This is a genomic window from Polaromonas sp. YR568 (assembly GCF_900116715.1).
Lineage (GTDB): Bacteria > Pseudomonadota > Gammaproteobacteria > Burkholderiales > Burkholderiaceae_C > Polaromonas.
This window is the reverse complement of sequence record NZ_FPBM01000004.1, coordinates 335867-391520: the sequence shown is the minus strand read 5'-3', so window position 1 is coordinate 391520 and position 55654 is coordinate 335867. Positions and strand designations below refer to the sequence as shown.

At 64.9% G+C, this 55654-nt stretch carries 56 protein-coding genes (2 of these 56 cut by a window edge); 18 read left to right on the top strand and 38 right to left on the bottom strand.

Annotated elements, in window-relative coordinates:
- A protein-coding gene (locus tag BM408_RS11850) for a dienelactone hydrolase family protein (RefSeq protein ID WP_092130046.1) crosses the window boundary here: on the bottom strand, positions 1-410 show its 5' portion. The gene continues 280 nt to the left of window position 1, outside the view; only the first 410 of its 690 coding nucleotides appear in the window; its start codon is at positions 408-410; its stop codon lies beyond the left edge, outside the window.
- A gap of 69 nt (positions 411-479) precedes the next feature.
- Positions 480-1094 carry a 2-hydroxychromene-2-carboxylate isomerase gene (locus BM408_RS11845; protein WP_092130045.1) on the bottom strand — a complete coding sequence of 205 codons (615 nt, stop codon included), beginning with the start codon at positions 1092-1094 and terminating at the stop codon, positions 480-482.
- Between the two features lie 129 nt (positions 1095-1223).
- On the opposite strand from BM408_RS11845, the gene BM408_RS11840 reads away from it, so the two are divergent.
- From BM408_RS11840 to creC, 4 genes are all read left to right on the top strand, one after another.
- Positions 1224-1970 carry an SDR family oxidoreductase gene (locus BM408_RS11840; protein ID WP_092130044.1) on the top strand — a complete coding sequence of 249 codons (747 nt, stop codon included), beginning with the start codon at positions 1224-1226 and terminating at the stop codon, positions 1968-1970.
- Positions 1971-2091: 121 nt separating this feature from the next.
- Positions 2092-2724, top strand: coding sequence for a MarC family protein (locus BM408_RS11835; RefSeq protein ID WP_092130043.1), 633 nt, complete (start codon positions 2092-2094; stop codon positions 2722-2724).
- A 2-nt stretch (positions 2725-2726) separates the two neighbouring features.
- On the top strand, positions 2727-3425 hold the full coding sequence (creB, locus tag BM408_RS11830; protein ID WP_092130042.1) for a two-component system response regulator CreB: 699 nt from the start codon (positions 2727-2729) through the stop codon (positions 3423-3425).
- Position 3426: 1 nt separating this feature from the next.
- Positions 3427-4824 carry a two-component system sensor histidine kinase CreC gene (gene creC / locus BM408_RS11825; protein ID WP_092130041.1) on the top strand — a complete coding sequence of 466 codons (1398 nt, stop codon included), beginning with the start codon at positions 3427-3429 and terminating at the stop codon, positions 4822-4824.
- 14 nt (positions 4825-4838) lie between these two features.
- Here creC and creD read toward each other — a convergent pair whose 3' ends face one another.
- From creD to BM408_RS11795, 6 genes are all read right to left on the bottom strand, one after another.
- Positions 4839-6215 carry a cell envelope integrity protein CreD gene (gene creD / locus BM408_RS11820; protein ID WP_092130040.1) on the bottom strand — a complete coding sequence of 459 codons (1377 nt, stop codon included), beginning with the start codon at positions 6213-6215 and terminating at the stop codon, positions 4839-4841.
- A 155-nt stretch (positions 6216-6370) separates the two neighbouring features.
- Positions 6371-6934, bottom strand: a complete 564-nt coding sequence (locus BM408_RS11815; protein WP_092130039.1) for a Crp/Fnr family transcriptional regulator — start codon at positions 6932-6934, stop codon at positions 6371-6373.
- A gap of 34 nt (positions 6935-6968) precedes the next feature.
- Positions 6969-7637 carry an ABC-type transport auxiliary lipoprotein family protein gene (locus BM408_RS11810; RefSeq protein WP_092130038.1) on the bottom strand — a complete coding sequence of 223 codons (669 nt, stop codon included), beginning with the start codon at positions 7635-7637 and terminating at the stop codon, positions 6969-6971.
- Positions 7638-7669: 32 nt separating this feature from the next.
- Positions 7670-8605 (bottom strand): MlaD family protein, encoded by a 936-nt coding sequence (locus BM408_RS11805; protein WP_092130037.1) that lies wholly within the window; start codon positions 8603-8605, stop codon positions 7670-7672.
- Positions 8606-8617: 12 nt separating this feature from the next.
- The gene (locus BM408_RS11800) at positions 8618-9406 is read right to left on the bottom strand and encodes an ABC transporter ATP-binding protein (protein WP_092130036.1); all 789 of its coding nucleotides are present in this window, start codon (positions 9404-9406) and stop codon (positions 8618-8620) included.
- Positions 9403-10527 carry an MlaE family ABC transporter permease gene (locus BM408_RS11795; protein WP_092130035.1) on the bottom strand — a complete coding sequence of 375 codons (1125 nt, stop codon included), beginning with the start codon at positions 10525-10527 and terminating at the stop codon, positions 9403-9405. The genes BM408_RS11800 and BM408_RS11795 overlap by 4 nt, the downstream gene beginning before the upstream one ends.
- A gap of 365 nt (positions 10528-10892) precedes the next feature.
- On the opposite strand from BM408_RS11795, the gene BM408_RS11790 reads away from it, so the two are divergent.
- Entirely contained in the window at positions 10893-12635 is a 1743-nt protein-coding gene (locus BM408_RS11790; RefSeq protein WP_092130034.1) for a GMC family oxidoreductase, read from the top strand.
- A gap of 31 nt (positions 12636-12666) precedes the next feature.
- Here the strand turns inward: BM408_RS11790 and BM408_RS11785 are convergent, their stop codons facing one another.
- The 8 genes from BM408_RS11785 to BM408_RS11750 form a co-directional block, all read right to left on the bottom strand.
- Entirely contained in the window at positions 12667-13125 is a 459-nt protein-coding gene (locus BM408_RS11785) for a MarR family winged helix-turn-helix transcriptional regulator (protein WP_092130033.1), read from the bottom strand.
- Between the two features lie 113 nt (positions 13126-13238).
- Positions 13239-14228: a Bug family tripartite tricarboxylate transporter substrate binding protein gene (locus tag BM408_RS11780; RefSeq protein ID WP_092130032.1), complete on the bottom strand. Its 990-nt coding sequence runs from the start codon at positions 14226-14228 to the stop codon at positions 13239-13241.
- A gap of 90 nt (positions 14229-14318) precedes the next feature.
- Positions 14319-14738: an acyl-CoA thioesterase gene (locus BM408_RS11775; protein WP_092130096.1), complete on the bottom strand. Its 420-nt coding sequence runs from the start codon at positions 14736-14738 to the stop codon at positions 14319-14321.
- Positions 14739-14743: 5 nt separating this feature from the next.
- On the bottom strand, positions 14744-15529 hold the full coding sequence (locus BM408_RS11770; protein ID WP_092130031.1) for an SDR family NAD(P)-dependent oxidoreductase: 786 nt from the start codon (positions 15527-15529) through the stop codon (positions 14744-14746).
- A 30-nt stretch (positions 15530-15559) separates the two neighbouring features.
- Positions 15560-16810 (bottom strand): thiolase family protein, encoded by a 1251-nt coding sequence (locus BM408_RS11765; protein ID WP_092130030.1) that lies wholly within the window; start codon positions 16808-16810, stop codon positions 15560-15562.
- A gap of 43 nt (positions 16811-16853) precedes the next feature.
- Complete coding sequence (locus tag BM408_RS11760) at positions 16854-18713, bottom strand: feruloyl-CoA synthase (protein WP_092130029.1); 1860 nt, start codon at positions 18711-18713, stop codon at positions 16854-16856.
- 124 nt (positions 18714-18837) lie between these two features.
- Positions 18838-19611, bottom strand: a complete 774-nt coding sequence (locus BM408_RS11755; RefSeq protein ID WP_092130028.1) for a crotonase/enoyl-CoA hydratase family protein — start codon at positions 19609-19611, stop codon at positions 18838-18840.
- 261 nt (positions 19612-19872) lie between these two features.
- On the bottom strand, positions 19873-20733 hold the full coding sequence (locus BM408_RS11750; RefSeq protein WP_254774783.1) for a phosphate/phosphite/phosphonate ABC transporter substrate-binding protein: 861 nt from the start codon (positions 20731-20733) through the stop codon (positions 19873-19875).
- A gap of 251 nt (positions 20734-20984) precedes the next feature.
- Between BM408_RS11750 and BM408_RS11745 the strand changes: the two genes are divergently transcribed.
- Entirely contained in the window at positions 20985-21401 is a 417-nt protein-coding gene (locus tag BM408_RS11745) for a hypothetical protein (RefSeq protein ID WP_092130027.1), read from the top strand.
- A gap of 125 nt (positions 21402-21526) precedes the next feature.
- On the opposite strand, the gene BM408_RS23255 is transcribed toward BM408_RS11745, so the two are convergent.
- The 6 genes from BM408_RS23255 to BM408_RS11710 all read right to left on the bottom strand — a co-directional run bounded on the left by BM408_RS23255 (position 21527) and on the right by BM408_RS11710 (position 28874).
- On the bottom strand, positions 21527-21991 hold the full coding sequence (locus BM408_RS23255; protein WP_371327005.1) for a hypothetical protein: 465 nt from the start codon (positions 21989-21991) through the stop codon (positions 21527-21529).
- A 37-nt stretch (positions 21992-22028) separates the two neighbouring features.
- Complete coding sequence (locus BM408_RS11735) at positions 22029-23489, bottom strand: ammonium transporter (protein WP_175541764.1); 1461 nt, start codon at positions 23487-23489, stop codon at positions 22029-22031.
- Between the two features lie 540 nt (positions 23490-24029).
- Positions 24030-26114 carry a penicillin-binding protein 2 gene (gene mrdA / locus BM408_RS11725; RefSeq protein WP_092130024.1) on the bottom strand — a complete coding sequence of 695 codons (2085 nt, stop codon included), beginning with the start codon at positions 26112-26114 and terminating at the stop codon, positions 24030-24032.
- A 189-nt stretch (positions 26115-26303) separates the two neighbouring features.
- Entirely contained in the window at positions 26304-26822 is a 519-nt protein-coding gene (gene mreD / locus BM408_RS11720; RefSeq protein WP_092130023.1) for a rod shape-determining protein MreD, read from the bottom strand.
- A 19-nt stretch (positions 26823-26841) separates the two neighbouring features.
- Complete coding sequence (gene mreC / locus BM408_RS11715) at positions 26842-27765, bottom strand: rod shape-determining protein MreC (protein ID WP_092130022.1); 924 nt, start codon at positions 27763-27765, stop codon at positions 26842-26844.
- A 65-nt stretch (positions 27766-27830) separates the two neighbouring features.
- Positions 27831-28874 (bottom strand): rod shape-determining protein, encoded by a 1044-nt coding sequence (locus BM408_RS11710; RefSeq protein WP_007872262.1) that lies wholly within the window; start codon positions 28872-28874, stop codon positions 27831-27833.
- Positions 28875-29210: 336 nt separating this feature from the next.
- Between BM408_RS11710 and gatC the strand changes: the two genes are divergently transcribed.
- Genes gatC through gatB form a run of 3 tightly spaced genes read left to right on the top strand, consistent with a single transcriptional unit; the run spans position 29211 to position 32528 of the window.
- Positions 29211-29510 (top strand): Asp-tRNA(Asn)/Glu-tRNA(Gln) amidotransferase subunit GatC, encoded by a 300-nt coding sequence (gatC, locus tag BM408_RS11705; RefSeq protein ID WP_092130021.1) that lies wholly within the window; start codon positions 29211-29213, stop codon positions 29508-29510.
- Entirely contained in the window at positions 29507-31018 is a 1512-nt protein-coding gene (gene gatA, locus BM408_RS11700) for an Asp-tRNA(Asn)/Glu-tRNA(Gln) amidotransferase subunit GatA (protein WP_092130020.1), read from the top strand. Before gatC ends, gatA begins: the two co-directional genes overlap by 4 nt.
- 10 nt (positions 31019-31028) lie before the next feature.
- Positions 31029-32528, top strand: coding sequence for an Asp-tRNA(Asn)/Glu-tRNA(Gln) amidotransferase subunit GatB (gatB, locus tag BM408_RS11695; protein ID WP_371327004.1), 1500 nt, complete (start codon positions 31029-31031; stop codon positions 32526-32528).
- A 124-nt stretch (positions 32529-32652) separates the two neighbouring features.
- On the opposite strand, the gene BM408_RS11690 is transcribed toward gatB, so the two are convergent.
- Positions 32653-33309: a DUF4124 domain-containing protein gene (locus BM408_RS11690; protein ID WP_175541763.1), complete on the bottom strand. Its 657-nt coding sequence runs from the start codon at positions 33307-33309 to the stop codon at positions 32653-32655.
- 15 nt (positions 33310-33324) lie between these two features.
- The gene (pyrE, locus tag BM408_RS11685; RefSeq protein ID WP_092130019.1) at positions 33325-34074 is read right to left on the bottom strand and encodes an orotate phosphoribosyltransferase; all 750 of its coding nucleotides are present in this window, start codon (positions 34072-34074) and stop codon (positions 33325-33327) included.
- Positions 34075-34084: 10 nt separating this feature from the next.
- Here pyrE and BM408_RS11680 point away from each other — a divergent pair, with 10 nt between their 5' ends.
- On the top strand, positions 34085-34951 hold the full coding sequence (locus tag BM408_RS11680; protein WP_092130018.1) for an exodeoxyribonuclease III: 867 nt from the start codon (positions 34085-34087) through the stop codon (positions 34949-34951).
- Between the two features lie 210 nt (positions 34952-35161).
- On the opposite strand, the gene BM408_RS11675 is transcribed toward BM408_RS11680, so the two are convergent.
- From BM408_RS11675 to BM408_RS11655, 5 genes are all read right to left on the bottom strand, one after another.
- Positions 35162-35545: a response regulator gene (locus tag BM408_RS11675; RefSeq protein ID WP_092130017.1), complete on the bottom strand. Its 384-nt coding sequence runs from the start codon at positions 35543-35545 to the stop codon at positions 35162-35164.
- A gap of 14 nt (positions 35546-35559) precedes the next feature.
- Positions 35560-38451, bottom strand: coding sequence for a PAS domain S-box protein (locus BM408_RS11670; RefSeq protein WP_092130016.1), 2892 nt, complete (start codon positions 38449-38451; stop codon positions 35560-35562).
- 33 nt (positions 38452-38484) lie between these two features.
- Entirely contained in the window at positions 38485-38826 is a 342-nt protein-coding gene (locus BM408_RS11665) for an Hpt domain-containing protein (RefSeq protein WP_092130015.1), read from the bottom strand.
- Between the two features lie 293 nt (positions 38827-39119).
- On the bottom strand, positions 39120-40277 hold the full coding sequence (locus tag BM408_RS11660) for an HPP family protein (protein ID WP_092130014.1): 1158 nt from the start codon (positions 40275-40277) through the stop codon (positions 39120-39122).
- A gap of 24 nt (positions 40278-40301) precedes the next feature.
- Entirely contained in the window at positions 40302-41144 is an 843-nt protein-coding gene (locus BM408_RS11655; RefSeq protein WP_092130092.1) for a M48 family metallopeptidase, read from the bottom strand.
- Positions 41145-41175: 31 nt separating this feature from the next.
- Here BM408_RS11655 and BM408_RS11650 point away from each other — a divergent pair, with 31 nt between their 5' ends.
- The 4 genes from BM408_RS11650 (at position 41176) to BM408_RS11635 (ending at position 45659) form a co-directional block, all read left to right on the top strand.
- Complete coding sequence (locus BM408_RS11650; protein ID WP_092130091.1) at positions 41176-42525, top strand: AmpG family muropeptide MFS transporter; 1350 nt, start codon at positions 41176-41178, stop codon at positions 42523-42525.
- Positions 42526-42718: 193 nt separating this feature from the next.
- Positions 42719-43435: a response regulator gene (locus tag BM408_RS11645; protein WP_092130013.1), complete on the top strand. Its 717-nt coding sequence runs from the start codon at positions 42719-42721 to the stop codon at positions 43433-43435.
- 7 nt (positions 43436-43442) lie between these two features.
- Positions 43443-44663, top strand: a complete 1221-nt coding sequence (locus BM408_RS11640; RefSeq protein WP_092130012.1) for an ATP-binding protein — start codon at positions 43443-43445, stop codon at positions 44661-44663.
- A 354-nt stretch (positions 44664-45017) separates the two neighbouring features.
- A complete protein-coding gene (locus tag BM408_RS11635; protein ID WP_092130011.1) occupies positions 45018-45659 on the top strand; it encodes a carboxymuconolactone decarboxylase family protein in 642 nt (213 codons plus the stop codon).
- On the opposite strand, the gene waaF is transcribed toward BM408_RS11635, so the two are convergent.
- From waaF to radA, 6 genes are all read right to left on the bottom strand, one after another.
- Positions 45656-46663, bottom strand: coding sequence for a lipopolysaccharide heptosyltransferase II (gene waaF / locus BM408_RS11630; RefSeq protein WP_092130010.1), 1008 nt, complete (start codon positions 46661-46663; stop codon positions 45656-45658). The two genes, BM408_RS11635 and waaF, sit on opposite strands and share 4 nt — an antisense overlap.
- A 36-nt stretch (positions 46664-46699) precedes the next feature.
- Positions 46700-46927, bottom strand: coding sequence for a zinc-finger domain-containing protein (locus BM408_RS11625; RefSeq protein ID WP_092130009.1), 228 nt, complete (start codon positions 46925-46927; stop codon positions 46700-46702).
- Between the two features lie 30 nt (positions 46928-46957).
- The gene (locus BM408_RS11620; protein ID WP_092130008.1) at positions 46958-47896 is read right to left on the bottom strand and encodes a branched-chain amino acid transaminase; all 939 of its coding nucleotides are present in this window, start codon (positions 47894-47896) and stop codon (positions 46958-46960) included.
- A gap of 102 nt (positions 47897-47998) precedes the next feature.
- Positions 47999-48433 (bottom strand): glycerate kinase, encoded by a 435-nt coding sequence (locus BM408_RS11615; protein ID WP_092130007.1) that lies wholly within the window; start codon positions 48431-48433, stop codon positions 47999-48001.
- Between the two features lie 158 nt (positions 48434-48591).
- A complete protein-coding gene (locus BM408_RS11610; RefSeq protein WP_092130006.1) occupies positions 48592-49413 on the bottom strand; it encodes a metallophosphoesterase family protein in 822 nt (273 codons plus the stop codon).
- 20 nt (positions 49414-49433) lie between these two features.
- A complete protein-coding gene (gene radA, locus BM408_RS11605) occupies positions 49434-50813 on the bottom strand; it encodes a DNA repair protein RadA (RefSeq protein ID WP_092130005.1) in 1380 nt (459 codons plus the stop codon).
- A 103-nt stretch (positions 50814-50916) separates the two neighbouring features.
- On the opposite strand from radA, the gene BM408_RS11600 reads away from it, so the two are divergent.
- From BM408_RS11600 to BM408_RS11585, 4 genes are all read left to right on the top strand, one after another.
- A complete protein-coding gene (locus tag BM408_RS11600) occupies positions 50917-51324 on the top strand; it encodes a 5-carboxymethyl-2-hydroxymuconate Delta-isomerase (RefSeq protein ID WP_092130004.1) in 408 nt (135 codons plus the stop codon).
- 94 nt (positions 51325-51418) lie between these two features.
- Positions 51419-52405: a Bug family tripartite tricarboxylate transporter substrate binding protein gene (locus BM408_RS11595; protein ID WP_092130003.1), complete on the top strand. Its 987-nt coding sequence runs from the start codon at positions 51419-51421 to the stop codon at positions 52403-52405.
- 71 nt (positions 52406-52476) lie between these two features.
- Positions 52477-53466 (top strand): 2-dehydropantoate 2-reductase, encoded by a 990-nt coding sequence (locus BM408_RS11590; protein ID WP_371327008.1) that lies wholly within the window; start codon positions 52477-52479, stop codon positions 53464-53466.
- Between the two features lie 54 nt (positions 53467-53520).
- Entirely contained in the window at positions 53521-54414 is an 894-nt protein-coding gene (locus tag BM408_RS11585) for an NAD(P)-dependent oxidoreductase (RefSeq protein WP_092130001.1), read from the top strand.
- Positions 54415-54447: 33 nt separating this feature from the next.
- Here the strand turns inward: BM408_RS11585 and BM408_RS11580 are convergent, their stop codons facing one another.
- The 3 genes in view from BM408_RS11580 to BM408_RS11570 are tightly spaced (at most 33 nt apart) and all read right to left on the bottom strand, a layout consistent with a single transcriptional unit that may run on beyond the window.
- Positions 54448-54915 (bottom strand): GNAT family N-acetyltransferase, encoded by a 468-nt coding sequence (locus tag BM408_RS11580; RefSeq protein ID WP_092130000.1) that lies wholly within the window; start codon positions 54913-54915, stop codon positions 54448-54450.
- Between the two features lie 12 nt (positions 54916-54927).
- Positions 54928-55401, bottom strand: coding sequence for an RDD family protein (locus BM408_RS11575; protein WP_092129999.1), 474 nt, complete (start codon positions 55399-55401; stop codon positions 54928-54930).
- Between the two features lie 33 nt (positions 55402-55434).
- On the bottom strand, positions 55435-55654 hold the end of the coding sequence (locus BM408_RS11570) for a hypothetical protein (RefSeq protein ID WP_092129998.1). It continues 608 nt past the right edge of the window; only the last 220 of its 828 coding nucleotides appear in the window; its start codon lies beyond the right edge, outside the window — the gene reads right to left on this strand; the stop codon is at positions 55435-55437.

Here is a 55654-nt window from a genome sequence, read left to right as displayed (position 1 = left end):
CCCTTGAGCAGGCAGGCAGCGCGCCAGGCCAGGAAACCGCCCCAGCAAAAGCCGATGATGCCGACCTTGCCGCCGCCGGCCTTTGCCGCGTGATCGATGGCGGCCTGGATATCCACCAGCACGCCCGGTGCGGGCAGCCCGTTAACCGCGGCTTTCAGCGCGATGCCTTCTTTCATCCCGGCCTCGTCGTAGCCCATATCGACACCGGGCTTGACGCGGTGAAACGTCGCCGGCGCCACCGCCAGATAACCCTGGGCGGCGAAGCGGTCCGTTACGGCCTGGATATGCGAGTTGACGCCAAAAATTTCTTGCAAGACCACCATGGCGGCCTTGGGTTTGCCTGCCGGCTCAGCCACATAGGCTGGGAATACAAAGCCGTCAGCGGCCTTCAAGTCGATGAATTTACCCACGATGCGATCTCCTTGGTTTCAATGAATGTGTCAAAAACAGGCCGGTTTGTAAACCGGCCTGTGAGTTGTTTATGAACCGGTTTTAGCGGCCAGCTTGCGCTCCACAAAATCCAGCCGGTCCTGGCCCCAGAACAGTTCGCCGTCGACCACAAAGCTGGGCGCGCCGAATACGCCGGCGTCAATCGCCTGCTGGGTGTTGGCTTCATAACGCTCCTGCACCGCCTGGCTGAAGGACTGCTCCAGCCGCTCGGCGGGCAAGCCGCATTCGGCGAGCAGCTCGGCCAGCACTTTTTCGTCGGCGATGTGGCGCTCACGCACCCAGACAGCGCTGAAGATCGCGCCGCCTATCCTCATGGCGGCCTCGCTGCCGTCATGCTGGTCTACCGCGATGATGAGGCGCGCCGCGTCGTCGCCCGAGACGGGGAAAAACTTGGGCTTGAGGTTGAGCGGCGCATGCAGGAAGTCGGAAAAGCGCTGCAGCTCCAGCAGCCGGTAAGCCTGGCGCTGCGGCGCCCGCTGGGCCAGCGGCAGCCCGCCCGAGATCGGGAAGACCTTGCCGCCCAGGTCGATGGGCAGCACCCGCACGGTGGCGCCGGCCGCGCGCGCAATCTGCGCAAAACGCTCATGGCCCAGGTAAGTCCAGGGGCTTTGCGGGGTGAAGTAGTAGTCGATGGTGGTGCTCAAGAGGGTCTCCGGATAGGGATCTGGGTAGACGGCCCACGCCATCGATCAATACGGCGAGGTTCTACGGTACATTGGCTCGGCCAATCCCCGTTTTTACCCGGGATTGCCATTCTCTGCAGGAGGTGCGGTTTGTCAAAAGTTGTTCTGATCACCGGCGGCTCGCGCGGCATAGGCGCCGCCTGCGCCCTGCTCGCGGCGCGTCAGGGCTGGGTGGTGGCTGTCAACTACACCAGCAACTCGCTGGCCGCCGACGAAGTGGTGCGGCAGATCCGCCAGGCCGGCGGCCAGGCCATCACGGTGCAGGCCGATGTGGCCGACGAGGCGCAGGTGCTGGCCATGTTTGAAAAAGTCGACGCCAAGCTCGGCCGCCTGGACGGCCTGGTCAACAACGCGGGCGTGGTGGACCGCACCACCCGCGTCGATGCCATGACGCTGGAACGGCTGCGGCGCATGTTCGAGATCAATGTGTTCGGCTCATTCCTTTGCGCGCGCGAAGCCGTCAAGCGCATGAGCACCCGTTATGGCGGCGCGGGCGGCGCCATCGTCAATGTGTCCAGCGCGGCGGCCCGGCTGGGTGCGCCCGGCCAGTATGTGGACTACGCCTCCGCCAAGGGCGCGATTGACACCTTCACCATCGGGCTGGCCAAGGAAGTCGCCGCTGAGGGCATACGCGTGAATGCAGTGCGGCCCGGCATCATCGATACCGACATCCATGCCTCGGGCGGCCTGCCGGACCGGGCCCGCGACCTGGCACCGCAGGTACCTATGCAGCGGCCGGGTACCGCGGATGAGACCGCACAGGCCATTGTCTGGCTGCTGGGGGACAATGCGGGCTACACAACAGCGGCGCTCCTCGACGTCGCAGGAGGAAGGTAGTGCCCCCACGCTCCCCCACTTCGTGTGGGTCGCTGCCCCCCGAGGGGGCCGCCCGCCTGCGGTCTGGCAAAGCCAGTCCCGCGGCTCATGCTGGAATTGAGTTCAACTTTAGGGAACAACGATGGACTTTAAACCGCTAGTCACCTTGTTGGCCATCGTCAACCCGCTGGCCATCGTGCCGTTTTTTATCCACTACACGCAGGGCTTTTCCGATGAGCAGCGCCGCCGTACCATCCTGGTGGCGTCGTTTTCGGCCTTTGTCGTGATTGCCACCAGCGCACTGCTGGGGCTGGAGATTCTCGACTTCTTCAGCATCTCGCTGGCGAGCTTTCAGGTCGGCGGCGGCATGCTGCTGCTGATCAGCTCGATGAACATGCTGAACGCGCAGCCGGCCGAGGCCAAGCCCCTGACCAACGAGATGGAAGACGGCGCCGAAAAAGCCGCACGCGGCGCCAGCATTGCCGTGGTGCCACTGACCATTCCCCTGCTGACCGGCCCGGCCACCATGTCCACCGTGGTGATTTACGCCGAAAAAGCGCAAACCGCTTTGCAGGTCGCCGCGCTGGTCGGCTACGGCGTGGTGATCGCACTGGTGACCGCCGTCAGCTTTTCATTGGCAGAGCCGATTGCCCGCGTGCTGGGCAAGACCGGCATCAACGTGATGACGCGTTTGATGGGCCTGATCCTCGCCGCGCTGGCGGTGGAAGTGATGGCCGGCGGGCTGGGCAAGCTGTTCCCCATCCTGCGCAGCTGACTATGGCTGGTGCGCGCATCCTGCTGGTGGAAGACGACCCGGCGATTGCCCGCTCCATCATCTACACGCTGGAGCGCGACGGCCTCACTGTGACGCACAGCCTGCTGCTGGGCGATGCGCGCGCACAAATCAGCCGCCAGCCGCCCGACGCGGTGATCCTCGATGTGGGCCTGCCCGACGGCAGCGGGCTTGATCTGTGCCGCGAGCTGCGCACCGCCGGCAGCCTGCCGGTGCTGATGCTGAGCGCGCAGGGCGAAGAGATAGACCGCGTGCTCGGGCTGGAGCTGGGCGCCGACGACTATATGAGCAAGCCCTTCAGCCCGCGCGAGCTGCTGGCGCGCGTGCGCAGCCTGCTGCGGCGGGCGCGCATGCCGGCCCCTGCTGCAACACTGCCCGACAGTCCCTTTGAGATCGATGCCGCGGGCCAGCGCGTCACCTTGCACGGCCGCCCGCTCAACCTGACGCGCCGCGAGTTCGGCCTGCTGGCCGATTTGCTGCGCCACCGCGGCCGGATACGTTCGCGCGATGACCTGCTGAGCGCGGTCTGGGGCACGGATTCAGACAGCACGGATCGCACGGTGGACACGCACATCAAGACCCTGCGCGCCAAACTGCAGGAAGCCGCACCGGAACACGACTACATCGTCACCCACCGGGGCATGGGCTACTCCCTGGATATCAACCGCGTCAAGGGCAGCTGAGATGCGCCTGGGCATACGCCTGCTGTTTGGTTTTTTCCTGGTCACCGGGCTGGCTGCTTTCTTCGTGCTGCGGGTGTTTGTCGCCGAGGTCAAACCCAGCGTGCGTGAAGTCATGGAAGACATGATGGTGGACACGGCCAACATCCTGGCCGAGCTGGCCAGCGACGATGTGGCCGCCGGTACGGTCGCACAAGGCCGCTTCGCGGGGCATGTGCGCAATTACGCGCGGCGGCCCATAGACGCAAAGATCTGGGGCATGGCCAAGCAGTCGCTGGACTTTCGCGTCTACGTCACCGACGCTGGCGGCAAGGTCCTGTTTGATTCTGAAAATATGGCTGTGGGCCAGGACTATTCGCGCTGGCGCGACGTGGCCCTCACCCTGCGCGGCGAATACGGCGCGCGCGCCACGCGTGAAGTGCAGCAGGACGACCGCAGCTCAGTCATGTATGTGGCCGCGCCCATCACGCACGAGGGCAAGACGATAGGCGTACTGACGGTGGCCAAGCCCATGTCCACCATCCAGGCTTTTATCGACCGGGCCGAGCGCAAGATACTGCTCAGCGGCCTGCTGCTACTGGTGCTGTCGCTGGCCATCGGTGTGGCGGTCACCTTGTGGGTGGTGTGGAGCATTCGCAAGCTGCGCCGCTATGCCAACGCCGTCGGCCAGGGCGAAAAACCCGCGGTTCCGCAGATACCGGGCGAGCTTGGCGATCTGGCCATGGCAGTCGATGCCATGCGCCTGAAGCTCGAGGGCCACGAGTACATAGAAGATTACGTGCGCGCCCTGACTCATGAGCTCAAGAGCCCGCTCGCCGCGATCCGCGGCGCCGGCGAGCTGCTGCAGGACGAGCTTCCCGAAAACGCGCGCCGCGAGTTTTCGGGGCAGGTACTGGCCCAGTCCGGCCGCATGCAGGCGCTGGTGGACCGCATGCTCGAGCTGACGAAGCTGGAGCAGCGCCATGCACAGGTACAGCGCGAGCGCCTTTCGTGGGCCGGCTTCCTCCAGTCTTTTGAGCTTGCGGGCGGTGCCGGCCGCGCCCAGCATGTCCTCAAAGTCGTAATCAGCCCGGAACATGCCGGCGTGCATGCGGAGCCCGGCCTTCTGGGCCTGGCGCTCAGCAACCTGCTGGAAAATGCGCGCTCGTTCGCGCCCGAGGGCTCGGCGATCACCCTGGAGGCCGGGCCGGACGTCATTGCCGTGCAAGACAGCGGGCCCGGCGTGGCGGACTTCGCACTGCCCCGCCTGGGCGAGCGCTTCTTCTCGACGGTGCGCCCCGACGGCCACACCAAGGGCTCGGGCCTGGGACTGGCCATCGTGCGGCAAATCATGCTGCTGCATGGCGGGCGCATGGTGGTGCGCAACACGCAGCCCGGCTTGCGGGTCGAGCTGCATTTCTAAACGCGCCGCGCCCATCACGCGGCCGCCTTCACGGGTTCGGGCTTGGGTGCTTCAACCTGCTTGAAGCGCGCATACCAGTCGACCTGGCGCGTCAGCATCATGACGGCGGCAAGCACGGCGAACAGGGCCACGGCGCCCAGCAGCAAGGCGGTTTGTTCCATCCGCAACAGCACAAACAACATGCCATACAGCGTGGCGATGCCCAGGCCGAAAGGCAGGCCGCGCGACCAGTGGCCCAGCATGTAGCTGGCGTAAAAAGTCAGCAGCAGCACGCAGGCGGCAGCGGCAATCGCGTAGGCTGATTCGAAAGGCATGTGCTCCGACAAGCTCACCAGCAAGAGGAAGAACATGCTCATCGCCGCGCCCACCAGCAGGTACTGGATGGGGTGCACGCGCAGCGACTTCATGAATTCAAACAGGCCCACAGCCAGAAAAGTCAGGCCGATGAACAACAGGCCGTACTTTGTAGCCCGGTCGCTGAGCGCATAGGTGTTGGAGGGGTCGACAAAGGTCACGCTGAAAGCCTCGACGCAGCTGTTGTTGGCCGAGCCGTCGCTATAAGACGGGCAAACGGCCTTGCGCTTTCCCGCGTCCACCTGCGTCACGTCCTGCTGCGCGGTGCTGGCCAGTGAGCTGACACGCCAGTTGGCTTCAAAGCCGTCGTCCGTGACCTTGCGGTCCACCGGCAAAAACTGCCCGCCAAAACTCGGGTGTGGCCAGTTGGAGGTGAGCTGCACGCGGGTGTCGCCGCCCAGCGGCACCACGGAAATGCTTTCGGTGCCCATCAGTTCCAGCTCGATCTGCGCCTGCAGCGGCGCCGCGCCCACCAGGGCCATGGACAGCGGCGCATGCACGCCGCGCGGATAGCTGCCGTAGAAGGTGCCGGGCTTGAGCGCCAGCAACTGCTCACCGATCTTCACGCTGGCGTGGCGGATGCCGCGCGAATCGGAGACCGCCATCATCAAGAGCGGCTGGCCGCAGTTCATGCGCGAGCCGGCATGTTCGGCCGCGGGCTTGAGGGATTCGGTGTCGGCCCATTCGGCCACGATGTCGGCCTTGAGGTTAAAGACCTGCGTCGCATGCAGGCCGCGGGCCCGCGCCTCAAGCTTGCTGCCGCCCTTGAGCGTCAATGAAGCCGGCGCGGCAATCAGCGTGAACTCGCGCCGCTCGGTGCGCAGCTTCTTGTTGTCGTCCTTGACGTCCCATTCCTCGGTGCAGGCGCGGTGGATGAGCGGACCGGTCAGCGTCTGCGGGCCGGCCAGGCTCTGGGCCACGCTCTGGATGGCGATCTGCCGGTAGGTCTGGCGGTCGTGCACCACACCACTGATCTGGAACAGCGCCAGGACCAGCAAGACCAGCACCACCGCCAGTGCGGCGAGTTTTTGTTTCATGACTTCCTTTCGTTTTTTGAACAACGAAGGGGAGTGTGCAAACCGTGTGTGAGGCCAGGATGAGCTGTGGGGCGCCTGTGTGAAGCCAAAGTGAAGTGAGGCTTTCACGCTTCCGCGAGAGGGAACGGGCTACACGAAGTGAATCTGGGCAGGGGCTAACGGCGAAGCAGTTTTACGAGCTGGTTGCTCGTATTGCGCAAGCGCTGCGCCATCATCTGCGTGATCTTGACCAGCAGCTTGGCGCCCACGCCGGGGTGGTCGCGAATCAGCAGGGCAATTTCATGGCGGCCCCACACGCCGGCCTCAACCGCCTCGATGGCGGTACAAGTGGCGTAACGCGGCTCGCTGTCGAGCATGGACATATCGCCCACCGCCGCGCCGCGGCGCACCACGGCGATGCGCGAAACAGCGGGCTCCGCGCCGGTTTCGGCATCGGCCTGGGCCGCGCCCGCCACCGGCTCCAGCCGCTTGGTCACGTCCACCGTGCCCTTGAGGATCACCATCATCCAGTCGCCGAACTCGCCTTCGCGGATCATCACCTGACCCGGCGCGGCATGTATCAGCAGCATGGAGGCGCCCAGGATGTCGGCCTCGGCCGGCGTGAAGTCCTGCAGCAGCTGCGAGGTTTGCAGAAAGTCCGGGCCGTAGGTACTCAGGCCCTGGCAGCAGCCTTGCACCTTCAGCCCGGCAATGTCCAGTTGTTCTTCCAGCGTTTTCATGGGATGTGCCTCGGGCAGCCAGTGAAAGGCTGCATCAACGCCCGGCCGCCTGCTGCAGCCATTGGTCCAGCTCTTCGATGGCCGCGTCGGTGGCGGCCGTCAACGCCTGCACGCCACCGGGTGCGTCGCTGCTGGGCGCGGGCCGCTGCACGATGACATTGCGCTGGCCCACCAGCTTCTCACCCGCGGGCGTGATTTCAAGCAGTGTGGCACGCAGGCGGATCAGGCCGACGCTGGCATTGGGCGCGGTAAAGAGATGGCTGAACTCTTCCAGGTCCAGGCGCAGCAGCAGCGGCAGTGTCGCGTTCTGGCTGCGGTTCAGCGCCACGCTGGCGCCGGCGCTGAAGACGGCGCGGCGCTGGCCGAGCTGCTCACGCACCCGCTGTCGCACCAGCTGCGCGGGCGGCATGCTCCAGCGCGCCTGCGAGTAGGGTTTCAGCTGCTGCGCATCGGCATAGCCCAGGCGGTAGAGCACCGCCATGTTGTCCAGCGCGCCGCCAGAGGTGGAAACGTCGTCCAGCGCCAGCGGCGGCAGCGGCGCCTGGCGCGTGGTGGGCTGCGTGGCCAGTGCGCCGGGGCCGAAGTCATACATGGTGGCGCGTGTGGGCTTGTCGGGCAGGCCTGAGCAGCCCGTCAGCAAAAATATCAAGCCAAAAAGGCCTGCAACGCCCGTGGAACGAGCGCAAGCAGCTACTGAATTCATAGCAGTCCACCGTGGGTTAAAAATGGATGAAGTCATTTTTTCTGTACTCCTTCGGCGGAAAATCCGGGTTCGCCCGGGCCAGGCACCGGCGGGCCGTTGCCAAAAATCAGCGACTGCGGGTTGTCGTCCACCGCGCTGACGGTGCGGCGCAGCTGGCGCATCGCGCGTGCGGTTTCGTCGGCCACTTCGCCCAGCTTGGGCAGTGTTCCGGCGCTGAAGGTTTCCACGCCCGAAGCCAGCGCGGCGCCGCCTTCAGACAGTTTGTCGAGTGGCCCGCCCTTTTCATTAAGGCGCTTGGCCGTCACGGTGACCTCGTCGGTCGCCTTGCGCACCGACAGCAGCGTGGCGCTGGCATCGCGCGAGAGCGCCGGCAAAGTCGCCACCGAAGGCTCCAGGCCCTTGGCCACGCGGTCTATGCTGCCGGCGGCATCGCCGAGCTGCTTGACTGCTGCCGTGACGGCTTTCTGGTTGTCGTCGGACAGCAGCTTGTTCAGCCGCGTGCTGGCCTCTTCCACCTGGTTGAAAATCACCTCGCTTTGTTTGAGCAGCTTGTCCAGGCCGCCGGCCTTGATCGGGATGCGCGGCGGGTCGTCGTCATTCACCGCCAGGCGCTCGCTGGACTTGCCGTCGTCGTCGAGCTGGATAAAACCCAGGCCGGTGACACCCTGCGAAGCCACCGTGGCGAAGGTGGACTTGGTGACCGGCGCGCCGTGGTCGATGGACACGCGGATCAGCACATTGCCCTTGATCTTGCTGTCAAAGCCGATCAGCTCGACCTTGCCCACCGGCACGCCGCGAAAGCGCACCGCCGCCTGCGGCTGCAGGCCCGAGACGGTTTCGTCGGTGCTCATGTCGTAGAGGTCGCGCTGGGTGTTGTCGCGCGTGAGCCAGATGGCCAGCAAGGCCAGCAGGGCAGTGACCACCAGTACAAACGCACCGGCGGCCATGGCATGGGCTTTGTTTTCCATAGTGATGCCTTTCTAGACTGTGAACGGGTATTCGCGGAGCAGCTCCATCGCGCGTTGCCCTCTTTCGCCAAGGAAAAATTCGTGAATAAAGGGGTGCGGGAAAGCCACCACCTCCTTGGGCACATCGTTGACGATGACTTTCTGCTCGGCCAGCACGGCAATGCGCGTGCTCAGCTCAAACAGCGTGTCCAGGTCATGCGTCACCATCACCACCGTGAGCTCCATGTCGCGGTGCAGCGAACGCAGCAGCGCGACAAAGCTGTCGGAGCTTTCCGGGTCCAGCCCGGCGGTGGGCTCGTCAAGCAGCAGCAGCGGCGGGTCCATGATGAGGGCGCGCGCCAGCGCCACACGCTTGATCATGCCGCCCGACAAGTCGCTGGGCATCTTGTCGGCGGCTTCGGGTTTCAGGCCCACCATCTGGAGTTTCACCATGGCTGCTTCGCGCACCAGCGCGTGTGGCAGTGTCTTGAGCTCATGCAGCGGAAAGGCGATGTTCTCAAGCACGGTGAAGGCCGAGAACAGCGCGCCCTGCTGAAAGAGCATGCCGACACGGCTGGCCGCGCCCCGCTTGCCGAGTTCAGCCGCCGGCCGGCCCAGCACGGTGATCTCACCCTGCGTGGGTTTTTCCAGGCCCAGCATCTGGCGCAGCAGCACCGTCTTGCCGGTGCCCGAGCCGCCCACCAGCGACAGCACCTCGCCCCGCTCAACGCGCAAGTCCAGGTCTTTGTGCACTACGGACTTTTTGTCGCCGTTCTGGAACACGGTCCACAGCTTTTTGATGTCGACGATGGGTTCGCTCATATTCCGACACTCTTGAAAAGGACGGCGAACAAGGCATCCACCAAAATCACAACAGTGATCGAAGTCACCACCGACGCCGTCGTCCCCTGTCCCAGGCTTTCGGTATTGGGCTTGACGCGCAGGCCATAGTGGCAGCCGACCAACGCAATCAGCAGGCCAAAAACCACCGACTTGGCGGTGGCCAGCGAGAGGTTGGCGACATCCACCGCCGCCGGAAGGGAATTGATGAAGTACGAGGGCGAAACGCCCATGGCAACATCGGCCGCCAGCATGCCGCCCAGCAAGGCGGCAATCGTGGTCCAGACGCTGATCAGCGGCATGACCACCGCCAGCGCCAGCGCACGGGGCATCACCAGGCGAAAGCCACGTGCGATGCCCATCACGCGCATGGCGTCGAGTTCTTCGGTCACCCGCATCACACCGATCTGCGCCGTGATGGCCGAGCCGCTGCGCCCGGCGATCAGGATGGCGGCCAGCACCGGGCCCAGCTCGCGGATCAGCGAGATGCCCAGGATGTTGACGATAAAGGCGTCGGCGCCGAATTGCCGCAGCTGCTGCGAGATCAGGTAGGCCAGCACCACACCGATCAAAAACCCCACCAGCGCGGTGATGGGCAGCGCGGTCGCGCCGATATGAAAGAGGTGACCCGACAGGTCGCGCCAGGGGCCTTCCTGCGGGTGTTTGATGAGCCGGATGATGTCGAGCAGCAGCTGGCCGATCAGGCGGACCAGGCCCTTGATGTGGTCGGCCAGGCGGAACACCCGCTCGCCCAGCAGGATGAAAGGCGCGCTCCAGTCGCCCTTGCGGGCTTTGGGAAGGTCGCCAATGTTGAATTTGGCGATGGTCTCGAGCACCGCGCGCTGGCTGGGCTCGGCCTTGACCTGGGCCGGCCACTGGCGGCCCCAATGGTTCCACAGAACCTGGGCGCCCAGGTGGTCGAGCTTGTGTACCGATTCAAGATCCCAAGCCGCTGCAGTATCGGACAAGCCCTTGAGCTGTGCGGTCAGCGCCTCCCAGACGGTTTCCCCGGTCAGGTCGGCCGCCGTCCAGGCTCCCCGCACGACATACAGCCGACCTTGCGGCGTGTCCTGCTGTTCGATGCGGGGCGTGGCGTCTTCCATAAGCATCCGGTTGAGCCGGGCGCGGGGCCGGCGGTATTCAAAGCGATAAGCAACGCGTGAATCACAAAATTGCCATCGTAACTGCTGAAAACACAATTGCCCGCGTGCTGCGGCCACTGTCGCCTTGGTCCTACATAAGGATTCGCCCCTCCTGCTCCCTCCCCCGCTGGGTGAAGGAGCAATTCAGGACGGCCGGCGCAAGCGTCCAGCGGGTAATCCCGCGCCGTACCCTCGCCCCGCTTTTGCCACAATCAGTCCCAAGACACTGCGGTCAGTCTCGCGTTAGGCTGGGCTGGCACTATGGCGCGAGTCAGCGTAAGCCCGAGCTGCCGCCCCTACAAAGAGACAACCAGAGACAAGCCCCCATGCAAGACGAGAGCCAGGTTTTTGACTACATCATCATCGGCGCCGGCACGGCCGGCTGCCTGCTGGCCAACCGCCTGAGCGCGGACGCCTCCAAGCGGGTGCTGCTGATTGAGGCGGGCCGCAAGGACGACTACCACTGGATCCACATCCCGGTGGGTTACCTGCACTGCATAGGCAACCCGCGCACCGACTGGCTTTACAACACCGAGCCGGACGCCGGCCTCAACGGGCGGGCGCTGCGCTACCCGCGCGGCAAGACACTGGGCGGCTGCTCCAGCATCAACGGCATGATTTACATGCGCGGCCAGGCGCGCGACTACGACCAGTGGGCGCAGCTGACGGGCGATATGGCCTGGCGCTGGGAAAATTCCCTGCCCCATTTCAAGCTGCACGAAGACCACTACAAAGGCGCCGACGCGATGCACGGCGCGCGCGGCACAGCGCCCGAGCTGATGCAGGACAAGAACCACCCTTACCAGAAGCTGCTGCGCCACCGCAACTCCGGCGGCGAGTGGCGCATTGAAAAGCAGCGCCTGCGCTGGGACATCCTGGACGCCTTCGCCGAAGCGGCGGTGCAGGCCGGCATACCGGCCACCAGCGACTTCAACCGCGGCGACAACGAAGGCGTGGGTTATTTCGAGGTGAACCAGAAAAAAGGCTGGCGCTGGAACACGGCCAAAGCCTTTTTGCGGCCGGCCTGCTATGGCCGCCCCAACTTCGAGCTCTGGAACAACGCCCAGGTGTGCAAGCTGGTGATTGAGCCGCAGGCCGACGGCGGGCAGCGCTGCACCGGCGTCGAGGTATGGGCGGGCGACGAGCGCATCACCGCGCATTCGACGCGCGACTCCGGGCCCATGGGCGAAGTCATCCTCTGCGCGGGCAGCATTGGCTCGCCGCAGATATTGCAGCTCTCGGGCATAGGCCCTGCCGCCTTGCTGCAGCAGCACGGCATCCCGGTGCTGCAGGATTTGCCCGGCGTGGGCGCCAACCTGCAGGACCACCTGCAGATCCGCTCGGTCTACAAGGTACAAAACCCTCCGGGGGGCAAGAGTTGGGGCCTGTCGCTCAACACCATGGCCAACTCGCTCTGGGGCAAGGCCCGTATCGGGCTGGAATACGCCCTGCGCCAGACCGGGCCCATGAGCATGGCGCCGTCGCAGCTGGGCGCCTTCACGCGCTCTTCGCCCGACCAGCCTTACGCCAACCTCGAGTACCACGTGCAGCCGCTGTCGCTCGACGCCTTTGGCGAGCCGCTGCACAGCTTCAATGCCTTTACCGCCAGCGTGTGCAACCTCAACCCGACCAGCCGCGGCACGGTGCACATCAAAAGCAGCCGCTTTGAAGACGCGCCGGCGATTGCGCCCAACTACCTGAGCACGGCCGAAGACCGCCAGGTGGCGGCGGACTCATTACGCGTGACCCGCAAGATCGTCAGCCAGGGCGCGCTGGCCAAATACAAACCCGAAGAGTTCAAACCCGGCGTGCAGTTCCAGACGGATGAAGAGCTCACGCGGCTGGCCGGCGATATCGCCACCACCATCTTCCACCCGGTGGGCACCACCAAAATGGGCAAGGAAGACGACCCGATGGCAGTTGTTGATTCGCACCTCAGGGTGCGCGGCGTGCGCGGCCTGCGTGTGGTGGATGCCGGTGTGATGCCGCTGATCACCAGCGGCAACACGAATTCGCCGACACTGATGATTGCAGAGAAGGCTGCCGCCTGGATTCAGGCCGGGATTTAAGCTGCCACCCGCTCAGGGCGAAACGCGCAATTCAACGGTAGATTTTTTGCAGCAGACGCATGAGCGTCTTCTTTTCCGCAGCGCTCAGGCGCTGGGTCGCCTCTGTTTCAAGACTGACGGCGGTGCCTTCGGCCTCGCGCATCAAGGCCTGGCCCGCCTCGGTCAGGTAAAGCCCCACGGCACGGCCGTCCTGCGGATGCGGCCTGCGGCGCACCAGCTCACGCTTTTCCAGTGCGACGATTTTCCCGACGAGGTTGGGCGGCAGGATGCTGAGCGCGCCGCACAGCTGGCGCGAGGTGATGCCGGGGTTGTGGGTGATCAGGGAAAGAATCGAAAAATCCACATGCCTGAGGTCATAGACCGCCATGCGCCTGGTGAACAACTCAATGACCTTGAGGGAAGCGCGCGTGGCGTTGTAGCCCACCAAGGTTTCGAGGTAGGAGGTATCAACCTCCTCTACCGCAGGAGCGGGTTTGGGCAACGCAGACATAAAGAATCAGGGCGCTTTCGTTATCTGGCAACGCATGCCGGCGCAGGCATGCGGCCAGGCTAGCCCTGATTATGCCAATGCCGGCCCGCCAGGGCCGGCCCTCCATCGAGACGTCAGGACTCCGCAGTGAAGCCGACTTTTTTGATCAGCGGCCCCCAGCGCTCGAACTCGCGCTTCTGGCTGTACGCCATGTCGTCCGCGGTGCCGCCGTAGGGGATCAGCCCCACCACCGTGAGCGAGTCGACGACGGATTTCTCCTGAATGGCGGCATTGATGGCGGCATTGGCCGCGGCCACCATGCTGGCGGGCGTTTTGGCGGGCGCGTAAAACCCGAACCACTCTTCCACCGTCAGGTCGGCAAAACCCTGCTCGGCGAAGGTCGGCACTTCAGGCACAAAGGGCGAGCGCTGCTTTCCGGACGTGGCCAGAATGCGCAGCTTGCCGGCCTTGTGGTTGGGAATGAAATCGCCGTGAGGCGTCACCATCGCGGCGAGCTGGCCGCCGACCACATCGGTCACGCCGGGCACCGAGCCGCGGTAGGGCACATGCTTGAGTTCCACCTGGTTGTTCAGGCCCAGCAAGGCGCCGATGAAGTGCGGGGTCGACCCTGCCGCGGGCGAGCCATAACTGGCATCCTTCGGATTGGCCTTGGCCCAGCCGAGAAAGTCATGCACGGTCTTGACCGAGGCCGGCACCAGCGGCCCGACGGCCAGCCCATGGTGGATCATGGAGGCGGTGCCCACCGCGACGAAATCCGCGAAGGGGTCGTAGGACAGTTTTTTGTAGATGTGCGGGTACAGCGACAGGCAGGAGAACGGCGTCATCGCCAGCACGGAGCCGTCCGCCGGGGCCGCCTTGAGCACCTCCAGCGCGATACGCCCGCCGGCGCCGGTCCTGGTGTCCACAATGCCGTTGTTCTTTGAATAAGCGGTGCCGCCGAAGCGGTCACCCACGCGGCGCGCGCAGATGTCGCCCGCGCTGCCGGCCGGAAAGCCATAGAGGATTTTGACTTGCTCAAGCGGCCGCGCCAGAGCGGGGAAAGGCGCAAGGGCCGCCGCCGAAAGCGCCGCGGCGGTCTGCACGAAATGACGACGTGTTTGCATGAAATGTCTCCTTGTAGTTAAGTTCACGGGTCGAAAAGCAAAATCCGCAAAAAAAGCGCCAGACACTCAGGCCGCGTCAGCTGCACCCGTTCAACTGCATTGGCTGCGGATGCCGGGGGGCACGGCAATGGCCTTCATGCGCTCGGGTTTGTCGGGGTGGCGTATACAAAAGGCGCGGGTTTCCAGGCCCTCGCAGATCAGGTCTTCGCCGCGCCGGATCACGTGTTTCTGGATAAAAACCTTGTCCCGCCATTCCTGCACGCTGGTGTGGATGTGCAAGGTTTCGCCATAGGTGGCGGGCTGGCTGAAGCGGGTGTTGATCTCCAGCAGGGGCGTGCCGACGATGCCGGTGGTCTTGACCAGTTCCCGCCAGGGCGGCACGCCGCATGCGGCGAAAAAATTCAGCGAGGCGGCATCCATCCAGCGCGAGAAGTTGGGGAAGAACACGATCCCGGCAGGGTCGCAGTCGCCGAACGCGACCTTGACTTCATAGACCACGGTTTTTTCCACGGAGCTCACCTTGGCGCCATGCGCAGCGCGCCATCCAGGCGAATCACCTCGCCGTTCAGGTGGTCGTTGTTCACGATGTGCACGGCCAGCTGCGCGAACTCTTCGGGCTTGCCCAGGCGCGGCGGAAAGGGAATGCTGGCGGCCAGCGAAGCCTGGACCGCTTCGGGCAACTGCGCCATCAAAGGCGTGGCGAACAGGCCGGGCGCCACCGTGCAAACGCGGATGCCGTGCTGCGCAAGATCACGCGCCATGGGCAGTGTCATGCCGGCCAGCCCGGCCTTGGAGGCGCTGTAGGCCTGCTGCCCGACCTGGCCGTCGAAGGCGGCGACCGACGCGGTGAACATCATGACGCCGCGCTGGCCGCCCTCCAGCGGGGGCAGTTGGGCGCAGGCGGCTGCAAACAGGCGGCTCACGTTGTAGGTGCCGACCAGGTTGATGGTGACGACTCTGGCAAAGTCTTCGAGCGGCGCGGGGCTGCCGTCTTTGGCCACCACACGTTTGGCCGAACCGATGCCGGCAATGTTCATCAGGATGCGGGCCGGGCCATGCGCGGCCGCGGCTTTTTCCAGCGCGGCGGCCAGGCTGGCTGTGTCGGTGATGTCGCACTGGCAGGCCAGAGCGGCATCGGGGCCATGGGCCGCGCGAATGCTCTGGGCGACCTTCTCCGCATTGGCCAGGTTGATGTCCAGCACGGCGACCTTGCCGCCCAGGCGCGCCAGTTCCCGGGCGGTGGCCTCACCCAGCCCCGAGCCGCCGCCTGTCACCAATGCCGCGATTCCTTGAATGTTCATGTCAGTGCTCCAGAATCTGTTGGGGCAGGCTCATGCCGCCTCCGGGTTTTCAAGCAAGAGGGCAATGCCCTGGCCGCCACCCACGCAGGCGGACGCGATGCCGTAGCGCACGCCCGCCCGCCGCATTTCCCGCGCGGCGGTGATGGTGAGGCGCACACCGGTCACCGCCAGCGGATGGCCCATGGCAATCGCCCCGCCATTGACATTGAGCTTGCGCAGGTCCAGGTCCAGCTCGCGGGCCACCGCCAGCGTCTGCGCGCCCTGGGCTTCGTTGATTTCAAAGCGTCCGATCTGCTCCAGCGTGAGGCCGCAGCGCTCCAGCAGCAGGCGGATCGCGGGGGCCGGGCCTATGCCCATGATCTCGGGCGGCACACCTACCACCGCGGCGGCGGCCACACGCGCCAGCGGTTTGCCGCCCTGGGCTTTGACGTAGGCGCCGGAGGCGACCACGGCAGCCGCGGCTGCGTCCACCAGCGCCGCGCTGTTGCCGCCGGTCTGCACCCCGCCGGCATGGACCGCCCTGAGTTTGGCCAGCACGGAGGCGGGAGACAGCCGCGCATGGGTGTCTTGCGCAACTTCCGTGGTCTTGTCCCGCAGGCGTATGCCGCGCGTGGCGTAACCAGGAAGCGCAAATTCCTCGGTGACCACCGGCACAATTTCACCGGCGTGAAACCCCGCCTCCCGTGCCGACACCGCCTTGGCAAAGGAGCTGGAGGCAAATTCATCGACCGCTTCCCGCGTGATGCCGTATTTTTTCGCGAGGTTTTCCGCCGTCTGGATCATGTCGATGCCGGCAGCCGAGTCCTTGAGGGCCTCCCACATGAAGTCCTTGAAGCCGACCGGTGCGCCCAGCTTGAAGCCGGTGCGGTGCTCAAAGGCGGCGATCGGGTTGCGCGTCATGCTTTCGGCGCCGACGACCAGCGCCACATTCGCCGCGCCGCTCTGGATCTGCTCGCCGGCCTGCCGGAACAGTTCGAAGCCGGTGCCGCAGATGCGCTGCACCATGATGGCCGGCACTTCCACGGGCACCCCCGCATACAGGCCGATGTGGCGCGGGAGCATGAATTGCTCGAAGTCTCCCGGGGCCATGTTGCCGGCGATCACCGAGTCGACATGGCCGGCGCTGACGCCCGAGCGCTGCAGCACGGCGCGCGCGGCCTTGATGCCAAGGTCGGTCGGCGACACATGGCCGATCGCGCCGCAATAGTCGACCATGGGCGTGCGCACGCCGTCGAGCATCCAGACGTCCTGGAAGGCGGAGAAAAATCCTTTGTGTTGCATGCAGGTCCTGCGGTGTCTGTGGATGTAGGGGCGCGGGCCGGCGTTAGCGCGCGCGTGGTTTCAGGGTGGGCTGGGCCGCGTCGCCGTGCAGGGCCTCCACCAGCGCCGCGCGCTGCGTGAGAACAGCCCGCTGGTTGATGGAGCCTTTGTCGGTGACCTCGCCTTTGTCGAAGGAAGGCGGCTCATGCATCAGGTGCAGGCGCGCGACGCAGCTGGCGCTGCCGGTGGCGCAGCGCGCGAGCTGGTCCAGCACCGCCTGGAAATGCGCCAGCACCGGCGCGCTGTCGAGCACCTGGCGCCAGGGCGCATCGGGCGGCAGCCCGGCCAGCGCGCGCACGGCCGGCGTGGGAAATACCAGCGCGCCCACCTCCTTGAGGTTGATGCCCGTGAGCACCGCATCCTGCACATAGGGTGCGCCTGCCGCGACGATCTTCGCGCGCAGGGGCCCGACGCTGACGAAGGTGCCGGTGGCGAGCTTGAAGTCCTCGGCGATGCGGCCGTCGAACATGAGGCCCCGGTGGATATCCGCGCCGTCTATCCATTTCACGGCGTCACCGGTGCAAAAGAAACCTTCTTCATCGAAGGCCTGCGCCGTGTCCTGCGGTGCGCGCCAGTAGCCGGGCGAGACGTTGGGGCCCTTGTAACGCACCTCGGTTTTGCCCTGCATGTCGACGAGCTTGAGCTCCATGCCGGGCGTGGGCACGCCCAGGTCGCCGGACTTCACGTCGGGGCTGGTCACGAAAATGGCAAACGGCGCGGACTCGGTCATGCCCAGGCCGGTCACCATGACAATGCGCTCCCCGATTTCCTTTTCCTGCGACTCGTAGAGGCTGTCCCACACGGGCTGGGCCAGCGCGGCGCCGGCGTAGAAAAACATCTTCACGCGCGACAACAGCCGGCGCCGCAGCTGCGCGTCCGTCTGCATGGCCTGGGCGATTGCCTCAAAGCCGGTCGGCACATTGAAGTACACCGTGGGCGCGATCTCGCGCAGGTTGCGCAGGGTCTCGTGGATCAGTGCCGGCGTGGGTTTTCCGTCGTCGATGTAAAGCGTTCCGCCATGGAACAGCACCATGCCGAAGTTGTGGTTGCCGCCGAAGGTGTGGTTCCACGGCAGCCAGTCGACCAGCACCAGCGCCTCGTCCTGCAACACCGGCATGGACTGCGCCATCTGCTGCTGGTTGGCGCACCACATGCGCTGGGTGTTGATCACCGCCTTGGGCATCTTGGTCGAGCCGCTGGTGAACAGGAACTTCACGATGGTGTCCGGCCCGGTGGCCTGCATGGCGCGGTCCACCGCGGCGGTCGCCGGTGTGGCGGCCAGCTCGGCAAACGGCGTGCTGGCGCGCCCCTCTATCTGCCCGGCGGCCAGCACGACCTCCACCCCTGGCGCCACCGTGGCCTGGATGGCGCCGGCATAACGTTTGGCGTCGGCGGCAAACACCAGGCCCGGTGTCACGGTCTTGAGCACATGGCGCAACTTGTCGTAGTCCTGGCTGGCCAGGGAGTACGGCGGCGAAACCGGCACAAAGGGCACACCGGCCACGAGGCAACCCAAAGCCAGTTGCGCGTGCTCCAGGCCGTTCTCGGAAAGGATCACCACTGGCCGCTCGGCGCTCAGGCCGCGGTCCAGCAATCCCTGGGCGATGCAGCGGGCCGCCGCCCAGGCCTGGGCGTAGCTGAGGTGGCGCCAATCGCCTGTCGTTCCGTCCGCGCGCTTTTCGCGCCGCGCCATGAAGCTTCGGTCGGGCGCGGCCTGCGCCCAGTGCTGCAGCCGGTCGGTGATGCGGGCGGGGTAGTCTTTCAGCGCCTGGTCGGCACGAAGGTAGCGCACGCCGGGTGAACCTTCGCGCAGGACGGCACGGGTCACGCCAAAGCGCAGGGGGCGGAATTTTAGGGCGCTCATGTCGGTTTTGTCTCTTTTGTCTCTTTGTCTTTTCGGCTCTTTGGCTTTTTGACTTTCTGTCTCGTCTCGTCTCTTCTCTTCTCTTCTCTTCTCGCCGGGCCCGCATACGGGTCCGCCGGCGCGCTCAGGTTTTTTTCACCTTGGCGGCCTTGCCGTTCAGGAAGTCCTTCACGCGGCCCTTGGCCTCGGGCGCGCTTTGCGCCACCGCCGCCATCAAGGCCTCGGTGAAAAATCCCTGGTCCGCGGGCTGCTCCGCGATGCGCGGCAAGGCATGCATCAGGGCGTAGTTGGTCAGGGGCGCATTGCTCGCCACGCGGGCGGCCAGCTCAAGCGCCTTGTCGAGCGCCTGCCCCTGCGGCACCAGGTACTGCGCCAGTCCTATGCGCTCACCGTCCTGGGCGTTGTAGACACGGCCGGTCAGCATCATGTCGGTCATGCGCGCCGTACCTATCAGGCGCGGAATGCGCACCGCGCCGCCGCCGCCGACGAAGATGCCGCGCGAGCCTTCGGGCAATGCGTAAAACGTGCTCTCGTCGGCCACCCGGATGTGACAGGCGCTCGCCAGCTCCAGGCCGCCGCCGACCACGGCGCCGTGCAGGGCCGCGATCACGGGCACAGGCCCGTACTGCAGGCGGTCCAGCGCGGCATGCCACATGCGTGAGTGGTGCAGGCCCTGGCTGGCGTCGCGCTCCTGGAGTTCACCCAGGTCAAGCCCCGCGCAGAAGTGCTCCCCTTCGCCGTACAGCACGGCGGCGCGGGCGACTGCGGGCAGGTTTTCAAACAGGTCGCGCAGCGCCAGCACCTGGGCATCGCCCAGTGCATTGCGTTTGGCGGGGCGCGCCAGGCGGATCACGGCAATGTCGCCGCGCATTTCGAGTTGGAGGTGTTTTTGGGTCATTGGCAGGTTTTCAGTGAGGTCGATTATGGTTATGAATAATAACTAATACAACGAAGCGGCGCCGCTTTTTTGCAGTGAAAACCCTAGGATTTGAACGGGCCCGGCCAGCCGCAGGCTTGCCGCAAGAGGCCGGGCCAAAGGGGGCGCGGCACGGCTGGCGCCGGCATACCGCGCAGAGTGTTGGGAGGGAAAGCAGCGGCCCTACCAGGCCGGGAGCGCAGCCGCGGCAGCCAGGTGCCGGGCCGGAAACTGGATCTCAGGCTAGATGTTGAGCCACTTCAGCAGCTCGCGCATGCGCGGCTCTGAGGTCGTGTCGAACTGGTCAATGCCGATGCGTTTGAGCACGTCCTTGCCGGCGTCGCTGGCGGGCAGGGTCAGCAACTCCTCCTGAATGGCCTTGACCTGCTCGGGCTTGATGCGCTTATGGGCCACCAACGGAAAGTAGGGCTGCGGCACGCTCTTGTGCAAAACACGGCCGCCGTCTTTTTCCCACTTCTTGCCTATGCCTGAGTAAGAGGCCACACCGCCCACATCGGCGAACTTGTTGTCCAGGTAAAAGCCCACGGCCGCCTGCTCGCGCACAAATTGCACGTTCTCTTTATCGACCAGGATGCCCTTGTCGCGCAGCTCGGCGGCGCAAAAGCGCGACATGTAGGCGATCTGCTCGGGCAGGGCGATGCGCTTGCCTTTGACGTCGTTGATGGTTTTCAGCTCGGAGCCCTTGGGCGCGATGACAAAGCACTGGCCGTCGGGCTTGGTGCTGGCGATGTAGCTGTAGCCGTAGTCACGCATGCCGCGCGCCGGATAGTCGCTGGGCCGGGCCATGACCAGGTCGAAGCGGCCGGTCTGCATGCCTTCTTCGAGCTGCTTGAACTCGCGCGCGAACACCACGCTGACCTTGGCCTTCAGCGCCTTGCCGATGACCTCGGCCAGCCCCTGGTATTTGGCGATCACCTGGGCGTGGTCCAGCCCGCCTGATGAGCCCTCGCTGATGCCCAGCACCAGTTGCTGGGCCTGGCCTTGTGCCTGCGCCGGCCCCGCCAGCAGCGCCAGGGCCAACGGCAGTGCGATCAGGAAATGGCCAAAGCGTCTCTGTATTCCCTCGTGTCCCGTCGATTTCATCAGCATCTCCTTATATTTAAGAGTTCCATGCTAAGAGCCGCTTTGGCGCCTGTCAGCGGCAATTTGTCACCCCTTGTTACCTCAATCAACTTTTGCAGACACTCGTGCCAGAGGAGAGCGGCCACCGGCCGAGGCCGCATTGCATGTGACAAGATGTAGCCGCCTGTTCCCCTCATGCAAAATCCGCAGAACCGGCGCCGTCACCGGACTCAACCGCCAAGCTTCGCCGTACTCAGCCCTGCATCACATCCATGAAAAAACCACTGCCGGCATCACCCGCCCCGCTGCTTCTGACATCGCTTGTGTTTTTGCTGGCAGCCTGCGCACCCACCTCCAAGGTCAGCCACGACCCTTTGTCGATCGCGCGGGCGCCGGTGGCCGCGGCCATCAATGATTACCAGCGCTGCGCGCAGGATGCGCTGGCGCCGCTCAAGGATGACGCCACCGCGTCGGTGTTCGCACTGGCCGATGCGGCGCTGGCCACCTGCGCACCCGCCCACGAGGCGGTGCGGCGCAGCATTCTGGCGGACAACGCCGGCCACCCCTATGTGGCGGCCTTCGCCGACGAAGCCAGCGAGAACGTGCGGCTGCGCACGCGCAACATGCTGGCGCATAGCGTCAACCGCGCACGCGAGGCCTCAGCGCCGCAGCCCGCACCGGCCAAATAATCAAGCAGAAAAACCGGCGCGTTCAAGGCAAGAACACCGCAGAACCGGCTTTGCCGGGCTGCAGGTGTTGCCCCCCTGAGGGGGGTTCCGGCTACACGCAGTGAGCCGAGACAGGGGGCTGCCAGCTAGCGCAAGCTCTTCACGTAGCGCGGCGCGTTCGGGTCGCGGTGCTTGCGTTCGCGGTGCGACTCGCTGTCGCCGAAGATCGCGCCGAAGGTGGACTCGATAAAACCCGATTCGGGATAGACCTCTTCCTCGGTGTCGATGGAGCGGGCTGGGGTCAGCCGGTCGGGCGGCGGCGCCTCGCGCGGTGCGGGCACCGCGCGTTCCTTCACCGCCTCCGTCACCAGTTGGACCAAAGGCACGCGCGGCCTGGGCTCAGGCGTGGCCATGATCTCTTCGAGCCTGTCGGCCCAGACGGCGAGGTCCGGGTGGTTGTCTTCCACCGCCTTTTCGCGGGCAAAGCGCGCCACCTCGACCGCGTACTCATGGTTGCTGGCCATCCACTCGGTATCGGTCACCCGGCCGGTCTTGCGGCGCAGCAACACATGCAGGTGGGCGGCAATGGCGATTTTTTCACTGGAAGGCATGGTGTGGTGTCCTTCAACGTTTGAGGTCGCAGTCAACTCACGTACCCAGGCGCTCGGCGTGCTGGGTGATGTCCAGGCCGTCGCTTTCCGAGGCTTCGCTCACGCGCAGGCTCACCAGCAGCGAGGTGATCCACAGCGCCACGGCCGTCATGAAGAGGCTGTAGACCATGACCGAGCCGGCGCCTATGGCCTGGGTCAGCAGGTCGCCCTCGACGCCGGAGATGGCCTTGCTGGCAAAAATGCCGGTGAGCAGCGAGCCCACGATGCCGCCCACGCCGTGCACGCCGAACACATCGAGCGAATCGTCGGCATTGAGCAGGCGCTTGAGGCCGGTGGCGCCCCAGTAGCAGGCCACACCGGCTACCAGGCCGAATACCAGCGCCGAGCGCGGCGAGACAAAACCAGCCGCCGGCGTGATGGCCACCAGCCCGGCCACCAGGCCCGAGCACAAGCCCAGCAGCGAAGGCCGCCCGCGCACCATCCATTCAGCGGCCATCCATGACAAGGCGCCGGCGGCGGCCGCGATGTGCGTGACCGCCATCGCCAGGCCCGCGCGGCCGTCGGAAGCCACGGCCGAGCCGGCGTTAAAGCCGAACCAGCCCACCCACAGCATGCCCGCGCCGGCCATGGTCAGGCCCAGGTTGAAGGGCGTAAAGGGCTCGCGGCCATAACCGTGGCGCGGGCCGAGCACATAGGCGCAAACCAGCCCCGCGATACCGGCGTTGATGTGCACCACCGAGCCGCCGGCAAAGTCCAGCGCGCCCATGCGGGCCAGCCAGCCGTTGGGCTCCCAGACCCAGTGCGCGATGGGGGCGTAGACGATGAGCGTCCAGAGCGACATGAAGATCAGCATGGCCGAGAAACGCATGCGCTCGACAAAAGAGCCGACCACCAGGGCCGCCGTGATGATGGCAAAGGTCAGCTGGAACATCGCATACACCGACTCGGGGATGTTGGGCGCGATGTGGCTGACGGCGACCTTCTGCGCGTCTTTCACGTAATCGAGCCCGGTGAACCAGAGCCGCTCGGTGCCGCCCAGGTAATGCCCCAGCGCGCCCGAGCCGGGGGTGAAGGCGATGGAGTAGCCGACGGCAAACCACAAAATGCTGACGACGGCACAGATGGCAACCACGCAGGCCATCACATTGAGCACGCTTTTCTTGCGCACCATGCCGCCGTAAAACAGGGCGATGCCGGGCAGCGTCATGAGCAGCACCAGCGCGGTGGAGGTCATCATCCAGGCGGTGTCGGCGCCGTTGAGGGTGCCGGCGTCAACCAGGCCGGGGTGCGTGAGGGGCGCCGGAGCGGAGGCGGCGGGCGCGGGTGCAGCTACGGCCGGTGCCGGTGCGGCAACGGGGGCCGGCGCAGGCGCCGGTGCGGCCTCAGGGGCGCTGGCGGCGGCCTCGGGCGCCGCAGCAGGCGCCTGTGCCAGGGCCAGCTGGCTCGCAAAGCTCAGGCAAATCAACAGGACCCACGCCAGAAAGCTCTTCATATGCATACCGCTTGCCTTTCGTCCAATGCCCAATAAATACCCAACAATTGGTAACAACAGGCATAAGTCATGCCAACGCTTACAGGTGCGGGTTACGGATGGTTTTGCGCGCAAATGCATACAGAAGGCTACTTATGGCGCGACGGGCCAGACGGCCGGTATCGCCGGGATGCGCAAATCCGGGCCTTTTCAGGGGGCGGGAAACCCCCAATGCACTATGTAAGTGCGTGCCTTACATTGGAGAACTTGCTGACGAGCCCTGCTGCTCGCAACGCGAGGAGCCGAGGAGACACGAGAGAGATCACTAGAAGTACACAAGCAAAGCGCACCCCACAGGATGCCGTTTTGCAAAAAGCGCTGGCAACCCCAGCGCTTTTTTTATGCCTGTGTGCTGGCGCGGCAGCCGGGCCATTTCGGTGCAAAGGGTTGCCAGAGGCAGCGAAATACGCTGTCTACAAAAAATCCCCGGGAGGAAATTGACACTTTCCCCGCATCACACCTCAACACTTTGCTACCAATTAAGTAGCAAATTCGAGGTAACGACGCTCAATCGGGGTTGTTGCCGGCTGCGGCCATGGGCGGCGGCAGCTTGCTGAGCGCTTCGGCGATGGCGGCCGCCTTGGCCTTGGCGGCTGCGGCGGCCGCTGCGGTGGCAGGCCCGGGCGCGGCGCCGGCGCCCACAGGGGCCAGCAGGCCGGCCACCTCGCCCGCCTGGCGCGGCTTGCCGATGGGCGCGGCGGCCAGGCCTTTTTGCACGGCCACCATGTCTTCTTCGCTGGGGTACTGGCCCAGCAGCACGTAGTCGAACACCCGGCGCGCGATGGGCGCCGCCACACCAGCGCCCCAGCCGGCGTTCTCGACGATCACGGCCAGCGCGATCTGGGGGTCTTCGGCCGGCGCGAACGCCATGTACACGGCGTGGTCGCGCTGGTATTCCTCCATCTTGGCGCTGTTGTACTTGTCTTTCTGGCCGATGGTGACGGCCTGCGCCGTGCCGGTCTTGCCGCCGCTCAGGTAGCCCGCGCCGGCAAACACCCGCGCCGAGGTACCCTCCTGCGTCACGCCCACCAGCGCCTTGCGCACGATGGCGACGTTTTCCGCCTTGTAGCCCAGGTCTTCCGCGGGCTCGGCCGGCACCGGGTGCATCACGCGCGTGACCGGGTCCTGCGTGCCGATGACCAGGCGCGGGCGCCGCTTGACGCCGTTATTGGCCAGCGCCGCGGTGGCCTGCGCCAGCTGCAGCATGGTGAAGGTGTTGTAGCCCTGCCCGATGCCCAGCGAAATGGTTTCACCGGGGTACCACTTTTGCTGCGCCGCGCCCCGCTTTTTGTAGGCCTCGCGCTTCCAGTCCTGGCTGGGCAGCACGCCGGCCAGCTCGCCGCCGATGTCGATGCCGGTGATCTGCCCGAAGCCCAGCGGCTTCATGAAGTCGTGCATCGCGTCCACGCCCAGCTCGTTGGCCAGCGAATAGAAATACACATTGCTGGACTTGACGATGGCGCGGTACATGTCGACCGCGCCCAGCGCGATGTCGCCGTGACTGCGGAACACGTGGCCGCCGAAAGCCCAGGAGGCGTTGTCGTTGATGATGAAACTGGCCGAGCGCTTTCCGGTTTCCAGCGCGGCCATCGCCATGAAGGGCTTGTAGGTCGAGCCCGGCGGATAGGTGCCGCGCAGCGCGCGGTTAAGCAGCGGCTTGTCGAGCGAGTCGCGCAGGTATTGCCAGCTCTCCGCGTCAATGCCGTCCACGAACAGGTTGGGGTCGAAGGTCGGCTTGCTGACGAAGGCCAGCACGTCGCCGGTCTTCGGGTCCAGCGCCACCAGCGCGCCGCGCCGGTCGCCGAACATGTCTTCCACCAGTTTCTGCAGGCGGATGTCGAGCGACAGCCGCACCGTGTTGCCCGGGGTGGCCGGGTTGCTGGCCAGCTTGCGCATGGCGCGCCCGCCGGCCGAGGTCTCGACCTGCTCGACACCGGTGATGCCGTGCAGCTGCTGCTCGAAGCTTTGCTCCACGCCGAGCTTGCCGATGTAGTCGGTGCCGCGGTAGTTGCCTTCGTTTTCGCTGCCTTCGATGTTTTCTTTTTCGGCCTGGTTGATGCGGCCTATATAGCCCACCACATGGCTGCCCAGCTCGCCGTAGGGGTAGCTGCGAAACAGCCGGGCCTTGATGTCCACACCCGGGAAGCGAAAGCGCTGCGCCGCAAAACGGGCCACTTCCTCATCCGTCAGGCGCGTGCGGATCGGCAGCGACTCAAAACTCTTCGACTCTTCGCGCAGGCGCTTGAAGCGCCGCTTGTCACGCAGCTGGATGTCGACCACCTTCTCGAGCGCGGCAATGGTTTCCTCCAGGTTTTCAACCTTGGAAGGCGTGATCTCCAGCGTATAGGCCGAGTAGTTGGTCGCCAGCACGACGCCGTTGCGGTCCAGGATCAGGCCGCGATTCGGCACGATGGGCACGATGGCCGTACGGTTGCTTTCCGCCTGCTCGTTCAAATCGGCATGGCGGTACACCTGCAAATACACCAGCCGCGCCGCCAGCAAGGCAAACGCACACAGCACGATCAGACTCGCCACCAGCACCCGCGCGCGAAAACGCGACAGGTCGGCTTCTACGTTGCGGAGTTCAGTCATGGTGGTCCGACTCTACTGCCGCCGAAAAGTGCCCGCAAGGCGCACGATTCCCCTCAGCAAAGCAAGGGCGATGCGAAGCGAGCCGAAGCAGGCCAGCATGAGCCGCGGAACTGGCTTTGCCAGGCCGCAGGCGGGCGGCCCCCTCGGGGGGCAGGGAACACACGAAGTGAGTGACCGTGGGGGCCATATTTACAGTGGTCGATTCTGGTCAGGGTCGGGCGCGCGGCGTTGCGGCACCAGCAGCAGCACACTCACCACCGGCCACAGGAAGGCCTCGATCAGCGGCGCCAGCAACATCATCCAGCCCGGAAAGATGCCGCCGCCGATCATGCGGATGATGAGCTCCACGCCATGTGCCACGGCAAAGAGCGGCAGCACCTGCAAAGCCTGCGAAGGCACCGTGAACCACAGCAGGCGGCGGTGGATCATGGTGGCAAAAAAGCTCAGCGCGGTGTACGACAGCGCATGCTGGCCGAGCAGCGAGGACTGGTGCACATCCATGCCCAGGCCGAACATAAAGGCCACGCCGATGCCGACGCGCAGCGGCTGGTGCACGTTCCAGAACACCAGCACCAGCGCCAGGAAGTCGGGCATCCAGGGCACGCGGCCCAGCGGCAGCATGTCCAGCAGCAGCGCGGCGATCAGGCTGCACCAGATAAAAACGGGGTTGGCGGGCAGCAGCAGCTGCTGGCCGGATCGCATGATCATGGTGTCGCTCCTTGCATGATCATTTCGAAGCCCCTTTCTTCTTCGGTGCGGCTTCAGGCGCGTCAGCCTCGGGCCGCGGCGGGATCTGGCCGGTGCCGGGCTTGACGACGATGACGTGTCGCGCCCCCGTCACCAGCGCCTGCGGCGTGCAGAAAATTTTGGCAAAGGCCGATTCGGCGCGCCGCTCGATACGGCTGATTTTGGCCACCGGCAGGCCCGGCGGGTAGACACCGTCGACGCCGCTGGTGGTCAGCAGGTCGCCCTGCTGCACATCCGAGTTGCTGCCCATGAAGCGCAGCTCCAGCCCGCTGCCCGAAGTTGCCGAGTCACCGTAGGCCACACTGCGCGCGCCGGTGCGCACATTGAGCACCGGGATGGCGAGGTCGCGGTCGATCAGCAAGGTGACCTCACTCACCAGCGGGTGCACGCGCGTGACCTGGCCCAGCACGCCGGACTCGTCCAGCACCGGTGAGCCGAGATCCACGCCCTGCGCCATGCCCTTGTCGATGATCACCTTGCGGGTGTAGGGGTCGGCCGCGTCGTACAGCACTTCAGCTGCCATGACGGGCGTGGCGAGTTGCTCGCGCAGGCCCAGCAGTTTGCGCAGGCGGGTGTTTTCCTGGCTGAGCTGCTCGACCTGGCCGGCGCGCAGCGACTGCAGCGCCAGCTTGCGGCCGGCTTCTTCGCTGGCGACCTTGGCCTGGTTGAGCGTGGTGAAGTATTCGCCGCCGCCCTGCACCGCGCGCACCGGCTGCAAGGCCAGCCACTGCACCGGGTAGAGCGCGGTCGCCAACGCGGCGCGCACCGGCTGGGTGATGCGAAAACGGGTGTCGGCCACCATCAGGAACAAGGACAGCGCGCTGAAAAACATCAGCTTGGACAGCGCCGACGGCCCCTGTTTAAAAAAGGGCGGCGGGGATCTGTCGAGGGTTCCTAAAGGCATGGTTCGCTGTCAGGCTGGCCCCGCTTCATGCCCGGCGTGCAGCATGAAGTACGGCATGAAGACGCTTATTCCGAAGTGAAGATGGAACCCAGGCGGTCCATGCGCTCCAGCGCGATGCCGCAGCCGCGCACCACGCAGGTCAGCGGGTCTTCGGCCACCAGCACCGGCAAGCCGGTTTCTTCGGCCAGCAGGCGGTCCAGGTCGCGCAGCAGCGCGCCGCCGCCGGTGAGCATCATGCCGCGCTCGGCGATGTCGGCGCCCAGTTCGGGCGGCGTTTGCTCCAGCGCGTTCTTCACGGCGCTGACGATGTTGTTGAGCGGGTCGGTCAGGGCTTCGAGGATTTCGTTGCTCGAGATCGTGAAGCTGCGCGGCACGCCTTCGGAGAGGTTGCGGCCTTTGACTTCCATTTCCTTGACTTCGGAGCCGGGGAAGGCCGAGCCAATGCTTTTCTTGATGGCTTCGGCGGTGGGCTCGCCGATCAGCATGCCGTAGTTGCGGCGGATGTAGTTGATGATGGCTTCGTCGAAGCGGTCGCCGCCGACGCGCACGCTGCCCTTGTAGACCATGCCGCCCAGCGAGATCACGCCGACTTCGGTCGTGCCGCCGCCGATGTCGACCACCATGGAGCCGCTGGCTTCGGACACCGGCAGGCCGGCGCCTATGGCTGCGGCCATGGGTTCTTCAATCAGGTAGACGTCGCTGGCGCCGGCGCCGAGTGCGCTTTCGCGGATGGCGCGGCGCTCAACCTGGGTGGAGCCGCAGGGCACGCAGATGATGATGCGCGGGCTGGGCTTGAGCAGGCTGCGCGGGTGGACCATCTTGATGAACTGCTTGAGCATCTGCTCGGTCACCGTGAAGTCGGCGATCACGCCGTCTTTCATCGGGCGAATCGCTTCGATGTTGCCGGGGACTTTGCCCAGCATGGCCTTGGCTTCGTGGCCGACGGCCTGGATGGTTTTTTTGCCCTGGGGGCCGCCTTCGTGGCGGATGGCCACGACGGAGGGCTCATCCAGCACAATACCGCGGTCGCGTACAAAAATCAGGGTGTTGGCGGTGCCAAGGTCAATGGCCAGGTCGGTGGAGAAATACCGACGGAATGCTTCAAACATATGCAGGGGTCCAGTTAGGGCATGGGCAAACTTCGTTGCCCCATCGCCTTTTTATTGATCAAGCCATGATGGGAAACTGAGGCCGGCCGCACTTCGAAATCTTTTCGAAACCTATTCGAAACCTGCTTCCGGCACCTAAAAAGCGCCTAAAGAGTGCATCCGGCCCTGATTTCACACCAAAGGCGGGATAATAACGCATCCCCTGTGAATTCATGGGCTTCCGGGGGCGTTTTTTCAGCTTTACACCTCGTTTCAGCCCGCGGTTTTTGCCCTTTTTTTCGCCCTTTTTTCGCCTTTTTCGCTGCCCCCTTCCCGAATTCCTTCACACCCCTACCCATGGCATTGACACCCCAAGACATCGCCCGCGTCGCCAACCTGGCGCGGCTGGAATTGCGCCCCGACGAAACCGAGCACACCCTGAGCCAGATCAACGGCTTTTTCGCCCTGGTCGAGCAGATGGAAGCCGTCAATACCGAAGGCGTGGAGCCCCTGGCCCACCCGGCCGCGGTGATCGGCGAAGTTGCCCTGCGCCTGCGCGAAGACATCGCCAGCGAGCCCAACCAGCGCGACGTCAGCCAGGTGAGCGCCCCCGCGGTAGAGCGCGGCCTGTTCCTCGTGCCCAAGGTGATCGAATGAGCAGCCTGAAATCATCCTCTGACCTGCACGACCTGGGCGTCGCGCAGCTGGCCGCCAAACTGGCCGCCCGCGAAGTCTCCAGTGTCGAAGTCACCCAGCATTTCCTGGCCCGCATTGCGCAGGAAAACCTGGGCGCCTTCCTCGCCACCAACACCGACGTGTCGCTGGCCCAGGCCAAAGCAGCCGACGCCCGCCTGGCCGCCGGCGAACGCACGCCGCTTCTGGGTGTGCCGCTGGCGCACAAGGACGTGTTCGTCACGCGCGACTTTCCCACCACCGCCGGCTCGAAGATCCTCGAAAACTACCGCAGCCCGTTCGACGCAACCGTGGTGAGAAACCTCGGCCTCGAAGGCGCCGGCATGGTCGCGCTGGGCAAGCTCAACTGCGACGAGTTCGCCATGGGCTCAGGCAACGACAACAGCGCCTACAAACCGGTCAAAAACCCCTGGGACCTGGAGCGCATTCCGGGCGGCTCCTCGGGCGGCTCGGCGGCCGCTGTGGCAGCGCGCCTGGTGCCCGCCGCCACCGGCACCGACACCGGCGGCTCGATCCGCCAGCCCGCGTCGCTGACCGGCATCACCGGCATCAAGCCCACCTACGGCCGCTGCTCGCGCTACGGCATGGTGGCGTTTGCCTCCAGCCTGGACCAGGCCGGCCCGATGGCGCGCAGCGCGCTCGACTGCGCCCTGCTGCTCTCCAGCATGGCCGGGCCCGACCCTGACCGTGACTCGACTTCGCTGGATTTGCCCGTTACCGACTACGCTACAGATTTGATAGCTTCCCACGCCCCCTCCGCGGGCGAAAAACCGCTAAAGGGCTTGCGGATCGGGCTGCCCACGCAGTTCTTCGGCGCGGGTTGTGCGCCCGACGTGCTGGCCGCCGTGCGCGGCGCGCTGGCCGAGTATGAAAAGCTGGGCGCGACGCTGGTCGATGTGAGCCTGCCGCTGACCGAGCTGTCCATCCCTGTGTACTACGTGATCGCACCGGCCGAAGCCAGCAGCAACCTGAGCCGCTTTGACGGCGTGCGTTACGGCCATCGCGCGGCGCAATACACCGACCTCAACGACATGTACAAGAAGTCGCGCAGCGAAGGCTTCGGCGACGAGGCCACACGCCGCATCATGATCGGCACCTACGTGCTGTCGCACGGTTATTACGACGCCTACTACCTCAAGGCGCAAAAAATCCGCCGCCTGATCGCGCAGGATTTCCAGACCGCCTTCACGCAGTGCGACATCATTGCCGGCCCGGTCTCGCCCACCGTCGCATGGAAGATCGGCGAAAAATCCGACGACCCGGTCGCCAACTACCTGGCCGACATCTACACGCTCTCCTCCAGCCTGGCCGGCCTGCCGGGCATGAGCGTGCCGGCAGGCTTTGGCGCGGGCGGCATGCCCGTGGGCCTGCAGCTGATCGGCAACTACTTCAAGGAAGCGCAACTGCTGGGCGCGGCGCACCAGTTCCAGCTCGCAACCGACTGGCACCTGCGCCAGCCCCCAAGCCTTTAAGTGATTTGACATGAGCCAGACCCAATCCACCGTCAACCCCTTCGCCGAAATGCAAGCCGGCCGCCCCACCGGGCCGCTGGTGCAAGGCTACGAAGTCATCATCGGCTTTGAGACCCATACACAGCTCACCACGGCGTCGAAAATCTTCAGCCGCGCCTCCACCGCGTTCGGCGCGGAGCCGAACACACAGGCCTCCGCCGTGGACTTCGCCCTGCCCGGCGCGCTGCCGGTGATGAACAAGGGCGCGGTGCAACGCGCCATTGAGTTCGGCCTGGCCGTCAATGCGCACATCGCCGGGCACAGCGTGTTCGCGCGTAAAAATTACTTCTACCCCGATCTGCCCAAGGGCTACCAGATCAGCCAGTTCGAGATTCCAGTGGTGCAAGGCGGCAGCGTCGAGTTTTTCGTGGATGGCAAACCCCATTCTGTGCGCCTGGTGCGCGCGCACCTTGAAGAGGATGCAGGCAAGTCGCTGCACGAAGACTTCATCGGCATGAGCGGCATTGACCTGAACCGCGCAGGCACGCCGCTGCTGGAGATCGTCACCGAGCCCGACATGCGCTCTTCCGCCGAGGCTGTGGCCTACGCCAAAGAGCTGCACAAGATCGTCACCTGGATCGGCATTTGCGACGGCAATATGCAGGAAGGCAGCTTCCGCTGCGATGCGAACGTGTCGGTGCGCAAGCCGGGCGGCCCGCTGGGCACGCGCCGCGAGATCAAGAACCTGAACAGCTTCAAGTTCATGCAACAGGCCATCGACTTCGAGGTGCGCTGGCAGATCGAGCAGATTGAAGACGGCCACGCCATTCAGCAGGCAACCGTGCTGTTTGACCCGGACACAGGCGAGACGCGAAGCATGCGCACCAAGGAAGACGCGGCCGACTACCGCTACTTCCCCGACCCGGACTTACCACCGCTGGTGATCGGCCGCGACTGGGTGGAGAAGACGCGTTCGGAAATGTCCGAGCTGCCGCGTGTGATGGCTGCGCGTTTTGTGGCCGACTACGGCTTGCCTGAATACGACGCCGGCCAGCTCACGCAGAGCAAGGCAACCGCCGCCTACTTCGAAGCCGTGGCCGCTGCGAGCAAGCAAGCCAAACTGGCGAGCAACTGGGTGATGGGCGAGTTGTCGCGGCGCCTGAACGGCGAAGAAAAATCGATTGAAGCCTCCACCGTCAGCGCGGCGCAGCTGGCCGCGCTGATAGGCCGCATCGCCGACGGCACGATTTCCAACAATGCCGCCAGGCAGGTGTTTGACGCGCTGTGGACGGGCGAAGGCGAAAGCGCCGACGCCATCATCGAGGCCAAGAGCCTCAAGCAGATGAGCGACACCGGCGAGCTGGAAAAAATCATCGACGACGTCCTGGCCGCCAATGCCAAAAATGTGGAAGAGGTCCGCGCGGGCAACGCCAAGGCCATGAACGCACTGGTCGGTCAGGCCATGAAGGCCACCAAGGGCAAAGCCAACCCGGCGCAGGTCAATGAATTGCTGAAGAAGAAGCTGGGCTGAAGCTGCCCTCTTTGGATGGCGGGGAACTGAAGCGGGTCAACCAGCAGGCGCTATTGAAAGAGTAGCTGCTTACGCCCTTGTCTAAAGGGCTGCAGCCTGGTTTGGCCCTGATCGATTGCCTCAATCAGTGTTTGACCGCCGGCTTGACACCGGCAGGCGGGCCAGCCATGGCCCAGAGCTGGTTGAGCTTGACCAGCTCTTCATCAAAGCGCAGGTTGACACGCTTTTTCTCCTGCTCCTGCTCGGTGATGAATCGTTTTTGCACGGCCGAGCTGTTGTTGTTTTCTTCCAGCTTGCGCTTGAGCGAGGGCGGCGCTTTACTCGGGTCTTTCACGTAAAACTCGAACTCGGCCTGGATGGCCTTGCGCTGCTCGGCCAACTCCAGTGTTCTCTTGTTGGATGCCTTGATGACCTCGTCGACCTGCGCAAGCGCCGACTCGCGTTCCTGATCGTGCACCCCGCGGTTCGGGTAGCGCAGCAGCAGGGCGCGGTCGCGGCGTTTGTCTTCGGCCTCGCGCGCGCGCGCTTCGGCAGCGGCTTTGTCTTTTTCTTCCTGCACGGCGCGCTCTTCGGCGGTCAGTGAAGGGCCAACCTGGCGCTTGACGGTGCCGGTGCGATTGAGCTCCTGCTGGGTGCGGTCTATGCATTCAACAATCGGGCGGTCGGCCGTGATCTTGCGGCCTTTGCCGTCGACGCAGGTATAGATGCTCTGGGCCGCAGCAGTTCCCACCAGGCAGGCGAGCGAAATCAAGGTGACAGTAAGCGCTGTATGTAAAGGCAATTTGGGTCCTTAACGTCAATCCACGCCGTAGCGTTGGCGGTAGGCCAGCACGGCCTGGTAATGCGTCTTCAGGGACGGCGCATCTGGAGAGTCTGACGATGCGTCGCCTTGCACCGAGAGATACTGCAGCAAGTCAGTGAGCCGCGCAATCGCGCAAACCTGAAGGCGTAACTGATTCGTAACATATTGCACGGCACTATGACTCACATCCACGCCATTTTCAGTGGCCTTCTCCTGGCGGTCCAGCGCCAGCGCCACCGCATGAGGCGTTGCGCCCGCGGCCTTGATGATGGCAATCGATTCGCGCGCGGCCGTGCCGGCCGACATCACGTCGTCAATGATCAGCACACGGCCTTTGACGGGCGCACCAACCAGCGTGCCGCCCTCGCCATGGTCTTTGGCTTCCTTGCGGTTGTAGGCAAACGGGTAGTTGCGCCCCAGCCGCGCCAGCTCAATGGCGACGGCGGCGGCCAGTGGAATGCCCTTGTAGGCCGGCCCGAAAATCATGTCGAACTCGAGCCCGCTGCGCTGCTCTTCGGCCAGCAGGTGGCGCGCATAGAATTGCGCCAGCCGTCCGAGCTTGGCCCCGTCGTCAAACAGGCCGGCGTTGAAAAAATAGGGGCTCATGCGCCCGGCCTTGGTCTTGAATTGCCCGAAGCGCAGCACGCCCGACTCCAGGGCGAACTGCACGAATTCCTGTGCCAGTGCGCCGTCCTTGTTGTGGCCCTGATCGACCTTGTTGCCTTGTTCGCCTGCCGTGCTCATTGGAAGTCCCATGTTTAAATTGACCAGCCTCAACCTCAACGGTATCCGCTCCGCAGCCAGCAAAGGTCTGCAGGACTGGGTAGCACAGTCCATGCCGGATTGTATTTGCGTGCAGGAGCTCAAGGCCCAGGCCGCCGACATGAGCGGCCGGTTTGAAGAAATCGCCGGCCTGAAAGGCCATTTCCATTTCGCCGAGAAAAAGGGCTATTCGGGTGTGGGCGTCTACACGCGCCATGAGCCGAGCGATGTGATCGTGGGCTACGGCTCGAGCGAATTCGACGCAGAAGGCCGCTATGTGGAACTGCGCTTTGACCGGCCCGGCCGCAAGCAAAGCCCCAAGCTGTCCATCATCAGCTGCTATTTCCCCAGCGGCTCGTCGGGCGAAGAACGCCAGGCCGCGAAATTCCGCTTCCTCGCCGAGTTCTACCCGCGCCTGCTGGCGCTGAAAGAAACGCGCGACTTCGTGCTGTGCGGCGACATCAACATCGCGCACCAGGAAATCGATTTGAAGAACTACAAGGGCAACAAGAAGAACAGCGGCTTCCTGCCCGAAGAGCGCGCCTGGATGACCGAGCTGCTGCGCGACGCCGAACTCGTCAATGAAGCCGCCGAAGAACTGACGGAACGCACGGGCCCGTCAGTCAGGGGCGGCGGCATGGTCGACGTGTACCGCAAACTGCAACCCACGACGACCGATGCGGCCTACACCTGGTGGAGCAACCGCGGCCAGGCCTATGCCAAGAACGTGGGCTGGCGCCTGGACTATCACCTCGCCACACCGGCCTTTGCAGCACTGGCGCGCAGCGAACATATTTACAAAGAACAGCGCTTTTCAGACCACGCGCCCATGAGCGTGGACTATGAATTCAAGCTATGACCCCCGCTAGTCACGCCCTGAACTCTTCAACCCAGCATGAGCCGCGGAACCGGCTTTGCCGGGCCGCAGGGCGGGCGGCCCCGGAGGGGCTGGAGCCCGCGGCTCCAAGCCTGCCTGCGCAGGTTTGGACGGGCGACAGAGGCGAAGCGTCTCGCGAGCCGCGGCCTGCAAGGCCTCGGGAGCTACACGAAGTGAGCGACCGTGGGGGCTCTACTTCTCTGACCAGATCCGCTGGATTTGCGCCGACAGCTCCATCGGGTCAAACGGCTTGGGAATCACTTCCAGCGCACCCAGCCCCTTGTAAACCGCCACTTCGGCGGCCTGCACCTTGGCGGTCATGAAGATCACCGGTGTGTTGGCCGTGGCCGGCAATGCGCGCAGGCCCTGGAGTGTGCTCGGGCCGTCCATGCCGGGCATCATGACGTCGAGCAGCAGCAAATCGGCCTTGGCGCCCGGCGCGGCGTTCAACGCCTCCTGCCCCGAGGCGCAGGCGATCACGGTGAAGCCACCCACGGCCTCCAGCGCCATCTGCGCCACGACGCGGATATCGGGCTCGTCTTCAACATAAAGGATGCGGGTCAAAGGTGTGGTCATGGTTCAACTCAGGTCTAGGGACGGGTTGGGCCGGAATCACCCGGGGTCTGGAGTACACGCTGGATTGTATTGAGCAGCTCGGTATTGGAGGTATGGGCCTTGACGAGCACCGCGTCGGCCTGCCGGCCGTCCGCCGGATCCACGTCGCCGGCCGAAAAAACGATCACCGGCGGGCGCGGGTCAAGGTCGTCGATGTCCTCGAACAAATCCCAGCCCGAATGGCTGCCCAGGGCCAGGTCCAGCAGCACCAGGTCAAACGGGTGTTCGCGCAGGCGGGCACGGGCTTCGTCCAGCGTGGCGGCAAATTCAAAACTGGCAAAGTCCTGCGCGATGGCGGCGGTGATGCGCTGGATGTCCAGGTCGTCTTCCACATGCAGGATGCGCGGCTTGCCGGCATTCATGGTGGCGACAGCGCGTTGCAGACTGTGGATGAGCAGGTTCTCGTCGATGGGTTTTTTCAGCCAGTCGGTCACCGTGTGCGGTTTGCGGTTGAACTGTAGCTCGCCTTGCTCGGCCATGGCCGAGATCACCACCACAGGCAGGTTGCGCGTCCTCTCGTCCTCACGCAGCTGGCCGATGAAGGCCACGCCGTTTTGCCCGGGCAGCTTCAGGTCCACCGTCACCGCGTCATAGCTGTTGGTCGCCAGGCAGGCCAGCGCCTGCTCGGCGCTGTAGGTCATGTCGGAATCAAAACCGGCCTTGCCCAGCATCATGCTGATCAGTTTGGCCACATCGGCATCGCCTTCGCAGATCAGGATGCGCGGACGGGACGATAGCGCGGGCAACCGTGCAGGCTGCAGCAGCGGCACAGGGTTGGTCCACTCGGGTACTTCAAAAAAGAAGGTGGTGCCCACACCCGCCTTGCTGCTAAAGCCTATGGTGCCGCCCATTTTTTCCACAAGCGCGCGGGAAATATTGAGGCCCAGGCCGGTGCCGCCCTTCTGGCGCGTGTCGGAAGAATCGGCCTGCGAGAACTTCTGGAAGATGCGGGCGCTGAACTCCTCCGGGATTCCGGGGCCGACGTCGACCACCTCGGCCCGCACCTTTTGCGCCACACGTGAGAGCCGCACCTCGACCGGGCTGCCCGATGGCGAAAACTTCACCGCATTGGACAGCAGATTGGTCAGCACCTGGGTCATGCGGTCGCTGTCGATGCGCACATGCAGCGGCGTCTCGGGCGCCTGCATGACGAGGCGCACGCCGTGCTGGCCGGCAAAACCCTCGTTGGCGGCCAGCGCTTGCTGCACCAGTTGGCGGAGGTCGACGATCTGCAGGTCCAGGCGCAGCTTGCCGGACTCGATTTTTTCGCTGTCCAGGATGTCGTTGATCAGGCGGATCAGGCGCTCACAGTTGTTTTTGGCGATGCCTACCAGGCTCTTCACGGCTTCGGGCAGCTCACCGGCCACGCCGCCCGAGATCAGGCCCAGCGAGCCGCGTATGGACGTGAGCGGTGTACGCAACTCATGGCTCACGGTCGACACGAATTCGGTTTTCATGCGGTCTATGCGCCTGAGCTCGGTGATGTCGGTGCCCAGCGAGAAAAAGCCGATCACCTTGCCCTGCGCCGCGCCCTCACCATAGCGTGGGAAGTACTGCATGGCGTAGTGCTTGCGCTCGCCAGAGGGGGTGATTTGCGTGCGTTCATAACGCACCGTGTGGCCATCGAGCACTTCCCGCACTTTCTCGCGCACCGTCTCATACACCTGCGGGCCCAGCACATCAGCCAGGGGCCGTTCGTGGATCTGCTCGAAGCTCATGCCGAAGGCATCTTCATAAGCCCGGTTGTGAAAGCGAAAGCGCTCGTCGGTGTCCAGGTAGGCAATCAGGGCCGGCACGGTATCGGTGACCTGGCGCAGCTGCGACTCGCTGGCGCGCAAGGCCTCGGTGATGCGCTTGCTCTCGGTGATGTCGCGGATCAGGGCCGTGAAAATGCGGTTGCCGCCGACCCGCACCTCACCAAAAGACACGCTGACGGCGAACTGGCGCCCGTCCTTGCGCAGGCCGCGCATTTCATGGCCGGCCACGGTGAGCGGCTGCGCCTGGGAGCGCAGCATCGCGGCGAAATCCTTGTACTGCCGGCGCAGGTGAAGTGGAATCAGCATGCCGACATCCAGTCCGATGATCTCGTGCCTGTCATAACCGAACAGCTTGAGCGCGGCCGCGTTGGCTTCCACCACCACATCGTCGAAGTTGGCGGTGATAACGCCTTCGGCCATACCCTCGGTGATGCTGCGGCTCATGGCTTCGCTGTCGCGCAGCTGGGCCTCGCCGCGTTTTCGCACTTCCTCATAGTGCTTGACCACATAGACCACCCAGGCCAGCATGGCAAAAAACAGGAGGCTGGCCGCGATGATGAAGCCCTGCGCCCACTGGGCACTGCGCTCGGCTATGGCCTGCGCATCGCGCCACTTGTAGACCTCGCGGTTGCGCGCGTTTTCCAGCAGCCCGTCGGTGCGGTATCTCAATTGCCTGCTGGCGTCGCTGCCCAACACGGCCGCGGCCGCTTCCGGGCCGTAGGCCTTGCGCGCAGCGATGGCCTGGTTGGCAATCAAGGCGCGCTGGTTGATCAATGCATCGAAATCCGCCGACTCCTGCAACACGTTGGCACTGCGCGTGCGGGCCCTGACGGCGCGCAGGTCGGCGCGGGCGCGCTCAAAGCCCTCCAGATCGTCCATGCCGCCGCTCAAAAGATATTGCCTCAGTGCGGACTCGGTCGTCCGCAGGCTGGAGTCGACGCGCTCCAGCATGACCAGCGTGTCTTCGGTGCGCACGCGGGATTGCGCCGTTTCGATCAGGCGGCTGATGGCGACATACGATGCGGCGCCCACCACCGCCATCAGCAGCAGGCCGGCCGCCAGCGCGATCTTGATCTTCAGGAGGAAGGTGGCGGAAGGCGGCTTAGGCATGGATAAACCTGTGGGCGGCTGCGGGCGGTGATCTCAGGCCGCGCCGCGAAAGCGCCGCTGCAGTTCCTCAACGGCCCGGCCCACCTCGGCCTGGACTTCTGGCGCCAGCGGCCGGCCGGCGCCGACATGGGGTTCGATGGCGAGCTCCACTGCCTGCGCCGCCAGCCCCAGCTCGGCCCAGCCGAATGTGGCGGCCGAGCCTGCCAGGCTGTGCGCCTGGCGCTCAAAGGCCGGCAAGGCTTCTGCCAGACCCTCACCCTTCAGGATTTGCTGCCAGAGCGAGGCCACCTGTTCAAGGCGGCGCGGCAGCGAACGGGTGTACTCGGCGCGCTGCTCCTCCAGAAATGCCAGCAGGGCCGGATCGTTGCGCGTCATGGGGCAGTCGCGGCTGCGGCATCACGAAGGAAACCGGCTGGTGGCTTCGGGGGGAAGGAGGCGGGGCGCGCAGGACTCATGCGGCTCATCTTACGGTGCGGGTACCAAAATACCGCGTAGGACAAGTACGAGGATTCGCCGGCGGCCAGGGGCGTTCAGCAGGCCATGCACGGCACACTGCAGGCGTTCAAGTGTGCCGTTAAACCTTATGGCTTGATGTGCGGAACGTCAGGCCTTGAATGACGCCTGAAATGAATACATTCGACCTCCTGATTGGCACGCAGCACCGTGCATCAGGACGCAGGATTGACGGCATTCCCGAGCGTGGCGACCAGATCCGACTGGGTAATAATTCCCACCAGCCGCCCACCCTCGCCGATGATGGGAATGTGGTGGTGGCCGGTGCTGCCAAAGAGCGGCACCAGCTCGATCAGCCGGCGCTGCATGCTGGCCACGCGCACATTGCGCGTCATGATCTGGCCCACCACTTCCGGCTTTTCAGAATAGACGCTGCGCGTGCTGCGCACGAGCTTCCTCAGCTTCTCATCAAACCCCGTGTACACGTCAAGTTCAGCCGCGCGCATAAAGTCGGCGTGCGTGACGATGCCGGCAATGCGAAAGTAGCGGTCCACCACCGGCAGCGCCTTGATGCGGCGCTCCCGCAGCAAGGCCCAGGCTTCCTCCAAAGAAGTGCCGAACTCCACCGTGACGAGGTCGCGCGACATGATGTCGGCGCAGCGCACTTCGGCCAGCTTGCGGTCATAGGCGCGCAGCCGGGTTTCCGCCAGCAGCGCCTTGAGGTCGTCACGGCTGACGTCCAGCACCTGGTTGCGGCGCGCGAGCACCGCGTCCAGGTCGGCATCCAGCTGCCGGTCTTCCGCCGAGGTCGCGGCGGCCGGCGGCGCCAGCTGTGTGTGCGGGTAGGCCCTGCGCGTGGCGTTGTTGTAGGCGATGCCGACAGCCACGAGCAGCGCCGAATTGATCATCACCGGGAAAATGGCGTACATCGGGTTGGAGACGCCGGCCAGCACCACCATTAATGCGGTCGCCCCTCCCGGGGGGTGCAGGCAACGCAGCGCAAGCATGAGCGCAATGGCCGTGGCAACCCCCAACCCCGCTGCAAGTTCCGGAGAACCCAGCAGGTGCGCGCCGTGCACGCCGGCAATGCCGACCAATGCCGACAAGGTGTTCCCGCCCACCACGTTCCAGGGCTGCGCCATCGGGCTGGCCGGCACGGCATACACCAGCACGGCGCTGGCGCCCAGCGGCGCCACCAGCCAGGGCAGCCCCGGGGCCCATTTGTCGCCGAGGTGGCACAGCAGCGCCGTCACAAAGATGCCCAGCAGCGAACCGGCGACGATGCGCAGGCGTTCGCGACTGTTGATACGCGTGCGCGCGGGCCGAAACGCCCGCCACCAGGCGCGCGTGAAGAATGCGGCGCGCTGCGTCAAACCGGTTACCAGGAATGGGCCAGGTCAGCCGCGGGCGCGTTGATAGAGCCCCTGCACCTTGGGCACATTGGCCTGCAGTTGCTGGATGCGCTCAGGGCCGGAGGGGTGGGTCGACAGAAAGCTTGGGCCATTGGCCCCGCCGCCGGCCTGGCCCATTTTTTCCCAGAGGCTTACCGCTGCCTGCGGGTTGTAGCCGCCGCGTGCGGCCAGCTCCAGGCCGACCAGGTCGGCATCGGTTTCGTCTTCACGGCTGAAGCGCAAGGTCAATAGTTGTGTGCCGATGCTGGCGGCCAGGTCGCCCATCTGGCCCAGGCCGAGCAGCTGTGCGCCCAGCGACAGCAAGGTGCCCGTGCCCTGGCTTTTGGCGATGCGGGCGCGGGCATGTTCGCGCAGCGCATGCGCCATTTCATGGCCCATGATCATGGCCGCTTCATCGTCGGTGAGTTTGAGCTGATCGAGGATGCCGGTGTAAAAAGCAATTTTGCCGCCGGGCATACAAAACGCATTGATCTGCTTGCTGCCCAGCAAATTCACTTCCCAGCGCCATTGTTTGGAGCGGTCGTTCCATTGAGCGGTTTGCGGTACCAGCTTGGTCGCGATGGCGCGCAGGCGCTGCAGCTGCGGGTTGCCGGGCTGCGCAAGCGCGCCCTTGGCGCGGGCCTCCGCCAGCAGCTTGCTGTACTCCTGCGTGGCGGCGGTTTCGATTTCTTCGGCCGGCACCAGATTGCGCAATTGGGACGACGGGCCTACATCCACCTGCGCGCGCAGCGGGGTGGTGGCGGCCGTTGCCGCGGCGCCCGCAGCCGCCAGCAAAAATGCCCGGCGGCCAGCCCAGGCGGAGTGTTTAGCCTCGCATAAAAAGCACATGGGTGAATAATAGTCACAAATCGAAATGCCCATGTCAGACAAAACCCCCTCCTCTGAACCTGTTTCTCCCTCCAAAAGTTCATGGCGCGATGTCTGGCACGTGTATGCCGAGGCTGCCACTTTGCGCATGCTGTTCCTGGGCTTTTCTGCCGGGCTGCCGCTGCTGCTGGTGTTCGGCACCCTGAGTTTCTGGCTGAGGGAAGCCGGCATTGACCGCACCACCATCGGCTACCTGAGCTGGGTGGGCCTGGCCTACGGCTTCAAATGGGTATGGGCGCCGCTGGTGGACCGCATGCCGATTCCGCTGCTCACGCGCCTGCTCGGGCGCCGCCGCAGCTGGCTGCTGCTGTCGCAGGCGGTGATCATCACGGCCCTGGTGGGCATGGCGCTCACCGACCCCAAGGTGGCGCTGCAACCCGTGGTGTGGTGCGCGCTGGCCGTGGCCTTCGGCTCGGCCACCCAGGACATCGCCCTGGACGCCTTTCGCATTGAGTCTGCCGACACACCGCGCCAGGCGGCGCTGGCCGCCGCCTACCAGACCGGCTACCGCATCGCGATGATCTGGGCCGGCGCCGGTGCGCTGTGGATTGCCGCGCGCGCCGAAGTCGGCGATGCCGCCACCTACCAGCATGGCGCCTGGCAGGTTGCCTACCTGGTGATGGCTGTCTCAATGCTGCTGGGCGTGGCCACGGTGCTGCTGTCGCCGGAGCCCGCGGCCCGCGTGCTGCCGCGCGCGCGCAATGCCGCTGAGTGGCTCAAGACCGCGCTGGTTGACCCTTTCGCCGACTTCCTGCGCCGCTACGGCAAGCAGGCGCTGCTGATCCTGGCGCTGATCGCGATCTACCGCATCAGCGACGTGGTGATGGGCATCATGGCCAACCCGTTCTACGTCGACATGGGCTACACCAAGGACGAAGTGGCGGCGGTGACCAAAATCTACGGCGTCGTCATGACGCTGGTGGGCGCTTTTGTGGGCGGGGCGCTGGCCATGCGTTTTGGCGTGATGCGCGTGCTGATGCTGGGCGCCGTGCTCAGCGCCGGCAGCAACCTGCTGTTTGCCTGGCTGGGCACGCGTGGGCATGACGTCAACGCGCTGGTCTTTGTGATCTCGGCCGACAACCTCTCCAGCGGCATCGCCTCGGCGGCCTTCATCGCCTACCTGTCCAGCCTGACCAACGTCAACTATTCGGCCACCCAGTACGCCCTGTTCAGCTCGATGATGCTGCTGCTGCCGAAGTTTCTGGCCGGCTATTCGGGCAAATACGTGGACACCTACGGTTACACCAACTTCTTCACCGCCACCGCCCTGCTGGGCCTGCCGGTGCTGATTCTCGTGGCCCTGGCCTCCAGGCTGAAAACGCCGGAAACCCGCCAGGACTGAGCGCAAACCGCTCCCAAATCAATAGCAATCAACATACTCCCCGCAACGCCTTGCCGGGGAGTATGCTGAAGGGTTTCCGCCCCGGTTTACCGTAACTTTACGATGGCTTCAAGCGGGATTTTTGTGTGCGGCGCACCATGAACTTCATTGTGATCCACCCCGGGGGACACACCCTGCAACCGAGGACCCACCCATGACCCAACAGCTTTTGATGATCGAAGACGACGCCCGCCTGGCCAATATGGTGGGCGAATACCTGCGCCAGTCGGGCTATGGCTTTACCCATGCCGCCGACGGCGCGACCGGCCTGGCAGCGCTGGAAGCCGGCACGCCCGACCTGGTGATCCTGGACCTGATGCTCCCCGACATGGACGGCCTGGAAGTGTGCCGCCGCATCAAGGGCCAGGGCAGCGAAACCGCCAACACCGCCGTACTGATGCTCACCGCCAAGGGCGACCCGATGGACCGCATCGTGGGCCTGGAGATCGGCGCCGACGACTACCTGCCCAAGCCTTTTGAGCCGCGCGAGCTGCTGGCGCGCATACGCGCCGTGCTGCGCCGCGGCGGCGAGACCGGCGCCGCAGCCGCCAACGGCAGCCACAAGGTCATGCGCTTCGGCTCGCTGGAGATCGACCGTGACGCGCGCACCGTGTCGGTGTCGGGCGCCCCTTGCGAGCTGACCTCTTACCAGTTCGACCTGCTGGTGGCACTGGCCGAGCGCGCCGGCCGCGTGCTCAGCCGCGACCAGATCATGGAAGCCGTGCGCGGCCGCGAGCTCGAAGCCTTCGACCGCTCCATCGACGTGCACATGGGCCGCATCCGCAGCGCCATCGAGGCCGATGCCAAAGACCCCAAACGCATCCTGACCGTGCGCGGCGTGGGCTACGTGTTCGCCAAGCAGCAGGACTGAGACTTTTATGTGGACCCGGTTTACTTCGCATCTGTATGTGCGCATCTGGCTTGCGGTGGTTGCGACCGTCGTGGTGCTGACCTTCCTCGTCGGCGCCGCCTGGCGTCTGAGCGCAGACCCACCCCAGTTGCCTATCCGCGAAGTGCTGGTGCACAACGACAAGGGCGAAGTCATAGGCACGGCGCAGACCAAGCCCGACCGCAAGCTCGGCGACGACCTGGAGTTTGATGTCGTGACCAAAGACGGCCAGGTCCTGAGCCTGCTGCTGCCCCGGCCCAAACGCCCGCCCTCCAACCCCTGGATACGCCCGCCTTTCGGTTTCGGCTTCGGCTGGATGCTGGGCCTGGTCGGGCTGGCGGTGGCGGTCGGCGCCTACCCGGTCATGCGCCGGCTGACGCAGCGGCTGGAGGCCCTGCAGCGCGGGGTCGAGCGCTGGGGCGCCGGCGACCTGTCGGCCCGCGTCAATGCCGACGGCACCGACGAAGTGGCCTTTCTAGCCAGGCGCTTTAACCATGCGGCCGAACGCATCGAAACGCTGATGGAGTCGCACAAATCGCTGCTGGCCAATGCCTCGCACGAGCTGCGCTCGCCGCTGGCGCGCATCCGCATGGGGCTTGAGTTAATGGGCACCGATGCGGCCTCACCCCAGCGCAAGGAAATCTCGCGCAGCATCAACGAGCTTGACCAGCTGATCGACGAAATCCTGCTGGCCAGCCGGCTGGACGCCAAGCAGGCCGATGCCGAGCCTTTTGAGACTCTGGACCTCACCGGCCTGGCGGCCGAGGAATGCGCGCGGGTCAACGCCGAACTAAGCGCTGAGCTGGGCAAGGACACCGGTGCGGGGCTGGGCATAGACGCCAGCAGCCACAGCCTCACGGTGCAGGGCTCGCCGCGTCTCTTGCGCCGGCTGATCCGCAACCTGCTGGAAAACGCCCGGCGTTACAGCACCGGCGAAATCAACCTGGAGCTGGCGCAGGCCCGCGCCGGCAGCAAGCAGCTGGCCGTCGTCAAGGTGCATGACCGCGGCCCGGGCGTTCCGGCCGACCAGCGCGAGCGCATTTTTGAGCCTTTTTACCGGCTGCCCGGTGCCAGCGAACGCGAAGGCGGCGTCGGCCTGGGCCTGGCGCTGGTCAAATCGATCAGCCAGCGCCACGGCGGCAGCGTGCGCTGCGAAGCCCGGCCCGGCGGCGGCGCATCTTTCGTGGTGGAGTTGCCGGTGGCGCATTGACGGCCGATTAAGAAGGATGGATCAACCGGCACCCGTTGATGAATCACAAAGTCTTCAAAAACAGCCATAAAACTGGACGTCCTCATCTAATTAGAGAATGGCCAAATTGCATGCAATCGGCGATATTTAAGGCGTTGCTGTCACAACACAAAGGTCTCCAGACAAAAGCCGGGAAAGCTCGCTCATAACAACCCAACCCGGCAGAGCATTTCGTTTGATCTCCCAACGACGTTCTCCAGCAGGAGAATTTATCCAGGCCACCGCAAGGTGGCTTTTTTTTGCCCGGAGGGTAGCCGGCGCACCGCTTTGATACGCTCATGGGGTTCACCTTCCACCCGCACCCCAGGAAACACCATGAGCACAAGCAGCACGCCCCCATCCATGCCACCCGCGCCACCCGCCAACGCACCGCAGGGCTTCTTCCCCTCCACCGAAGAGCGGATGCCGCTGCCGGCCCGCGACGCCATGTCGCCCGCGCAACGCGAGGCCGCCGACGCCATCATTGCCGGGCCGCGCAAGGCGGTGTTCGGCCCCTTTATCCCCCTGTTGCGCAGCCCGCAGCTCATGGGCCGTATTGGCGATGTGGGCGCCTACCTGCGCTTTGAGAGCCCGCTGGATGCGCGTATCCGCGAACTGGCGACCTGCGTGGCAGCCCGGCACACCGCCAACCAGTTCGAGTGGGTGATGCATGCGCCCCTGGCGGTGGCGGCGGGCGTGGCCCAGTCCACCGTGGACGCGATTGCCGAGGGCCGGCAGCCCCGGGGCATGGCCGACGACGAAGCCGTCGCGCTGGACCTGGCCTTCGAAGTGCTGAGGCAGCACGGCTGCAGCGACGCCACCTATGCCGCGGCAGTCAAAACCTTCGGCGAGCAGGGCGTGGTCGAGCTGGTCAGCCTGGTCGGCTATTTCGTGATGGTGTGCTGGGTGATGAACGTGGCGCGCACGCCTGCGCTGGCCAAACCGGGCGTGGCGCCCCTGTCGGCCTTCCCCGCCTAAGAAGCCGGGGCCAGCGCCGACAACACGCGGTCGGCGCTGATGTCGTTGAGGCAGCGCGTATGGCCCAGCGGGCATTCACGCTCAAAACAGGGCGCGCAGTCCAGCGGCGGCTGGTAGGCCGCGTCGGCCTTGAGCCAAAGCACCACGGCCTTGTCGCTCAGCGGCGGCGTATGCAGCGGGCTGGACGAGCCAAAAATCGCGACCTGCGGCACGCCGAAAGCGGCGGCCACATGCATCAGGCCCGAGTCATTGCTGATGGTGCTGTGGCTGGCGGCGATCAGGCACAGCGCCTGCACCAGCGAGGTCTTGCCCGCGAAGTTCAGGCATTTGCCGGGCTGCGCGGCATTCACCGGCGCGGCGATTTCCTCGCCCAGCGCCGCCTCTTTGCCCGAGCCGAGCAGCACCACGGGCAAGGCCAGCCGGGCGGCGAGCTCTGAGAAATGGCTGGCAGGCCAGCGCTTGGCCGGGCCGTATTCAGCGCCGGGCGCGAACACGTGGTACCCGCCGCGCTGCAGGCCCAGCGCTGCCAGCGCGCTGTCAATCTCGGCCGGCGCCATCTGCAGTTGCGGCTGGTCTGCGTCCAGGTCCGTGCCGCCGCTAAGCGCGGAATAAAACGCCACCATGGGCGGCTTGTTTTTCGGGTTTTTGAGCCGGTGCGTGAGCAGGCCCACACGCGCCTCGCCGAAGTAGCCGATGCGCTCCGGGATGCTCGCCAGAAACGGCAGCAGCGCGCTTTTCAGCGAGTTGGGCAGGACATACGCTTTGTCGAACCGGCCTTCGATGCGTTTGGCAATCGCACGGCGCTCGCGGAACTGCAGGCCGCCGTGGGCGAAGGGAAACTCAATGACATCGGCCACCTGCGGCATGGCGCGGTAGACCGGTGCGACCCAGGGCAAGGCGCCTACCGTGAGGCGCTCGCCGCGCGTATGCAAGCGCCGCATCAGCGGCTCAGTCATCACCGCGTCCCCAATCCACTGTGGGGCGATGATGAGCGATTCAGGCATCAAACAATCCGTTGCGGCAGGCCGCTTCGGGGTTGGTCAATGTCCGCCGCCGAAATGCTCACCCGCTTTCAGCGAGTAAACCGTACCGCAGTACGGGCACTTGGCGCTACCGGTGCGCGCCACGTCCAGGTAGACCTTGGGGTGGCTGTTCCAGATTTTCATGTCGGCCTTGGGGCTGGGGCAGTAGACACCGCCCTGGGCGTTCAGGTCGGAGGCCAGCAGTTCGACGGCGGAGGAATGGGTGGTCGTGGTGGGGGTGCTCATCTTGGGGCTTTCAGTAAGCGAGTCTGTGCTTCAGACTTTGGCGAGCCAGTGGGCGTACTTGGGATTGCGGCCGTTGACGATGTCAAAGAATGCGCTCTGGATTTTCTCGGTGATGGGGCCACGCGAGCCGGCGCCGATTTCGATGCGGTCGAGTTCGCGGATAGGCGTGACTTCAGCGGCCGTGCCGGTGAAGAAAGCTTCGTCGGCGATGTACACCTCGTCGCGCGTGATGCGCTTTTGCACGAGTTCCAGGCCCAGGTCCTTGCAGATGTGCAGGATGGTGTTGCGGGTGATGCCGTTGAGCGCGCCGGCCGAGAGATCGGGCGTGTAGACCACGCCGCCCTTAATCACAAAGATATTTTCGCCCGCGCCTTCGCTGACAAAACCAGAGGCATCCAGCAGCAGCGCCTCGTCGTAACCGTCGTCCAGCGCTTCCATGTTGGCCAGGATGGAGTTGGTGTAGTTGCTCACCGCCTTGGCCTGCGTCATGGTGATGTTGACGTGGTGGCGGGTGTAGCTGGAGGTCTTCACGCGGATGCCGCGTTTCATGCCGTCTTCACCCAGGTAAGCGCCCCAGGCCCAGGCGGCGACCATCAGGTGGATCTGGTTGCCCTTGGGGCTGACGCCGAGTTTTTGCGAGCCGATCCAGGTCAGCGGGCGGATGTAGCAGGACTCCAGCTTGTTCTCGCGCACGACGGCTTTGGTGGCTTCGTTGACCTGATCCTGGGTAAAGGGAATCTTCATGCGCAGGATCTTGGCGCTGTTGAAGAGGCGCTCGGTGTGCTCTTCAAGGCGAAAGACCGCCGTGCCGCCGGCGCCCTTGTAGGCACGCACGCCTTCAAACGCGCCGCAGCCGTAATGCAGGGTGTGGCTCAGCACATGGATCTTGGCATCGCGCCAATCGACCATCTGGCCGTCCATCCAGATTTTGCCGTCGCGGTCTGCCATGGAGGGTACTACTGGGGACATGATGGAATCCTGTTGTAAGTGGGGTGATGCGGTTGGGGCTGAATAGGCAAGGAAGACCGGGCGCGCCGCAAGGCGGCACCCGGAAAACCTGAATCACGGATTTTACGGGGCGGGCGGGGCCGGCGTGGAAATGACCTCAGCCGCCTCCGGCGCCGGCCGGAACAACTCATGGTGGGCCAGCTTGCCGCCCACAAAGGTGCAGGTGACAGCCGACTCGCCGGCGTCGGCCCAGCGGAAGATTTCGGGCTGCTCGTCCTTGGGCGACTTCAGCTCGCCCAGCGAGTGCGTCATGGCCACCACATGCAGCAGCGTCATGCCGGGCTTGAGTTTGGCGTTGAGCATGACGGCGCTGTCGACATAGCCGATAGGCCGGTTGGCCGCGCGTTTCAAGACCTGCATGATGCGAGTGAAATGCAGCAGCATCCACATCACCAGGCCGCTGGCCACGGCGGCCACGCCGGCCCAGCCATAAAAACGGTAAGCCAGCACGATGATTGCAACGCCGGCGATGGGAACAAGAATTTTCTGGAAGTTCATGGCCTTATTTTCGCAGCCCCCGGGCCGCCGGCGCTGCGGGGAGTGCGTAGCGGGCCGAAAAAAGCCCGCTGGCGGCGCTGAACCCATTTTCCCGAAAGAAAGCGCCTGTTTACCCATACTCCATAGGGAGCTATGGCTGTATTTTTAGTAGCACCAGGTCAGGCGTTGCGTTTCGCCCAGCCCGTGGCCAGCGCATAAGCCCAGTCGGCGCGCCCGCGGCCGGCCGCCACCCTGGACTGCGCCAGGTGGCCATAAGGCACGGCGCGCAAGTCCACCTGCCAGCCCAGGCCGGTTTTTTCCACGATGGCGTAGCGGGCATGCGGCGCGCCGTTTTCCACCACGTGCGGGTGCGGATGTTCGTCGTCATAGGCCTGCAGGCCCACGCTGCCGGGGTTGACGATAAGCACCTCGCCGCACTGCACCATGCGCGGCACATGGGTGTGGCCGCACAGAATCAACGAGTGCCCGGCCTGCCCCGCCGCGCCCAGGCGCTGGGCCACTTCACCGGATGTGGCGGGCCTGATACCGGTTGGGTGGCCGGTGGGGTGGGCGGCGCCTTCACCGGTAAATTCACCGGTAAAGCCGGGCTCGGTGGTTTCCAGCCAGTAGATCAAATCGCTCTGCGGCGTGCCGTGACACAGCAGCACGTCGCCACCGGCAAGCTCCAGGCGCGCGGGCAAAGACCGGATCCACTCGCACTGGGCCGCCGTCAATTGGCCGGCGGTATAGCCGTCGGTGCTGAGCGGATCAAAAGGCTGGCCCTGGTCGATCAGGTCCAGCACCTGCCGCTCATGGTTGCCGCGAATTGTGGTCAAGTTGCGAGCCATCAGCAGGTCGGCCGTTTCGGCGGGCTGCAACGGCCCGCTCAGGATGTCGCCCAGGTTCACGGTCTGGCCGACGCCCTGCGTGGCAATGTCGGCCAGCACGGCCTGAAGCGCCGGCAGGTTGCCGTGGATGTCGGAGATGACGGCGAGCTTCATGACGTCGATTGTGCAATGTCTCAGCCCAGGCTGCGCACCACATTCATCGCCTCTTCCACCCGCTCCACCGCGTGGATGGTCAGGCCCTCGATCGGCTTTTTGGGCGCATTGGCCTTGGGCACCACGGCCACGCTAAAGCCCAGCTTGGCCGCCTCCTTCAGGCGCTCCTGGCCGCGCGGGGCCGGGCGCACTTCGCCCGCCAGGCCGACTTCGCCAAAAGCGAGAAAGCCTTTGGGCAGCGGCTTGCCGCGCAGGCTGGAGGTGATGGCCAGCATCACGGCCAGGTCGGCGGCCGGCTCGCTGATGCGCACGCCGCCTACGGCGTTGACGAACACGTCCTGGTCCATGCAGGCCACGCCGGCGTGGCGGTGCAGCACGGCCAGCAGCATGGCCAGGCGGTCGCGGTCCAGGCCCACCGACAGGCGCCGCGGGCTGGGCCCGCCGTTGTCGACCAGCGCCTGGATTTCCACCAGCATGGGGCGCGTGCCTTCCAGCGTGACGAGCACGCAGCTGCCGGGCACCGGCTCGCTATGCTGGCTCAAGAAGATCGCGCTGGGGTTGGCCACGCCCTTGAGGCCTTTTTCCGTCATGGCGAACACGCCGATCTCGTTGACCGCGCCGAAACGGTTCTTGATCGCGCGCACCAGGCGAAAGCTGGAATGCGTGTCGCCTTCAAAGTACAGCACGGTGTCGACCATGTGCTCCAGCACGCGCGGGCCGGCGAGCGCACCCTCTTTGGTCACATGGCCCACCAGCACGATGCACACCCCGGTGGATTTGGCCGCACGCGTCAGGTGCGCCGCGCATTCACGCACCTGCGCGACCGAGCCGGGCGCGGAGGTGAGCTGGTCGGAATACACCGTCTGGATGGAGTCGATGACCGCAATCGCGGGCTGCGTGGCCTCCAGCGTGGCGAGGATTTTTTCGAGCTGGATTTCGGCCAGCACCTTGACCTGCGAGCCGTCCAGCCCCAGCCGGCGCGAGCGCAGCGCGACCTGCGCGCCGCTTTCCTCGCCGGTCACATACAGGGTATTGAGCCCCGCGCGCTGCAGCGAATCCAGCGCCTGCAGCAGCAAGGTCGATTTGCCGATGCCCGGGTCGCCGCCAATCAGCACCACGCCACCCTCCACGATGCCGCCGCCCAGCACGCGGTCCAGCTCTTCATGGCCGGTGGGTGTGCGCTCCATGTCGGCGGCTTCGATGTCGGAGAGCGTCGTGACTTCAGACGCCTTGGCCAGCGACTGGAACTGGCTGCTGTAGCGGTTCTTGGCCGGCCCGCCGCTCTCGGCGGCTGATTCGATCAGCGTGTTCCAGGCGTTGCAGTGCGGGCATTTGCCCAGCCACTTGGGGCTGGTGCCGCCGCATTCGGTGCAGGTGTAAATCGTTTTGTCTTTGGCCATGCGTGATATTACTGTACAAATAACCAGCTTTTGCAACTTGGTCATGATGGCGGCTCCGCCAAACCACCCCTCTTCCTTTCCCTCTTTTGTTTAGAACCCCGCCATGCCGCACCTGAAGATTGAATACACCGCCAACCTCGACGCCGCCACCGACATGGGCGCGCTGTGCAAAACCCTGGCCGCCACGCTGGTGGCGCTGCGCGGTGAAGACGGCGTGGCGCCGCTCTTTCCTGTGTCCGGCACGCGGGTGATGGCCTGGCCGGCGCCGCATTTCGCTGTGGCCGACGGCCAGCCCGACCGCGCCTTTATCTATATGAACCTCTTGATCACCGCGGGCCGCAGCGAGGCGCTGAAAAAGCGCGCCGGCGACACCCTGCTGGCCAGCGCCAGCGCGCACCTGGAGGCCGTGTTTGCCAACCAGGCCGTGGGCATGACGCTGCAGATCGACGAAGGCCATCCGGTCTATGAAGGCAAGCGTAACAACCTGGCTGCGCACTTGACGCCGGCCTGACCCTGCGCAACACAAAACACCGGCTTGCAGACACAATGTCTGCTGGCTTTTTTCCAGACTCTTTTCCTTCCCACCGACACCCAAGGAACGCACCATGAACATCTCACGCCGCCACGTCATCCAGTCCACCGGCGCCGCCGCCTTGCTGGCCGGCATCGGCCAGCGCGCCTGGGCCCAGGCGATTGACAGCACCAAGGTGATCGCCGGCTTTGCACCCGGCGGCACTGCCGACATCGTCTCGCGCCGCGTGGCCGACAAGCTGCACCCCGGCTATGCCAAGAGCGCGGTGGTTGAGAACAAGACCGGCGCAGGCGGGCAGATCGCCGTGCAGTTCGTCAAGAACGCCGCACCCGACGGCGCCACCGTGCTGCTCACACCGATGTCCATGCTGGGCATCTACCCGCACACCTACAAAAAGCTGCCTTATGACCCGGTGGCCGACCTGACGCCGGTCTCGGCCGCGGCGATTTTTGACTACGGCTTTGCCGTCGGCCCCATGGTGCCGGCCAGTGTGAAGACGGTGCCCGAGTTCCTCGCCTGGTGCAAGGCCAACCCGGGCCTGGCCAACTTCGGCTCGCCCGCCGCCGGCTCGTCGCCGCACTTCATCGGCTCGCTGCTGGGCCGCGCCGGCAATGTGGACCTGCGCCACGTCGCCTTCCGCGGCACGCAGCCTGCGGTGCTCGACATGATTGGCGGGCAGATCGCGGCAGTATCCGGCCCAACCGGTGAATTCACCCAGCATGTGGCGGCCGGCAAATGCCGCCTGCTGTCGACCAGCGGCCCCAAGCGCGGCAAGTTCACGCCCAACACGCCCACGCTGGTGGAGCAAGGCTTCAAGGACATGGCGTTTACCGAATGGTTTGGCTTCTTCCTGCCCGCCAAGGCGCCGCAGGACGTGGTGCAGCGCCTGAACGCCGGCATCCGCTCGGCACTGGCCTCGCAGGACGTGATCGACGGGCTGGCCGTGTCTTACCTGGAAGTCGCGCCTACCTCGCCGGCCCAGCTGGCTGCGATGCTCAAGGCAGACACTGAGCTGTGGGGTCCGCTAGTCAAGGCAGTCGGCTTTACGCCAGAGGGCTAAAAACCTACGCTATTAATTCAGGAGCTGCTTACGCTCATCTTTATTGGGCTAGAGCCCGATTTCACTGATAGATCAGGACGCATCGAATGAAAGTGTGCATTTACGGCGCAGGCGCCATTGGCGGCTGGATCGGTATGGGCTTGGCGCGTGCGGGCTGTGAGGTGAGTGTGGTGGCGCGCGGCGCCACGCTCGCGGCCTTGCAATTGCACGGGCTGCGCTTAAACCAAGCGGGTGAGGTCACGTCGCAGGCCGTGACCTCCAGCGCTTCGCCGGCTGAGCTGGGTGTGCAAGACCTTGTGGTGCTGGCCGTCAAAGCGCCCTCCCTGCCGGAAGTCGTGCGCCATATCGCACCGCTGATCGGCCCAAACACTATCGTGCTAACCGCCATGAACGGCGTGCCCTGGTGGTTTTTGCAGGGCTTTGGCGGTGCGCTGGCCGGCCAGCGGCTGAAGTCGGTCGATCCGACCGGCGCCTTGGCCCAGGCCATCCCGGCACAACACATCATCGGCTGCGTGGTGCATGCCAGCTGCTCGCTTGACGAGCCCGGCCAGGTGCATCACCACTTCGGCAACAAGCTCATCATCGGCGAGCCCTCCGGCGAACAAACCGCGCGCGTTCAGCAGCTCGCCGCCCTGCTCGAAAAGGCCGGCTTTGAAGCGCCGGTGTCCGAGCAGATCCAGAAAGACATCTGGTTCAAGCTCTGGGGCAACATGACGGCCAACCCGATCAGCGCACTGACCGGCGCGACCATGGACCGCGTCCTGGACGATGAGCTGGTGACGGGCTTTACCCACAGCGTGATGCTCGAAGCCAAAGAGATAGGCGCGCGCATCGGCATCCCGATCAACCAGACGCCCGCCGAGCGGCACGTCATCACACGCAAGCTGGGTGCGTTCAAGACCTCCATGCTGCAGGACATCGAAGCCGGCAAACCGGTGGAGCTGGATGCGCTGGTCACGGCGGTCAAGGAGCTTGGCGAGCTGACGCAAGTGCCTACGCCGTTTACCAACGCCTTGCTCGGCCTGGCGCGGCTGCAGGCGCAGGTCAAAGGCCTGTACTAGCGCACCCCTTCACCGCGGCATTCATTTCCCAACCCCGTTTTCCCAGGAGACAACATGAAACACATAGGCGTCATTGGCGCATCAGGCTTGATGGGCCATGGCATTGCGAAAAACCTGCAGGCCAAGGGCTTTGACGTGAGCCTCACCGTTCACCGCAACACCGAGCGTGTGGCCGACCTGCTGGCCGCCGGCGCCAAGCGGGCAGGCAGCGCGGCTGAGCTCGGCGCCTGTGACGCCGTGGTGATCTGCGTGACGGGATCACCGCAAGTCGAAGAAGTCCTGCTGGGCGCCAACGGCGTGTTGTCCAAAGCCAAGGCTGGCCTGATCGTGATCGACACCTCCACCAGCGAGCCCGAATCCACCCGCCGCCTGGCCGCGCTGTGCGCGCAGCACGGCGCCACGCTGGTCGACGCGCCGCTGGCACGCACGCCGGTCGAGGCTGAGCTGGGCAAGCTCAACACCATGGTGGGCGCCGAGCAGGCGGTGTTCGACAAGATCCGCCCGGTGCTGGCGGCTTACTGCGAAAACATCTTCCATGTGGGCGGCCCCAGCGCCGGCCATGTGATCAAGCTGCTCAACAACTTCATCGGCCAGGCAATCTGCACGGCCACGGCCGAGGCTTTTGCCGTGGGCGCGCTGGCGGGCATTCAGCCGCAAAAGCTGGTGGATGTGATCTCAGCCGGCGCGGTGAACTCGGGCCTCTTCCAGGCCATGGCCAAAACCCTGGGTGGTGATTTTGCGGGCATCAAGTTTGAGCTGGACAACGCGCGCAAGGATTTGCGTTACTACACCCACCTGGCAGAGATGGTGAACGTGCCCTCTTACGTCGGCGAAGCGGTGCACCAGAGCCTGGCCACCGCCAGCGCGCTGGGCCACGGCAAGGAGTTTGTGCCGGCACTGGTGAAGGCACAGGAAAAAATCACCGGCGCCAAAATCGCGCCGCAGTAAGCCGCGGTAAGCCGTAATAAGCCAAGGCCGCGACTAGAGCGGCTTGGCGTACACCACAAAGCCCGAGTTCTCCGCCACTTGGTCATACAGCCGCATGGCGGTGGCGTTGGTATTGTGGGTTTGCCAATAGACGCGGGAGGAGCCGTCAGCCTGCGCCTGTTCGTACACCGCTTCAATCAGGGCTTTGCCCACACCCCTGCCGCGCACGGATTCGGCGGTAAACAGGTCCTGCAAATAGCAGACCGGCCCAATGCGCGTCGTGCTGCGGTGATACAGGTAATGCGTGAGGCCCACCAATTCGCCGCCGGACTCAGCCACCAGTGCGTGCACCGGCTCATAGACATCAAAAAACCGCGACCAGGTCATGACCGTGATGTCGCCGGACAGGGCAGTGGGGCCGAAGCGCCCGTAGAACTTGTTGTAGCCCGCCCAGAGTGGGAGCCAGGCCTCAAAATCGTCCGGTTGCACAGGACGTACGGTGACGGGAAGCGATGCTGTCATAGTGATTTCTGCTTATTCAGGCCATTGTTCGTCGGGTTTCGCGGAGTCTGAGTCCCCACGCTTTTTGCGCACAACCACCGTGCGCGCCAGCTTGTCATGCCAGCCCTGCTTGCGGGCGTCAAAACCCACCCAGATGATGCCCAAGCCCAGCGGCACCAGCGAGACAAAGTAGCCGAGGTAACGAACGATCAGCTGCGTGGTGCCGGGGTTGTTGCCGGTGTCGGCGTCCACAATGCGGGCGCCGATAGCCATCTTTCCGGGGGTTGCCTGGCGCGCCTTCCAGAACCACATCACTGCGACAGCCGGCAGCACCCAGGAGAGCAAAAGATCAGCCGGCCCCTGAATGAAGTCCGTGCTGTCCCAGTATTCGCGGCCGTAGACCGCCGTCAGCGCCGGGTAGAGCAGCACACCGAGGATGAGGCTGTCGATGATGGACGCCCAGACCCGGATCCAGAAGCCGGCGTATTCGAATCGCGATGAGTCCATGTGCGCTCCCTTGATGGCAGAACTTCGAGAGTTTTAATGTACGCCGGGCCCGCTCTGCGCCCGTATGAGTTTGACCGCCTGCGGCAGCGAATTGGCAGCCGGGATGAAGTAATCAATGGCCGCACCCAGCGCCACGGCGCAGGCGATGGCGCCAACCAGCGGTTTCCAGGTCAGGCGGATGACGGCGGAAACCCAGCCTTCACGCACCACACGCACGGCGGCGCGGGCTGACACATAGGAAAAAGCCAGCTCG

Coding starts and splice junctions, on each gene's coding strand:
- BM408_RS11835 (WP_092130043.1), top strand. CDS start 2,092: ATGGACTTTAAACCGCTAGTCACCTTGTTGGCCATCGTCAACCCGCTG.
- creB (WP_092130042.1), top strand. CDS start 2,727: ATGGCTGGTGCGCGCATCCTGCTGGTGGAAGACGACCCGGCGATTGCC.
- creC (WP_092130041.1), top strand. CDS start 3,427: ATGCGCCTGGGCATACGCCTGCTGTTTGGTTTTTTCCTGGTCACCGGG.
- creD (WP_092130040.1), bottom strand. CDS start 6,215: ATGAAACAAAAACTCGCCGCACTGGCGGTGGTGCTGGTCTTGCTGGTC.
- BM408_RS11815 (WP_092130039.1), bottom strand. CDS start 6,934: ATGAAAACGCTGGAAGAACAACTGGACATTGCCGGGCTGAAGGTGCAA.
- BM408_RS11810 (WP_092130038.1), bottom strand. CDS start 7,637: ATGAATTCAGTAGCTGCTTGCGCTCGTTCCACGGGCGTTGCAGGCCTT.
- BM408_RS11805 (WP_092130037.1), bottom strand. CDS start 8,605: ATGGAAAACAAAGCCCATGCCATGGCCGCCGGTGCGTTTGTACTGGTG.
- BM408_RS11800 (WP_092130036.1), bottom strand. CDS start 9,406: ATGAGCGAACCCATCGTCGACATCAAAAAGCTGTGGACCGTGTTCCAG.
- BM408_RS11795 (WP_092130035.1), bottom strand. CDS start 10,527: ATGGAAGACGCCACGCCCCGCATCGAACAGCAGGACACGCCGCAAGGT.
- BM408_RS11790 (WP_092130034.1), top strand. CDS start 10,893: ATGCAAGACGAGAGCCAGGTTTTTGACTACATCATCATCGGCGCCGGC.
- BM408_RS11785 (WP_092130033.1), bottom strand. CDS start 13,125: ATGTCTGCGTTGCCCAAACCCGCTCCTGCGGTAGAGGAGGTTGATACC.
- BM408_RS11780 (WP_092130032.1), bottom strand. CDS start 14,228: ATGCAAACACGTCGTCATTTCGTGCAGACCGCCGCGGCGCTTTCGGCG.
- BM408_RS11770 (WP_092130031.1), bottom strand. CDS start 15,529: ATGAACATTCAAGGAATCGCGGCATTGGTGACAGGCGGCGGCTCGGGG.
- BM408_RS11765 (WP_092130030.1), bottom strand. CDS start 16,810: ATGCAACACAAAGGATTTTTCTCCGCCTTCCAGGACGTCTGGATGCTC.
- BM408_RS11760 (WP_092130029.1), bottom strand. CDS start 18,713: ATGAGCGCCCTAAAATTCCGCCCCCTGCGCTTTGGCGTGACCCGTGCC.
- BM408_RS11755 (WP_092130028.1), bottom strand. CDS start 19,611: ATGACCCAAAAACACCTCCAACTCGAAATGCGCGGCGACATTGCCGTG.
- BM408_RS11750 (WP_254774783.1), bottom strand. CDS start 20,733: ATGAAATCGACGGGACACGAGGGAATACAGAGACGCTTTGGCCATTTC.
- BM408_RS11745 (WP_092130027.1), top strand. CDS start 20,985: ATGAAAAAACCACTGCCGGCATCACCCGCCCCGCTGCTTCTGACATCG.
- BM408_RS23255 (WP_371327005.1), bottom strand. CDS start 21,991: ATGCCTTCCAGTGAAAAAATCGCCATTGCCGCCCACCTGCATGTGTTG.
- BM408_RS11735 (WP_175541764.1), bottom strand. CDS start 23,489: ATGCATATGAAGAGCTTTCTGGCGTGGGTCCTGTTGATTTGCCTGAGC.
- mrdA (WP_092130024.1), bottom strand. CDS start 26,114: ATGACTGAACTCCGCAACGTAGAAGCCGACCTGTCGCGTTTTCGCGCG.
- mreD (WP_092130023.1), bottom strand. CDS start 26,822: ATGATCATGCGATCCGGCCAGCAGCTGCTGCTGCCCGCCAACCCCGTT.
- mreC (WP_092130022.1), bottom strand. CDS start 27,765: ATGCCTTTAGGAACCCTCGACAGATCCCCGCCGCCCTTTTTTAAACAG.
- BM408_RS11710 (WP_007872262.1), bottom strand. CDS start 28,874: ATGTTTGAAGCATTCCGTCGGTATTTCTCCACCGACCTGGCCATTGAC.
- gatC (WP_092130021.1), top strand. CDS start 29,211: ATGGCATTGACACCCCAAGACATCGCCCGCGTCGCCAACCTGGCGCGG.
- gatA (WP_092130020.1), top strand. CDS start 29,507: ATGAGCAGCCTGAAATCATCCTCTGACCTGCACGACCTGGGCGTCGCG.
- gatB (WP_371327004.1), top strand. CDS start 31,029: ATGAGCCAGACCCAATCCACCGTCAACCCCTTCGCCGAAATGCAAGCC.
- pyrE (WP_092130019.1), bottom strand. CDS start 34,074: ATGAGCACGGCAGGCGAACAAGGCAACAAGGTCGATCAGGGCCACAAC.
- BM408_RS11680 (WP_092130018.1), top strand. CDS start 34,085: ATGTTTAAATTGACCAGCCTCAACCTCAACGGTATCCGCTCCGCAGCC.
- BM408_RS11675 (WP_092130017.1), bottom strand. CDS start 35,545: ATGACCACACCTTTGACCCGCATCCTTTATGTTGAAGACGAGCCCGAT.
- BM408_RS11670 (WP_092130016.1), bottom strand. CDS start 38,451: ATGCCTAAGCCGCCTTCCGCCACCTTCCTCCTGAAGATCAAGATCGCG.
- BM408_RS11665 (WP_092130015.1), bottom strand. CDS start 38,826: ATGACGCGCAACGATCCGGCCCTGCTGGCATTTCTGGAGGAGCAGCGC.
- BM408_RS11655 (WP_092130092.1), bottom strand. CDS start 41,144: ATGTGCTTTTTATGCGAGGCTAAACACTCCGCCTGGGCTGGCCGCCGG.
- BM408_RS11650 (WP_092130091.1), top strand. CDS start 41,176: ATGTCAGACAAAACCCCCTCCTCTGAACCTGTTTCTCCCTCCAAAAGT.
- BM408_RS11645 (WP_092130013.1), top strand. CDS start 42,719: ATGACCCAACAGCTTTTGATGATCGAAGACGACGCCCGCCTGGCCAAT.
- BM408_RS11640 (WP_092130012.1), top strand. CDS start 43,443: ATGTGGACCCGGTTTACTTCGCATCTGTATGTGCGCATCTGGCTTGCG.
- BM408_RS11635 (WP_092130011.1), top strand. CDS start 45,018: ATGAGCACAAGCAGCACGCCCCCATCCATGCCACCCGCGCCACCCGCC.
- waaF (WP_092130010.1), bottom strand. CDS start 46,663: ATGCCTGAATCGCTCATCATCGCCCCACAGTGGATTGGGGACGCGGTG.
- BM408_RS11625 (WP_092130009.1), bottom strand. CDS start 46,927: ATGAGCACCCCCACCACGACCACCCATTCCTCCGCCGTCGAACTGCTG.
- BM408_RS11620 (WP_092130008.1), bottom strand. CDS start 47,896: ATGTCCCCAGTAGTACCCTCCATGGCAGACCGCGACGGCAAAATCTGG.
- BM408_RS11615 (WP_092130007.1), bottom strand. CDS start 48,433: ATGAACTTCCAGAAAATTCTTGTTCCCATCGCCGGCGTTGCAATCATC.
- BM408_RS11610 (WP_092130006.1), bottom strand. CDS start 49,413: ATGAAGCTCGCCGTCATCTCCGACATCCACGGCAACCTGCCGGCGCTT.
- radA (WP_092130005.1), bottom strand. CDS start 50,813: ATGGCCAAAGACAAAACGATTTACACCTGCACCGAATGCGGCGGCACC.
- BM408_RS11600 (WP_092130004.1), top strand. CDS start 50,917: ATGCCGCACCTGAAGATTGAATACACCGCCAACCTCGACGCCGCCACC.
- BM408_RS11595 (WP_092130003.1), top strand. CDS start 51,419: ATGAACATCTCACGCCGCCACGTCATCCAGTCCACCGGCGCCGCCGCC.
- BM408_RS11585 (WP_092130001.1), top strand. CDS start 53,521: ATGAAACACATAGGCGTCATTGGCGCATCAGGCTTGATGGGCCATGGC.
- BM408_RS11580 (WP_092130000.1), bottom strand. CDS start 54,915: ATGACAGCATCGCTTCCCGTCACCGTACGTCCTGTGCAACCGGACGAT.
- BM408_RS11575 (WP_092129999.1), bottom strand. CDS start 55,401: ATGGACTCATCGCGATTCGAATACGCCGGCTTCTGGATCCGGGTCTGG.